Consider the following 57,671-nt stretch of genomic DNA (forward strand, 5'->3'; position numbering starts at 1 on the left):
AATGGTGAACTCGTCCAACCAACACCTATATAATCAGATACTTTAGCATCTATATTTATTAATCCCTCTTCTTCAGCTATACCTGTTATCGCAGTTGTGAGAGTTTTACCTGCGCTTGCCCAATACCAAGGTGATGTATTTGTATGGCCATCAAAATAATGCTCCACAACAATTTTGCCCTCATGTAAAATCATAAAGCTTTTACTATTTTTTTCTTCTAAATAGTCTAATAAAGGTTGAAGTTGACTTTCGTTCCAGTTTAAGTCTGAAATAGATTTGGTTTCCCAAATATCAGAATTTAAAGGAGGAAAGTAAGTTGAATCATTTTCAGGTTCTTGTTCTTCTTGTGCATCATTTTCAGAAGTACAGGATAGAACTGCAAATAACAAAATAAAAATTGAGAGCAGCCTTAAACGTTTCATGGTTAAGTTTTTTATTAAGACTTTCAAATATACAAAAGGTTTAATTGTATCTTTGCAAACTGATTTATAGAACCATGCGCACAAAAACTATTAAAAAAAATAAAATTAATGTTATCACTTTAGGCTGTAGTAAAAATGTTTACGATAGTGAGGTGTTAATGGGACAATTAAAAGCAAGTGGAAAAGATGTTGTACACGAAGAGCAGGGAAACGTTGTTGTTATTAATACTTGTGGTTTCATTAATAATGCTAAGGAAGAAAGTGTAAATACCATCTTAGAATATATGCAAAAGAAGGAAGATGGTGAGGTTGATAAAGTTTTTGTTACAGGTTGTTTAAGTGAACGCTATAAACCAGATTTGCAAAAAGAAATACCTAATGTAGATCAGTATTTCGGAACTACAGAGTTACCTGGTTTATTGAAAGCTTTAGGAGCAGACTATAAACATGAATTAATAGGTGAACGCTTAACGACAACTCCAAAAAACTATGCTTATTTAAAAATAGCTGAAGGTTGTGACAGACCATGCAGTTTCTGTGCAATTCCTTTAATGCGAGGTAAACATAAGAGTACTCCAATAGAAGACATTGTTATAGAAGCTGAAAAACTAGCGGCTAATGGAGTAAAGGAGTTAATTCTTATTGCTCAAGATTTAACCTATTACGGATTAGATTTATACAAAAAACGCAACCTTGCAGAATTACTAGAACATTTAGTAAAAATAGATGGTATAGATTGGATTCGATTACATTATGCTTTCCCAACAGGTTTTCCGATGGATGTGTTGGATGTGATGAAGCGTGAGCCTAAAGTTTGTAATTATTTGGATATTCCTTTACAACATATTTCAGACTCTATTTTAAAGAGTATGCGTCGCGGTACCACTAAAGAGAAGACCACGAAGTTATTGAAAGAATTTAGAGCTAAAGTTCCTGAGATGACTATTAGAACCACATTGATTGTTGGCTATCCAGGTGAGACGCAAGAAGATTTTGAAACTCTAAGAGATTGGGTAAAAGATATGCGTTTTGAGCGTTTAGGGTGCTTTACCTATTCACACGAAGAAAACACACACGCCTACAATTTAGAAGACGATGTACCAGAAGACGTAAAGATGCAGCGTGCTAATGAGATTATGGAAATTCAGTCCCAAATATCTTGGGAACTCAACCAAGCCAAAATAGGGCAGGAGTTTAAAGTGGTAATCGACCGAAAAGAGGGTAATTACTTTGTTGGTCGTACTGAGTTTGATTCACCAGATGTGGATAACGAAGTTCGTATTGATGCTACTAAGATGTATTTAAAAACAGGTGAATTTGCCACTATTAAAGTTATTGAGGCTGAGGACTTTGATTTGTATGGTGAGGTTATAAACTAAATTGTTTAGCAACCATCTCTCGGTCCAAAAGTAAATACGAATTCGAAATCCATTTTTTCACCTTTAGCATTTTCTGCAGGTGTCCATTTTCCTGGTATATTTTTGATAAGATTCATGAAATTTTTATCAATTGAAGGATAACCAGTTGTCATAGCGTCGTGTTTTACGTCTTTTACAGTTCCTTCCTTTGAGACTATAAAAGATAATTTAATAGCGCCAAGTTTATTATCTTTTATAACATACATACCATCTTTACTATTCATTTTAAGGTACTCGATTAATGACTCCTTTCCATCAAGATAAGTTGCTTCTTTCTCTGGAGCTACAGTAATGTGAGGGCCAAAAAACCGCTCTTCTAATTTACCTGTGTCTTTGTTCTTTGATTTAAATTCTGTTCTAACCGTAAAATGACTGAAGTACTCTGTTGCTTTTAAAATATCTTTTTGTGTATTTGTTAGTTGATCTGTTGTACCTGATGCTTCAATCTGTGATAATTGATTATCTTTTATAATAGTTAATTTTACTGAATTAATATTTTCTATTTGTGCTTTTTCTCCTTCATTTAGAAAATCATAAATTGTTGTAGCATTATGTACCTCTGCTTTAGTCACTGCAGCATGTCGCGTATCAATACCATAGTATACATCTGGAATGCCTGTTTTGTTTTTACTTTCAATAGTCTTAGTTTCTAATGCTAGATCTTTAGTTTTGATTTTATGTGTATTTCGATTTGAACAACCAATAATTAATAAACTTAAAAGAATTAATCCGGTACTATAAGATATAAATGACTTTTTCATGTTGTAATTGTTTTGAGATTAATGATGCTCAAATGTAAGGTTGATTGTAATTTATAGCCCTAAATTAAGTGTGAAAAAAGTGTAAAACTTATTTTAAAATAACGAATATGGCTTCAAACACAACGTTTATGGCTTAAAAGCTTTCAAAAAAATATTTCATATCTCTAATCCCACTTTATAAGCGTAAATTCACTTATAATTAAATATGAATGCTATTTTAGTAATCATTACTAAGCCTAAATATTCCTGCATATTTTAAAATAAGTAGATGTTGTAGTGTATTTATAAACTACCAATTGAATACATGAGAAATACTAATTTTCGTTTTATTTTTTTAATCTGTTTTTGGTCTTTAACTCAGATTATGTTATCGCAAAATGTTGTAATAGATAGCCTAAAATCAGTTCTGGCTAATGAAACAATAGACAATAAGGAAGATGTTTCAAGTACTTTGATATCAATAGGCGTAGCATATTTCGAAATAAGTGATTATACTGAAGCGTTAAATTACTATGAAAAAGCTCTACAAATCAATAAAGAAATAGATAATGAACAGGGGATATCTAGATGCCTTATTAACATTGGAAATATATATATCGTAAAAGGTAATTTTCCTCTCGCTATAGAGTATCAACATAAATCATTAAAAATAAATGAAAAAAGGAAAGATACTACGTTGATTTCATTGTCTTTAAATAATTTGGGAGTTATATACAATAATTTAGGAAATCATGAAAAAGCAATACCTTTTGTTCAAAAAGCTTTAGGAATTCAGAAAAAGAGTGGAGATAAAAAGCGCATAGCAGAAACATTGAATAATTTGGGTACATTATATATTAATATCGAGAATTATGACGAAGCCTATAATTATTTAAAAGAAGCATTACAGATATGTCAAGATATTAATAATAAATTCATTGAAGGTTATACTTTAAATAATATTGGATATGTATTTTTAAATAAAAAAATATATAATAATTCATTTGAATATTATGAAAAAGCAAGAATAATTAATCTAAATTTAGGTAATAAGCGAGCTTTATTAACTACATATTATGGTTTAGCTAGAGTTTATGCAAAACTAAAAGAAAATGATAAAGCATTGACCTATGCTCTAAAAAGTAAAAACCTTTCTCAAGATTTTAAATTAGTAGAAATGGAGAGGCATATTCATGAATTACTAGTAACAATTTATAAAAAAAATAAAAATTATAAAAAAGCACTAGAAAATCATGAGTATTATAAAATACTTAGCGATAGTTTATTTAATAAAGCAAATTTAGAAAAGATAGCTAAGTTAGAAGCTGAATATAAGTATAAGCAACAACTAGATTCGTTAAGTATTAATGAGTTAAAGCTTACTAAAACCATAAAATCTACTTCTAAAGATTTAGAGAAATCGCAAAAGAACTATTTGTGGGCTGCTATTGGTGTGTTGTTGCTTTCAATTCTATTAGGTGCTTTCTTTTTTTACCAGAAATTGAAAAATGCAAAATCAAAAACTAAAAATGCCTTGATGGAGCAGAAGTTATTACGCTCTCAAATGACTCCACATTTTATATTCAACTCACTCTCTGTTTTGCAAGGTATGGTATTGAATAAAGAAGAAAAGAAGTCTGTACTTTACTTGTCAAAATTCTCAAAATTATTGCGCCTAACATTAGAAAATTCTAGAGATAAAACCGTTTCTTTATCGCAAGAATTAACTGCAGTTCAAGAGTATTTAACGCTTCAGAATTTAGAAAACGATGCTTATATCTGTACCATTTTGGTTGAAGATTCTATTGATATTCCTGCTTTTAAAATTCCACCAATGCTCATTCAACCCTTTGTAGAAAATGCTATTGAGCATGCGTTTGTAACTAAAATTGAAGATCAAAAAATTGATATTCGTTTGATCTATACTGATAACAAATTGATATGTACCATTGCAGATAATGGTGTTGGTATTAACTTTAAGTCTGAGAGTAAAAACGGAAACAAAAACTCTTTGGCTACGACAATAACTTCAGAGCGTTTAAAAGTATTATCTAAAGATTTTAATATGGAAGGTTCTGTAATAATTGAAGACCGAAAAAAATACAATGAACAAGGAACACTAGTAACATTGGTAATTCCTCATAAAATAAGTGTTACATAATGAAAACCATATTAGTTGAAGACAAAGCATACATTAGAAAAGGCTTATTGAATCTATTGAATTTAATAGACACTGATTTGGAGGTTATTGGAGAATGTGAATCAGTAGAAGAAGCGGTCGTAGTAGCTAATGCCTGTAAACCAGAATTAATTTTTTTAGATATTAATCTTACCGATGGTAATGCCTTTGATTTTTTAGAACAAACAAAAGACTTAAGTTTTAGAGTTGTTTTTATTACGGCTTACGAAGAGTATGCCTTAAAAGCCTTAAAAATGGGAGCTGTAGATTACCTACTTAAGCCTGTAGATATAGAAGAGTTAAAAACGGCATTATTAAAAGTAAAAACGCTGCCTATTTCAATACAGAAAGATCAAATAAGAACTGTAAAGCAGGTTTGGAATCCTGACGACTCTAAACTTATATTATCACTTCATGATAGTTTTCAGGTTATAGATTTAGACGAGCTTATGTTTTGTGAAACGGATAAAGGCTATACCTCGTTTTACATCCGTAATGGTAAAAAATATGTGGTTTCAAAAACACTTAAAACGTTCGAAGAACAATTAGTTACTGCAAATTTCACAAGACCACACCAATCGTTTATGGTGAATTTAAAATTCATTGATAAATACGACAAATCTGGTGTCATTCATTTAAAAAACGGAAAGAAAATTCCGGTTTCTACGCGTAAAAAAGAGCAGTTTGTTGCGTCTTTTTTAAATAGGACTATTGAATAAACACTAAAGTTTCTTTAATCATTTTCTTGTCAGGTTGAGCCCTTCGACTGCGCTCAGGATAAACTAAAGTCGAAACCTTTTTATTACTTAAAGCTATTAGATTTCGCTTTATCACGGATATTCCTTAAAGTATCGCGCTTATTTATTTATGTCTATTAGATACAAGTTCTCTATTTCATAGGTCATTGTTACCATATACATTTATTCTATTAACCAATAGATATTATGAAAACTTTGTCCCCAAAACTAAATAGAATAGGTGTGCTATTTGTATTTATGGTAATCATAAAATTAACCTCTTGCAGTAATTCTACAAGTCATCAACCAGCAACAGGTGAAGGCTTTACAGCTATAGAAAATGAACTAAAAAGCAAATTTGGTGATAATGCTTATTACACAGATTTAAAAGTAGTATACATTAAAGATATTGGTAATACCATTAGTACCACAGTTACCAAAGCACCAGAATCCTTAAATATGGAAGAGTGGAATCTATCTCAAAATACTTGGACTCAACACTCTGAAGTAACCCTTGAAGTTCCTGAAGGTACACAAGCAGCAGACTACATGTTTCAGTTAAGCGATAAAATTAATCTTACCAAATTAGGAGGATTAGTAGAGGAATCTATCACAAAATTAAAATCCGAAAAAAATATAAACAACTTAATATTGAGTATGGCTTTTATAAAGTTTCCAAAAAATGGAGATAGCTCTAAAACAGAATATGCTATAAATCTCGTACCAGAAAGTGATGGGACATCCTTTAGTTTTTACTACACGCTAGATGGTGAGCTTATAAAAATGGATTACTAATATTAAAAACAAATTTACTATAACCTTAATTTAAAAATCAAAATCATGAAAAAACAACTACTTATTTTACTCACTTTATTTATAGCTACAATGGGCTATTCGCAAACGTTTACCGTTCAAGATAGTAATAATAATACACTACGGTTTACCGTAACCTCTTCTACTACAGTTTCTTTGATAACAGGGAGCACTATAATTAATACAAATGTTAATATACCATCATCAGTTTCAAATGGTGGTACAGCATATAATGTTACTGCTATTGGAGTGTTTAGCTTTGATGGTGAGCCTATATCTAGTGTTAGCATTCCAAACACGGTAACTAGCATAGAGCAACAAGCTTTTTCAAACACTAATCTAACATCTGTAGTTTTTCCAAGTAATCTTGAAACTATTGGTGACTATACCTTTCAAGGCAATCAATTATCAGGTCTTACAATTCCTAGTAATCTTACTAGCATTGGTAACGGAGCTTTTAGAGGAAATCCATTGTCAACAATTACCTCATTGGCTACAATACCACCATCAATTACAACTGTTGCAGGGAATAACGATTCATTTGCCCAAGGTGGAGACCGAAGTGGAATAGATTTAATAATTCCTGCTGGTACCACAGGAGCTTATGTTACAGATGCTGGAGCTTTATGGACAGGTTTTAATACTGTTACTGAGAATTTGAATGTAGGTGATACTTATATTGATAATTTTATAACATACGAAGTTACTTCTGCAGCAAGTAGTACTGTAAAAGCAGTAGGATATAATACAGCAGGCGGGACCGTAGTTAATATTCCTGCAACCATACCAAACGGTTTAATAACATATGACGTTACAGAAATTGGAAATAATGCTTTTCAAAGTAAGAACTTAACATCAGTGTCTCTGCCAAACACTTTAGTAACCATTGGTGAAAATGCATTTTTTGTAAATAATATATCTTCAGTTACTATACCAGATAGTGTAGTTACCATTGATGATATTGCATTTGCACAAAATCAAAATATGACAAATCTTGTATTAGGAAATAGTGTAACAAATATTGGTGATGCTGCTTTTCGCTTTACAGGTTTAACTACAATAACTATACCTGAAAGTGTTACTAATATTGGAGTTGTTGCTTTTGGTGGATTAGGAAATATTATCACTGATGTTTATTGTGAGGGCTTAGTTCCCCCTATGATAAGTACGAGTAGTAATCTTAATTCAGATACATTTAATTTATCTCGTAGTAGTATCCATTTACATATACCAGCTGGTACTATGGGAGTTTATGTTACAGATTCGGGTGCTTTGTGGACAGATTTTAACCCTGTCAGTGAAGATGCACTAAGTATTGATGATTTTGAGTTAGCTATGGATATAAAAGTAATTACAACTTCTTATGCGTTGGAAGTGACTTCATCTGATAGTGTTAGATTAGAAAATTATAGCATTTTTAGTCTTTCTGGTGCTAAAATAGCCACAGGGACTGAGAGCGAAATTTCTACGGCTTCCATTTCAAAAGGTATTTATATCTTAAAACTGGATTTTGATAGAGGAATAGTGGTTAAAAAGGTGCTAATAAAATAAATCACTTTAAAAATTAATTTATAAAATAATGATTAAAAAAAGAAATCTTATAATGCCAATTATAGTATTGATTCTGAGTTACTCATGTAGCTCAGAAGACAATACTTCAGATCTACAAACAGATAATTTTTATGCTTTAACCCTGGGGAATTCTTGGAATTATAAATATTATCTTAAGGACATGGATACAAACGTTTTTTTACCAACACCTGTAACTGAAACTGTTGATATTACAGAAACAATTGAAATAGACAATAATACTTATTACAATTTTAAACACATCGTTACAGGTAATGATGGTAACTATGGTATGTTACCTTCTAATGGTGAAAAGAACTTTACATTAAGGGACTCTCTGGGTTATTTAATTGATGAAATAGGTCTTATTAAATATACGCATACCAGTAATGATGAGCATTTTGTTGATTATAATACGGAGTCAGGTGGTTTCGCTTATTATTTAGACCTTTCTGAAGCTTTAGATAATGTAACAACCAATGCAGGAAGTTTTTCTTGCTATGACAATCATTATTATTTTAAGGATTCAAATGGTACTTTATCTAATTCTGTTGATCACATCTATAGAGAAGATGGTATTGGCGAGATTTTAAGTACCATGTCCTATATGTCACAATCTGATCATTTTGCAGAAAAGCGATTAGAGTTTTATTCGTTAGAATAATTGATATATTAAGTTATGTGTTACGGAAAAGTAATTTATAAAAAGAATAAATAGTTAACAGTTCTGAAGACACTAGTAATTATAAAGTTTTTATATGACTAAATTGTTTAAAAAATATAAACTCGAATTATTTTTAGTAGCTCTATATTTGTTGATAGTACTTTTGGTTATAAATTAAGTTTAGTGCTTGATTTATATCATTTACAAAAAAAGCATCACAAGAAAGTTTTCTATCAATCTCATCAATACATTTTATTGTTGAGTTTTATTGTGTCTTTCCGTAAGCTTCTCGCATCCAATCAATTAGTTATCTATCCCATCAATAGAGGTCAGTTGCACTCAATATGTGCACATCATCCCAAAAGGACCAGTATTACCAAGTCGATCTGTCGTTGGTTTATTGAAAAGTTTTAAACCTAAATCTATCCGTGTTTTGTAGCTGTTTTAATTAAAATAAATTGACGTTTCCTAATGATGCGAACACTATTTTTTTGGAGTTATAGTTATATCACTTCCAAAGCCTTTAATAATATATAAGAGCTTTTATAAATTGGGATAAGCTCTCTTTGCCTTTATATTAGTTAGTAACTAAGTCCTTATCAGAATTGTTTTCATTTTTAGATAATGTTACTATGGTATTTGCAAAGCGATGAGTAACACATTGCTCTTTTTTTAAGAAATTGACACCTTCAGAATATTTTACCAAAGCTTTAGTTTTTATGATAGTTTGCCATTCCTCTAAAGATTTACCAGTATTCTCTAGCATATTATTAATTATGGTTTGTAGTGCTTTGTCCAGAATCATCTAGGTGTTAAGTGACTTTTTAGGAGTTTGTGGTGTCTTATAAATATACAATCCATTATTATGAATAACCCAATTAGGCACAACAGACTCCAAATCTTTTTACTTTCTTTTTATACTATAATTAGTGCTGTGATATGGTATTTTGCTTTTTAGAAATAGTAGTACTTAGGCGCCTTACCTCTATTTAAATGGCTTTAAATAATTTGATAATTAAAAGTACTAAATAAGTTAGATGTGTGCTTGATTTTCTGAATATAAAAAAATAGCAGACTTGTGTTTACTCTTTTTTAGTGAAATGAATACTTTGTAAAGTAAGATGAACGCCATAATTTAATTTGTTTTGTGGTATAATTTTAGTTTTCGCAGCGACTTGCAACTGGATGTTGCTAAAGCACCCAGCGCAAGGCACCACAAAACTGGTATGTCATATATTAATGACAAATCAAACTTATGATATCAATCTGTTAATTAAAAAAAAGAGATATAGACAATAGGTGGACACCCCATTTTTTATATCGGACAAATGGTGGACTTCGATTTTTAAACTTTTGATTTACATATCAATAACTAATTCTTGTAGTGATTCTTCAGTACTGAGATTTAGTTTTTTTCTAAGTCTATATCTCGCTTTTTTTACACCCTCTGTAGATATGTTTAAAATATTTGCGATTTCTTTACTAGATAAGTTCATTTTTAAAAGTGACATTAAGCGGAGGTCATTGTTACTAACTTCTGGATAATTGCGCATCACTTTAGAATTAAAATCTTTGTGCACATCTTCAAAGTAGTTTCTAAATTGTTCCCAATTACTATCATTATTAATATCTAGATTTATAGTATTAATGACTTTTTGGTAGCTCCGAGCATTCGGATTACCAGATTTAAGCTCTTTTAATTGTGATTTTAAATCTAATAGAACTTCGTTTTTATGTGCTAAATGTAAAGCGTGGGTTGTCAGTTCTTTTTCTTTAAATTGTAATGAGTTGTCTAGTTTTTCGCGCTCAACTTTGTTGCGTTTCATTTTTTGCTGAAGACCATAAAAAATAGATACACTTAATATTAACAATGAGATTAGACCAATACCCATTAGTAACTGTCTCGATTCTGATACTTTTTCCTTTTGTTGAAATAATTGAATATCCTTTTGTTGAAGGGCAATTTCTTTTTCTTTCTGTTCGGTATCGTGCACTATTCTTAGTTCCTCAATTTTTGAAGCTTTAGTTTTATTAAAAATAGAATCTTTCAACTTTCCATGAGTTTCTAAATCTACAAATGCGTTTTTGTAATTTTTTTGAAGTTTATAAACTTCACTTCGTAATTTATAGACACTAGACATAAAAGCATCTCGTTCCTCTTTATTCTCAGAATGAATTTCATCACTTAATAATTTAAGAGCCGCTTCATAGTTACTTGTTTTTTTATAATATGTAGCTAACCTAAAATTGAAATAATTAATCATATAATTATAATTTATTTCATGAGCTATTTTAAGACCTTCGTCGATGAGAGATTTTGCTTTATCAAAATCTTCATTTTCAAGATAGATGTCTACTAAATGCGAAAAACTTACTAGTATTACAGACTTATATCCTGCTTTTTTAGACAGATTTAAGCTTTTTTCGAAATTTGTTATGGCTAAATCAAAATCCTTTTTAGATTTATGTGACACACCAATTACATTAAGTAATTGTGACTGATAATCGATATCTTCAGTTTCTTCATAAACTTTAAGTGCCTTAGCGCTATACTCTAATGACTTCTTATAGTTTCCTAACCCATTTTCTATAATTGCTAATTTATTCTGGGCATCAGCAATTCTTACAGTATTATTAAGTGATTCAAATTCTTTTAAACTTTTTAAGACTGTTTTTAATGCCATTAGAAGTTGTCCACGTTCAGTGTATATAGAGCTTTCGACATCATAAGACAGTGCTATGCCAAACGTATCCTTACGTTTTATATTTAGTTCTAAATTCTTTTTATTTAGTATTTGAGCTTCATTATAATTTCCTTTAGAAATTTCAAGGATAACTAAGCCATGTGTAGATAGTGATACTTGTTTTAAATCATTATTTAATTTAGCAAGTTTTATAGTATTATTATGATAATATTTTGAAGAATCATATTTATCTATATTACTATAAATAATAGCATAGTGATGCGATGCAAGAGTCTCACCAGGAGTATCACTTATATCTTGGGCAAATTTTAATTGTCTTTTTGCATAGTGTTTGGCTTTATCTATATCTCTATACAGGTAATGTGATGTAATTCTATTTAAAGCTCTTAGCTTAAGGCTATCTGTATTAGAATTTTCAATTATTTGTATAAGACTATCAACTTTTTTACTTTTTTGGGCGTTACTTTTTAATGAGAAAATTGCTGTAAATAATAATGTAAAGACCAATAGGTTGTTAAATTTCCTTTTGGATAATCTAAATTTCAAAATCATTGTTTATTATTTTATAGTTCTATGACCAATTCTTGTAATGACTCCTCGGTACTGAGATTAAGTTTTTTTCTAAGCCTATATCTTGCTTTTTTAACACCCTCTATTGAGATATTGAGAATGTTTGCAATCTCTTTACTAGATAAATTCATTTTTAAAAGTGACATTAAGCGCAAATCATTGTTACTCACTTCGGGATAATTGCGCATTACCTTGGAGTTAAAGTCTTTGTGCACATCTTCGAAGTAGTTTCTAAACTGTTCCCAATTACTATCATTATTAATATCTAGATTTATAGTATTAATGACTTTTTGGTAGCTCCGAGCATTCGGATTACCAGATTTAAGCTCTTTTAATTGTGATTTTAAATCTAATAGAACTTCGTTTTTATGTGCTAAATGTAAAGCGTGGGTTGTCAGTTCTTTTTCTTTAAATTGTAATGAGTTGTCTAGTTTTTCGCGCTCAACTTTGTTGCGTTTCATTTTTTGGCGCAGTGCATAGACTATTGCTGTGGCTAAAGCAATTAAACCAAGTAATGAAATGATTAGAAATACCTTTTGGTTTTCTGCTTTTTGTTTCCGTTCTTCAAGAAGTTTTATTTTATTTTGTTTAATGATAAGCTCTTTTTCTTTCTTCTCAGATTGATACTGAACTTCTAATTCGTTCATTTTTTCAATGTTTTCTTCACCTAATATTTCATCGTGTAGCTCATGATATTCAGTATGATATTCGTATGCTTTTTTAAAACGGCCAAGTCCTGCGTATGCCTTTGAAATTTCTAAAAGATCACCTATTTTCTTTTTTCGTGTTCCTGTTTCATCTGCATTTTCTATAGCGTCCTTCATATAGTTTAATGCCTTTCTGAAATCACCTTTTTTATTGTAGAGTTCACCAAGATGACGAAGGTTTAAGCCAATCAGTGAAGTTTCACCGTATCGTTTACTAATTACTAAAGCTTTGTTATAAAAATCTTCTGCAATGTCTAGACTGTCTTGCTGAGCATATATCCAACCAATATTATCATATGCTCCAGCAAGGTCATTGTTATAGTTTTTCTCTTTATAATAAGGGACGGCTTCAAATAATAAAGATTTGGCCTCTTCATATTCCTTTTGTCCTTTTAGGTTAAGTGCTAAATTGACGTTTATGGTAGCAACATCATCATATAAATTTAACTTTTGATAAATGGTCTTTGCCTTGTTATAATACTCATTCGATATTTCATAATTCTCAATATCTCCATGTATGTTCCCTATATTCCAATAACTTGCTGCAATACTTTCTTCAGTATCTCCAATTTCTTCTTTTAGCTTTAAGCTTTTCATATGGACTTCTAAGCATTCTTTAAAGCGACCTAGGCTTCGTAAAGAATTTGCTTTATTGTTTAGTGCATAAGAGACTTGAGTTGTATCACCTAATTTTGTATACATCTCAATAACCAAATCATAAATCGAATCGGATTTTTCGTACTGCGAAGTCATATTATGATAAACACCTAAATAATTGGTTGTCCTTGCGATAAAATCTTCATTTTTTAGTCGCTTTGCCAAAACTATTGTACTGTCTAAATACGGTTTCGAAGCTAATGGATCTGTATAAAGATACTCTACCCAAATCATTGCATAAGAAATAATCTGTGTAGTGTCCTTTTGTGTTTGTACGACTTTTAATAAACTGTCTACCTTTTTTTTATTTTGACTATGTCCACTATTAGCATACAGCAGAAATATTAAAACGATGAAGTAAATTAAATTGTCCACTTTTAGGTAGACATTTATATTTTTTTTAAAAAAAGGGACATTAAGTGACGCTTTTGAAATACTCATGGTTTAAGGTTGTTAGGTTATCTAAGATAATGTTATTTATTTTTTAATTTTAAAATACTGAAAATCAATTAATTAAATCTGATTAATTTGTGATTGTCTACCTGTTATAAATATCAATAAAATTTAAAAAAGTTACTTTTAAATGCAGTGGACAAAAGGTGGACATCGCTTTTTTTTCTTTTTTTCATCATATTTCGCTCCTAAATTAGCTGTCAATAAAAACTGGTTACATGCTAAAAAAATATACAATAATCACAATTGCTTTGTTGATTAGTGTTTCATCTTATAGTCAGCAACTCTATTTTGAGTTAGGAAATACAATTTCATCATTTGATTATAAGAACACCCAAGGAGAACCACTAGATAATTTACTTTCAAAATCCAAGGCGTATTTTGGTATGGGTTATAGACAGAGTATTAATAGAAATAATACTTTCTTTTTATCACTTGGTGCCACTTACAATAATTATGGTGCTATTGGCAGTGAGAATAGTGTTGACAATTTCTTTGAGTGGGACATAAGTTATTTAGGATTAAAAGTAGGATTAGATATAAAACTTTTTGAACTACAAGATCTATCATTCTTTGCAAAAGCATCTGTAGCCACGGAGTTTTTAATACGTGGCAATCAAACTATAAATAATGATGTTTTTAACCTTGTTGGTGAAGAAGAGTTTAACAACAGTATATTATTTTTTAGAGGCGGACTACAAATGCAATATCCATTGTCTAGAAACACTGCAATTTTCGCCGAATATACTTATGGAAAATCTGTTTTAATTGATAGCCCAGAAGTAGGTGAAACACTAACCTTTAATGCACATCAATTCGGTATTGGTTTTATTGTAAATCTACCAAGATGTAACTGTGACTATTATAGATTTTAATTATAGTGGACAAAAGGTGGACATTAAACAGAAACCTATTATAGACAATATTTTAGTTATAAATTGATCAATATGAATGAATTATACAATATGAATATAGAAGTGAAAATTTTAAAAAGAGTTTTGTGTACATTATTTCTACTAAGTTTTTCAAATGCTTTTTATGCCCAAGAACATTCAGAGTATCGTATAATAAGATCTAATCTCGGAAGTGGTGGATCCTCACAAAATGTTTTAACTACAAATGGAACTTACAAGGTAAGCCAAAGTATTGGACAGTCCAGTGTTATTGGTACGCATAGTAACAATGGCTACTTTCTAAGACAAGGTTATCAGCAACCTACTAGTAAGATTAAAATAACTAAGAATATTGATTATAGTCTTAGTGCTAAAGTTTACCCAAACCCTTTTATTAATGCGGTCACAATTACTTTTAGTGATGTTGTACTCAAAAATATATCTGTTATGATTTTTGACGTGAATAGTAAAATAATACATGATCAAGAGTTTTTGCCCTTACAAGAAGTTGAAATAAATGTACAGAATATTTCGAACGGGATTTACTTTTTAAGAGTGATCTCAGGAAGTAAACAATTTAATACAAAACTGATAAAGATTTAAAAAAACCAAAACAATAAAAACCTCCAATTATGAAAAAAATTCTAACCCTAGCCTTCTTTATTTTTTCACTTACATCAGTTTTTGCCCAGACTGATGGTATAACCTATCAAGCGGTAATTGTTGGTCCAGATAATCTAGAATTACCAGGTGTGGACTCGGAAGGTAATTATCTACCAAATACAACTATTGCTATAAGGTTTACAATCTACGATAGTGGCAACCAATTAGAATTTCAAGAAATACAAGTCACTGAGACAGATGAGTTTGGTCGTATCAATTTACTAATAGGTGATGGTGACCACGATTATTTTAAAGAGATGAACTGGGACGGTACACCTAAAGATTTAAAAGTAGAGATTGATTTTAATGCAGGTAGTGATTTTGAAGAAATGAGTAGGGAACGTCTCACTTTTCTTCCTTATGCATATCATAGAAATATTACAGCAACAGGTACTTTAAGTGTAGATGGAAATACCACATTAAATGGTGAATTATTAGTTGAATTACCCACTAATTTAAATAGTACATTAGATGTAAATAATGGCAATCCTACCAATTTATCTGGAGATCTTACAGTTGGTGGTGAAACGAATTTAAATAGCCCTCTTAATATAAATAATGGAAGTCCAACAAGTCTTTCAGGAGACTTAACTGTAGATGGTAATGCAACTTTAAATGGAAATTTAGATGTGTTAATCGGTCAAACAACATTAAATGATCTAACTGTAAATGGACTTGCAATTTTTGGTGATTTATCCGCTTCTAATCTTACAGTTGCAGAATCAACAATCCTTAATGGTAGAGTAAATATTGCAGCTAATGAACAAGTAGTAATAACATCTACATTAGAGAATCAAAATTTTCAATCAGGAATAACCAATGATAAAAATATTAATTCTTATCCTTTATTAGTTGAAGGGCAAAATCAAGGCATTGCAATAAAAATTGCTGGCACTAATACAACTAATAAAAATAATTTCATTTCATTTTGGGATGAAACAACACCAAGTACAAATTTGAGAGAGCCTGCTTATGACGGCGGGTTTTTATCAGACGGGATTATTGATTTATTAAGTAGTTTTGGTATTCCATTTCTTGATGTCCCAACGACTAGTGATTTTCCAGTAGGAAATACAACCTCTTATGAAACCGTAGCATTTTATCCTGGTGCACCAATGATGTGGGGAAGAATAGAAGGGGAAACCAACGAGGCTGAATTTGTAAACAACGCTGATTATAATATGGATAAGTTGGCTTATACTTATGATACGGTGGATGGTACTTTAGACTTGGTATGGCAATCTATAGATGTTGTTATGGAAGGAATAGCACTTGCAGGATCTTCATCTGATGTTAGACCATGTGTTGGTTTTGGTGCTTGCGTAACTTCACCTGGACCAGCAATGATTTTTGCAAATATTGCAAGTTTAGCATTAGCTGTTATTAAAGAACTGGCTGCAATTTCAAATGAAGCATTTGCATTTAGAAATATTGATGTTTTTGAGTATCATAAAAGAAGATTTAAAGGTGTTTCTTATGCATCAGGTGCTGGTGATTATGCTGAGTATTTGTTAAGATCTGATAAAAACGAAACAATGACTTATGGCGATATTGTAGGTGTTGTTGGAGGTAAAATTTCTAAAAATACAGATGGAGGTCAAAGAAAAATGGTTATCTCTTTTAAACCTGCAGTTTTGGGTGCACTGCCTCAACCGCATTTAGAGAAGTACTATGAGAAAGTAGCATTTATGGGTCAGGTTCCTGTTAAAGTTTATGGAAAAGTCAATATTGGTGATTATATAATTCCAAGTGGTAAAAATGATGGTTTAGGTATTGCAATTTCTCCAAATAAAATTGACGCTAGTACTATTAAAGATATAGTAGGTGTGGCGTGGGAGTCGGTTGAAGCGAGATTTGGTTTCAACTATGTTAACGTTGCCGTTGGACTGAACTCTAATGATACAAGTCATTTTATTGAAAAACTTGAAAATCAAATAACTAATCAACAAGATGAAATAAATCAATTAAAAGAGGTGTTAGAGAAAACCTTAAATAGGATTGTTGCTTTGGAGGAACATACATTAATTTCTAATGGGTTGGATTCGCATTTAGACGAAATAGCTTCAAAAGGTATTTCTGCTGACGGTCGTAATTATTCTATTGAAAATGATATTATTTATTTTGAAATTACTGATGCAGATATAGAGAGTGGTATAGAACTCGCAGAGAAAATGATGCAAGATGAAGGTGTGGATACTTCTAAACATTTGATTTGGAAAAAATTAAAGGCGGATACCGTATTTAAAAAGAAGTTTGTCAATTCAATTAAAAAGAAGTTAGACAAACAAATACACTATCATAAAGAAGTTGTTAAGGCGGCAGGAAATTAATAATTAATAAAAGGTCTAAAACATATTAATTTTATGAAATGTAATTTTCTAATATTAATTTTTGCTATATCCATTCTATCAACCTTAGCTCATGGACAAACTACAGTAGTCCCAGATGATAATTTTGAAGATTATTTAGAAACACATTCAGCAAACGGATCTTTAGTTAACCTCGGAGATCCCAATAGTATGGGTGATGGTATTGCAAATAATAACTTGGTTCTTACAGATAGAGTCAATAGTGTTGCTACTCTAAGTATAATAGATTTAGAGATCGTAAATATTGAAGGTATAGAGGATTTTACAAGTCTAGAAATACTGGTGTGCAATAATAATAGAATTGAGACCGTTGATGTGTCTTTAAATTTTAACTTAGAATTATTAAATGTTTCAAATAACAGAATTACAGGCGAATTAAATGTAATCAATAATGTGAACTTGGAGAGTTTGTTCTGCTCTTCAAACCAAATTACTACATTAAATTTATCAGCAAATACAGTTTTAAAAAACCTTGATGCTTCAAATAATGCCTTGATAAGTTTAGATTTAAGCAGTATTAATTCAGTAGTTTGCCCTAACCCTCAATCTGACCCAGTAACAGTATGTCAAGGTTCGGCAACAGTCAATGTTTCTCGTAATCAATTGAGTTCATTAATTATGGCAAATGGTTACAATGATTTAGTGTTTTTATTTAACGCTTCTGAAAACCCTGATTTATTCTGCATACAAATCGATACTGGTTTTACGCCAACAGGATGGATAAAAGATGATTGGGCTTATTATAGTGATAATACCTGTGTAGATATTTATACCTATGTACCAGATGATAATTTTGAACAAGCTTTAATTGATTTGGGTCATGATGATACATTAGATAATTTGGTGTTAACTGAAAACATAGATACACTTACAGATTTGAATGTATCTAATACATCCATTTCTAATTTAACCGGAATTGAAGATTTTATAGCCTTAGAAACTTTAAACTGTAGCATAAATACTATTGAAAGTTTAGATCTTTCTAATAACACATTGTTGGAGCAATTAGATGTTTCAAATAATAGTTTATCGATTTTAGATTTAGATATTAATACAGCCTTAACAATTTTAAATTGTTCAAATAATTTAATAAATACGATAGATTTAAGTAATAATAATGCTTTAACACTATTAAATAGTTCAAACAATGAATTAACTAATTTGGATATTAGTAATAGTGTTTTATTAAGTGATTTAGACTGCTCATTTAATCAGATAGAAACTTTAAACACAACTTCAAATACAGCATTAGTTAATTTATTATGTAATAATAATAACTTATTCTCACTAAATATCAACAACGGAAGTAATACTTTAATTACCAGTTTTAATGCTACAAACAATATAAATTTATTCTGTATTAAAGTAGATGATATAGTATTTTCAGACGCTGCTGTGGGTTGGCAAAAAGATGCAACAGCATCCTATAATATAGATTGTGGTACATATATACCAGATGATAATTTTGAACAAGCTTTAATAGACCAAGGGATTGATTCGGATAACACACTAAACAACTTTGTAGCAACAGCTGATATTAATACACTAGCAACTCCATTAGATATTTCAGGACTAGCTATAGGTGATTTAACAGGGATTCAAGATTTTTTAGCCTTACAAGATTTAAATTGTTCAAATAACAATTTATCAGCTTTAGATTTAAACGCCAATACAGCACTAGTTAGTTTGGATTGTTCTAGTAATCAAATCGAAAGTCTAGACATGACATTTAATACTGCTTTAGTTACATTATTATGTAATGACAATGCCTTATTAAACCTAAATATTGAAAATGGAAATAATGCTGCATTGATAAATTTTAATGCTGTTAATAACCCAAATTTATTCTGCATTAATATAGATGATGCTACTATTGGAAATATTCCTGGTACATGGCAAAAAGATGATTTGGCAGCTTACAATGGTGATTGTTACAATAATCGTTTTACGGCAATACCCGATGCTTTTTTTGAACAAACACTAATTGATTTAGGATATGACAATGTTATAGATGCTCAGGTACTAACTTCAAATATTGAGCACATCACAGATTTAGATGTCAGTGATAAGAGTATTTCTGACTTAACAGGAATTAGAGATTTTCAATCACTTATGGAATTGAATTGTAGTGGTAATTTTTTGGATGCTTTAGATGTTAGCAATATGATTTATCTAGAGCGTTTAAACTGTAGTTCTAACTATCTTCTTACAAACGATATTAATAATCCCAATGGCTTATTTAATACTGCAGGAACAATAAATTTAAAAGAGTTGTATTGTGCTGGTAATAATTTAAATGATCTAGATACATCTCAAAATACTAATTTAGAACTATTGGATTGTGCCAGTAATAATTTAACTATTCTTAATATAAATAATAACACACTTCTACAAACATTAAATTGTTCCAATAATGACTTGTCAAATTTAGATATAAGTAGTAATACAGTTTTAGAAGATATAAATTGTGATAGTAACGAACTTAACGATTTAACAACAATTGGAGTAAATAACACAACCTTAACAAGTTTAAGTTGCGCAAATAATAATTTATCTAACTTACTAGTTAATAACTATGAAGGATTGGTAACATTAAATTGTGGATCTAATGAGTTAACCCAACTTAATGTAACTAGCAACATAGCCTTAACTTTCCTCTCTATTTCTATTAATCAAATTTCAAATATTAATTTATTAAATAATTTGGATTTAGTAGAGGCCTTAGTATCTCAAAATAGTTTGTCGCAACTAGATGTATCTGCCAACACACTTTTAGAAAACTTAAATTGTGATTTTAATGACATCAATCAATTAGATTTAAATACTAATGCATTACTCAAGTTTTTATCTTGTGGAAGTAATGAATTAACAGAGTTAGATTTAAGTGATAATGTTGATTTAGTTGAAATTAATTGTAATTCAAATGAATTATTAACCTTAACACTGTCAAATAACTTAGAGACTTTAAAAACTTTAAATGTAAGTAACAATCAACTTGTCGGTGATTTAGATTTAAGCACTATGGCTATTGCTTCATGCGAGTTTCAATCTAATCAGACCGAATTCTGTCCAGAATCTATTTCAATAAATATATCGAATAATACATTAAGTTTTGTCAATATTCAAAATGGTATAAATACAGAAATTCTGAATTTCAATTCTACAGGTAACAGTGATTTAAGCTGTATACAAGTTGACGATATAAATAGCATTGGTGTAGGTTGGGTTAAAGACGATACAACAGAGTATAACATAGATTGTAATTTTGGAGAAACCTATGTGCCAGATGATAATTTTGAACAAGCATTAATCGATTTGGGCTACGATTCGCTGCCATTAGATGATTTTGTACCTACTGCAAATATAGATACTGTTTTATTTTTAGATATCAATGGAAATGCGATTGCAGACCTTACCGGAATCGAAGATTTCAATGCATTAGAAGAATTAAATTGTTCTAATAATGTGATCAACGATATTGACTTAAGTGCAAATGTTAATTTATTAAATGTAGATTGTTCTAATAATCTAATTACCATATTGGACGTATCAAATAATTCTTTGATAACAACCCTTAATTGTTCAAATAATGCCATCGCTAGTATTGACTTAGAATCAAATTCAGACTTAACAGAGTTGAATATTTCAAATAATATATTGACAGCTTTTTTTCCTAGTACGATTTTATCCTTACAAGAATTAAATATTGATAACAACACAATCGTAGAGCTCGATTTTCAACAAAATCAATTTCTAACTAATATAAGTTGTGAATCAAATTTATTACAGGTTTTAAATATAAGAAATGGCCAAAACCTAATTTTAGAGAACCTCAATGCTGTTAATAATCCAGATTTAATTTGTATTGAAACTGACGATGGTGCAGTACCTATGGGTGCCATGTGGAGTGTCGATTCAATAGCACAATTTGCTATAAATTGCTTTTTTGGAGAGACCTATGTACCAGATAATAATTTTGAACAAGCTTTAATTGATTTAGGTTATGACGCAGGTCCACTTGATGATTATGTAATAACAGCCAATATTGAAGATGTGAATTTTTTAGATATTTCAAGCTTAGAAATTTCAGACCTAACAGGTTTGGCAGATTTTATAAACTTAACATCATTAAATATTAATGAAAATTCTGTTACTGAAGTTGATTTAAGTAATAATATACTACTAGTAAATTTAAATGCTTCAAATAATTTGCTTACAGAGTTAGATATTTCATTATTACCAAATTTGATGGATTTAAATTTATCTAACAACAGCATAGAACAGTTAAATTTAGATAATAATATTAACATTGTTGACTTAGATGTTTCTGATAATTTACTCAGCCAATTAAGTACTAATGGGCTTGTAAACTTAGAAGATTTAAACTGTGCATTAAATCAAATTTCTAGTTTAGATTTTTCTTTAAACCCCATTTTGGAGGTGTTATTTTGTCAATCTAATAACTTGGTTGGTGATCAGCTTAATTTACAAAATGGTAATAATGCTAATCTGCAGATATTTAATGCGACAGACAATCCTGCATTAGGTTGTATTTTAGTTGATGATCCTGTTATAATAATTGATAATGTTGACGGTACCTTTGATGATTGGATTAAAGACGATTCTGCAACCTACCAAGTTATATGTGAAGATGCAGATAATGATGGTGTGCCAAATGAAGATGATCTTTGCCCAAATACAGAATTTGGAGCTCCAGTTGATTTATTTGGTTGTCCGATTATTGATTTACCAAATAATAACTTCTCCATTTTAATTACAGGTGAGACATGTTTAAACAGCAATAATGGAAAAATTACAATTGAAGCCCTAGAACTTTATAATTATACGGTCACACTAATTGGTACACAAATAATGGAAGGTACAGGAGAAGTGTTTAACCAACAGTACAATTTTACAAATGATATAGATATATTAAATCTGTTAGCAGATACTTATGAAATGTGTATTACTGTTGCAGAATGGCCAAGTTATCAAAGTTGCTACACTATTGTTATAACTCAACCAGAACCACTAGAGGTTTTTGCAAGTAGAACAGCATTTGGAAGTAAGATTGCGTTAGATATGAATGGAAGTTCTAGTTATAAAATTCATTTTAATAGCTCAATTTTTACGACCCACAATTCGTCTATTGTTTTAGACTTACAACCAGGAATAAACAATTTAAAAGTAAGTACAGACTTAGATTGTCAAGGTATTTTTGAAGAAAAAATATTTAGTGGAATTGGATTTCAAGTCTTTCCAAATCCGTTTAATCATCGTATTAATATTTTTGATGGTAAGGAAGGGGGGGTCATTAAGATTCATGTTTATTCATCCGTTGGTCAGTTAGTATTAAGTAACGAAATAGAAAATAGAGGTCGAATTATGACATTGGATACCAGTGAATTATCCTCAGGAATATTTTTTATGACATTAGAGACGTCATTAGAAAAATTGACTTATAAGATATTAAAGAACTAAAATTATGAAAAAGGTAATTAATATATTTTATTTGGTACTACTCCTTCTTGGATGTAAGGATACTACGGATGATGGACCAATTGTAAATCCAAACTTGGATCCTCAGACTCCAGTCTTTTTGGTTTTTCCGTATGAAGATGAGTTATGTAATGAAGGAACAAATCCTACACCAACGGAGAGTACAGTCTTTTTTGAGTGGGAACCTAATAATAATGCGGATAATTATATACTAAGCATTGAAAATTTAGCGTCGGGTGATGTTAATGTCTATGAAACAGAAGATTTTATTTTTCCTGTAACTATAGAGCGTGCGGTTGCTTTTAGATGGTTTGTAGACTATAATATTCAAAATGAAGTAAAAACAAGCGCAGTATGGAATTTTTATAATGCTGGTCCTGGAATACAAACATATCCTCCCTTTCCTGCGAATATAATCGCGCCTAGTATGTCCCAGTCTATTGCTTCAACCAATTCGGTAACATTGCAATGGAGCGGAAGTGATGTTGACAATGATATTGTGGCTTATGATGTGTATTTTGGCACTGCTAATCCACCTATTGTGAATGCTAATAATATTTCTTCAAGTCAATTAAATGTATCTGTAGCACCAGGAAATATTTATTATTGGAACGTAGTTACTAAGGATGCGGAAGGAAACTCTTCCGAATCAGGTGTGCAGCAATTCTATGTATTAGAATAATCTAATAAAAGTTTGCGCTTTACAACTCATACATGCTGATCTACTAAAATAGCGTTACCATCTGGATCTAGAACCACAAAACTTGCTGGTCCAGATTCAGAAGTTTCGTCTATCTCACTGGCAAAAGTGATATCCTTAGATTTTAAATGTTTTTGTATAGCTCTAACATCATCAAAATTTTCAAATGTATTTGCGTCTTGGTCCCAACCAGGATTAAAGGTTAGGATATTGTTTTCAAACATGCCTTGAAATAACCCAACTAAAGAAGACTCATTTTTCATTATGAGATAGTTCTTTTCAAGATCTCCAGCAAAAACTGAAAAACCTAAAGATTCATAGAATACTTTTGACGCCTTAATGTCCTTTACAGCAAGGCTTATTGAGAATGCTCCTAGTTTCATAATGTATTGATTTAGTTAGTAGTTAAATATAGTGAAATCATATTTTGTAATTAATTGCCTCTAAATTCAATACAACGTACACAGCCGTATATATGTCCTAATTACTGTTTTAAATTAGGATCCTTACCATTTATCAAAATAGGCTTTCCAAATCCTAGTCCTTCTAATTTATCTAATTGTGTTTTGGCATCACCAACAACGAGATAAATCATTTGGTCGGGTTTAATAAATTTATTTGCAAGCCCCTTTATATCGCTAACGGTTAAATTTTTAACAATGGTTTCGCGTTGTTTTGCGTAATCATCTGGGAAGCCATAATTGCTGATATTAGAGAGCATATTTAATTTAGCTCCGAGAGTTTCAAAAGCACGTGCACCACTTTTTAAGGTGTAACCTTTTGTGACTTCTAAGTCGTTACTATCATAATTATCACCGTAGTTTTCTAAAATAGATTTAACTAAAGCAGTAGATTCTGAAGTAACATTACTTCTTACACCACTAGAAATGCTAAAACTACCCACTTTATCATTTCCACGAAAGCCTGATCTAATACCATAGGTGTAGCCTTTACCTTCTCTTAGTTGTTGCGTAAGTTGTGACGCAAAACCACCACCACCTAAGCGGTAATTCATAACCGTTGCAGCAAAGTAATCATCATCCGTTACTTTAGGAGCAGGATAACCAAAGCGCAATACGGATTGTTTAGCATCTGGTACATCATAAAAGTAAATTTTTGATGCAGTTGGTGCAGCAACTTCAGGAAGTTCTGGAATAACAACTTCTTTTACTTCCCAATTTTTATTTAATGTTTCTAAAGTAGATAGAGCTTCATCTTGAGAAATATCACCAACAATATGAACTTTAGCTAAAGTAGGAGAAACATAATTGTTGTAATATGTTTTTAAATCGTCTATAGTTATCGCTTCTACAGAAGCTTCAGTGCCACTATTACTATTAGATAGGATATGATTTTCGCCATAAAGTAATTTGTTGAATTCAGTCTGAGCAATAGCATTAGGATTTGCTTCACGACGTTGAATACTACTTTTTGTACTTTGTTTTATAAGCTGAAATTCGTTTTCGTCCCAACGCGGTTCTAATAATATTTCACTGACTAAGGTCATAGTAGCTTCAAAATTCTTTGATAACGTATTACCATTTATATAAATAGCGTCATTTGTTGCATAAGCACCTATGTTAGCACCTAGACTTTCAATTTCATTTTCTAATTGTTCTGGCGTTTTTGTTTTAGTCCCTTTGGTTAATAAATCGGCTAATAGATTAGATACACCGATTTTATCCTTGTTTTCTAGTAACATCCCACCGTCAATTTGAATTTCGAACTGTACCAACGGCACTTCACTATTTTCTATACCTAGAACTTTTATACCAGAATCTAAACTTTGTTTCCAAACTTCAGGAACTTTTACATCTGGACTTTCTCCATAATCTGGTTCTATACTTCTATCGAAACTAGAAGGTGTTTTTTCGTAGGTTGCTGCGATTGACGCATCAAAAGACTCTTCTGCACCATCAATAATTTTTTCTTCTACTACTGCTGCTAGTTGGGAATTTACTAGAGTAAGTTGTTGTTGTCCTTTAGGTACAAAACTTGTCGCTATATAATTCTTATCTTTTATGTAAGTATTATAAACACGCATTACGTCTTCTGGAGTTACAGCTAAAATATTCTCCACATCTTTACTAATAAAACCAGCATCACCTGCGAAAATTTCATATTGTGTTAACTGTGCTCCTTTACCTAAAACACTCGATAACCCGTTGTAGAAATTAGTTTCTTGTCCGGCCTTAATTCTATTTAAGTCTTGTTTAGAAATTCCATTAGCTTCAAAAGAATCAAAACCTTTATTAATGGCTTTTACAACAGTATTTAAGTTAATTTGATCAAAGGCTGTTACACTAAGTTGTATTTGGCCAGAAACTTCAGAATTGTAGCCACCCATGCCAACATAACTTGTAAGTTGTTCATCTTCAACTAAAACTTTATACAAAGGCGCTTTCTTACCTTGTGTTAAATATTGAGATAATACATCTAAAGCATAAGAATCTTCGTGATATTGATGCACACCTGGCCAAACCATTGTGAGACGTGGTGCACGTGCAAAATTATCTTCATAATACAAATGTTTAGAGCTTTCTAAAACCGCAGGTTGCTTTGCCAAAACAGGTATGTCTTTACCTCGTGGGATTTCATTAAAATATTTTTTTACCCAAGTTTTAGTTTGCTCCACATCTAAATCTCCTGCAATAGTAAGTACCACATTATTTGGAACATACCAGCGATTAAAGAAATCTTTGACGTCTTGTAATGTTGCATTTTGTAAATCTTCTAAAGAGCCAATAACTTGCCAACTGTAAGGATGCCCTTTTGGGTAGAGGTTACTATCAACTACATATTGATTATGTCCATAAGGTCTATTATCTACAGACTGACGTTTTTCATTCTTAACCACTTGTTTTTCTTTGGCTAAAACTGGATCAGTTACGGTGTTAATAAAGTAGCCCAGTTTATCTGCTTCTGCCCAAATCATTTTTTCTAAAGCATCTTTTGGAACTGTTTGTAAATAATTGGTTCGATCTCTATTGGTAGAGCCGTTTGCCCCAGAACCGCCAATACGCGCACTCATTTGGTCTAATCCTCCTTTGCCAAGATTTTCTGATTCTAAGAATAAGAGATGTTCAAATAGGTGTGCAAATCCTGTACGCCCTTCAATTTCTCTTGCTGAACCTACATGCGCCGTTAATGATACAGCAACTACTGGATCTGATTTATCAACATGAAGAATAACTTTTAAACCATTATCTAAAGTGAATTTTTCATAATCGACTTTAAACTCTGGTGATGATTCTGTGCTATTGTCTTGTTTGCATGTGTAAAGTGTAGCTAAAACGAAAAGCCCTAGGATTAGTGGTTTGATGTGTTTCATGATTGATATTTATTTTTCGTCTGTCAGGTCGATCGCAGTCGAGGCCTATTTTATTTTTATAATATTTTAAACTCTCGACCGCGCTCGAGGAGACAGAAAATTACAATTCAAAAGCATTATTATTAACAAAGAAAATAGAGTTGACTAAAAATAGTTTTCCGTTTTCCCAAAAGCTTCTAAACATTGGATTGTCTGCCATATAAATAAAGCTTCCACTGCCCATACGTTCTTCACCAAACACTAAGGTTTTATCTAGGTTTTTGAGTGCGTTTTTTCCTGCAAAGCCGGAGTATACTTTAGTGTCTTTTAGGTGTGCCACGTTATAACCGCTTTCTAATAAGTTATAAGCAGAACTTCCTAACTTTAAAGAGAAGTAATCGTTATCATAACCAAAAGCCATAGGATGTGTATGATCTACTTTAGTTTTAAAAATAGCACCTGTGATGAGGTTGTTAGTGTACTCACGTTCTCTATCTGCATATGGCGTTAAATTATTATTTTCGACGTTATTATTAGAAGTATCAGTATCTGATGATTTGTACTTTAAGCTAAATCCTTCCTTACCAGCAAAACTTCTTAAAGCACCATCAATAGCAATAACCTTTCCGCCAGAACGTACCCAGTTTTTAAGTTTCTTCATGTTAGCATCATTTAAAACACTTCCATAATAGCCATTAGGTAGAATTAAAACATTGTATTTACTTAAATTAGTACTGCTAAAATTATCTGTATTTATTGATGTTAATGGGTAATGTAATTGCTGTTCAAAAAAGTGCCAGATAGCACCATAACTTAAAGAAGATGTGCCATCTCCAGAAAGTATGGCTACCTTTTGATTATTTATAAGCTTAATATCTGGTGAACCAATATCTGGGGTGGTTTGAGAAAATCCAGAATTAATCTTAGTTAAAGGTTGAGAATGTTTACTCACTAGGTTATTTAGGTTGCCTAAAAAATCGCTTAGATGAGCATTATCACCTTTTGTAATTATTAAAGAACCGCGTTCAAACTTTTTGCCATTAGAACTAAAAGATCGTTCTGTAAACCGTACTTTAAACTTATTTTTTAATAAGTCTGCTAAAAATTGTGCATCCTTAAGAGAATTCCATTTGCTAACATAGCCATAAGCTTCGTACATTACTTGAAATTCTGAGCGCTCAAATTGTTTGCTACTCGCTACTTTAGAGTTACTAGCAATAGCGTCTAGGCCATAAGCATAAGGTAAAGACCAAGCTGTGATATCATAGGTTAATGAATCAGAAAGTTTGGCATTAGGTTCAAAAAGTACTTTTACCATTTTACCTTTAGGTTGACTAGTATGAACAACTAATGCATTAGGATTTACGGACATACTTCCTTGCTTTCCACTATTGTAATCGTATCCTGAGACTTTACTACTTGTTGGGTTTTCGTAAACTATCTCATGTTTAGTTAATAATTTTTTAAGGCTGTTTAGTTTATCTTCATTGCCTTTAAGAACATAACTCTTATATTTTAAGTCTGAATTATCAAAGAACTTCGCAAATTCAGAATTTAATTTTGTTGCATTTTTCGAAGCCATTTCTATTGTAGATAGGCCGGTAGTTGTATGATGTGTTAAACGTTCTACTAAAGTTAAAACATGTCCTTCATCATTTAAAATTCCTAAACCTGCTCTACCATGTCCACCTTGTTCGTAGGTCATGCCAATAGCACCCATGTAAGTTGGATATGTATCACCATAGCTTGGATAGAATAAATCATAGCGCTCTCTTGTGTAAAATAGCCAGCCTTCAGCATCAAAATATTTTGTGTGATTTTTTCCGATTTCTGTTTGAAAATCGCGCTGCCAATCACTGATGATTTCATGAAAAGGTTCTGCCGCAGGTGCAAAATAATAAGGTTCATTTATACCTTGCTCATGAAAATCTACATGGATATGAGGCATCCATTTATTATAGGCTTTTAGTCTAAGTGTACTTTCTGTTTGTGTGGCCCATAACCAATCTCTATTTAAATCAAATAAATAGTGATTTGGTCTTCCGCCTGGCCAAGGTTCTTTGTGCTCAGAGGCCTGTTGGTCTATATCGTAGGGTTGGCTCGCAGTTTCATTATACCAATTGACATAGCGATCGCGACCATCTGGATTAATGCAAGGATCGATAATTACAATAGTATTTTTTAGTAATTCTTTTCGTTCAGTTAAAAGTTTATACAAAGTTAGCATGGAAGCTTCACTGCTAGAGGCTTCGTTGCCGTGTACATTATAACTTAGCCAAACGATAGCAACTTCTGTTGAAGTTGGTCTGCCCTCAAGCAATCCAGCATTTTTTAAATTATTTTCTCGAATGATTTCGAGATTTTTTAAATTTTCTTCACTAGACACATAAGCTAAGTATAATGACCTGCGCTCATTAGTTTTCCCATAGGTTTCTAGTATTACTTGATTAGGAAGAGTTTCTGAAACAGACTTAAAATAGTCTACTACTTGATGATGACGACTAAATTGAGTACCAATATCATATCCTAAAAACTCACTAGGTGATTTAATATTTTGCGCAAAGGTGAAAGTCAGTGCGAATAAAGTAATGCATAGAAAAGAAAATAAATGACGCATGTTTGTTGGTTTTGTTTCAAAGCTAGTAAATATAAAGAGGGAATTCTAGAATATTAGTATTGGGACTTGAATTAACTAAAAATTAGCAGTTAGATTTTACACTTGCCGTATATTTATACTTTTATAAAATTAGTATATGCCAACCGACTATATTCCATTCAGAGAAACCAACTATTTCTCTGATTTTATCTGTGATTACTTAGATCAAAAACCAGAATTACGTTCACTTTACAATCGGTTTCCGACAATAGAAAACTTTCAAGCTCAGTTTTTAGAGAAGTCAAAAACGTTTAATAATAAAGGACGATCTGTACTCGTAGATGTTCTTAAAAAGCAATACTCAAATTTAGAAATAAGTGAATTGACACATCAGCAGATAGAAAGTTTACAAAATGAAAAAACCTTTACAATCACTACTGGTCATCAATTAAATTTATTTACTGGACCGTTATATTTTCTTTATAAAATCATTTCGACGATTAATTTAACGACGCAATTAAAAGAAACTTATCCTGAATATAATTTTGTCCCTTTCTATTGGATGGCTTCAGAAGACCATGATTTTGAAGAAATTAATTATTTTAATTTTAGAGGTAAAAAAATTCATTGGAACTCTGAGCAAACGGGTGCTGTAGGCCATTTTAATACGGATGGTTTAGAGGCAGTTAAAGAAGTTATTTCAGCAGAATTTGGATTAGGAAAAAATGCAGAACAATTAAAAGAATGGTTTAAAGAAGCTTATTTAAATCACGATAATTTGGCCAGTGCGACGCGTTATTTGGCAAACCAATTATTTGGAAAGTATGGTTTGGTTATTTTAGACTCAGATCATAAAGATTTAAAATCTTTGTTTATACCAAATATGCAGAAGGAACTTATTGAGCAAACTGCTTTTCAGAATGTAAGTGATACTAATGCGATATTAGAAAATTTAGGTTTAAAGGTTCAAGTTAACCCAAGAGAAATAAATCTATTCTACATTAAAGAGGGTCTAAGGGAGCGAATTGTTGAGCTCGATGGAGAGTTTTCTGTTTTAGATTCAGATATACGTTGGACTAAAAGTGAATTATTAAAACATCTCACTGATTATCCAGAGCGATTCTCGCCTAATGTAATAATGCGACCATTATATCAAGAAGTAATTTTACCTAATCTTTGTTATGTAGGAGGTGGAGGTGAAATGATTTATTGGCTTCAGCTTAAATCTAATTTTGAGGATCAAGGCGTTACATTTCCTATGTTACTACTTAGAAATTCTGCACTTATAAAATCTAAGAAACAGGCTAACAAACTTGAAAAATTGGCCATAGCCAATAAAGATTTATTTCTAGATAGAAATACTTTTATAAACAAAAAAGTTAGAAAGATTTCTAACATAGATATTGACTTTTCTGAACAAATAAAAAGTCTTAAACGACAATTTGAAGACTTACATCAACTTGCAGAACAAACTGATAAATCTTTCTTGGGCGCAGTGAAAGCTCAAGAAATAAAGCAAATAAAAGGCTTAAAACATTTAGAGAAACGTTTGCTCAAAGCACAGAAATTAAGGTTAAAAGATCAGATAGAGCGTTGCACGGATTTACAAGAACAGTTATTTCCTGGTAAAAGTTTACAAGAGCGAAATACTAATTTCTCGGAATTATATTTAGAGTATGGAGATAGCCTAATACCAGAATTATTAAAAAATTTATCGCCATTAGCTGGTGAATTTACAATATTAAAATTTTAAGATTAGAGGATTTTATAATTATATAAAATGGTTGAAAAGTTCGTAAAAATGAATAGTAATGAACTCGTGCTTATTGCAGAATGACTAAATAGAATTTGCTATTTAATTTCTTCGACTACCTTACCACAATTTAACATAGTGTCTCCATAATAGGGGTTTTTTATAGTATTTTCTTTACTTAACCATTTGGCACCTTTATTATTATCTGCCATTGGACAATACTGAACAAAAAGCGAATAATCTAAGGGTGCTGAATCAGATAGAGATTTTATAATTATATCAGATAATGGTTTAAGATATTCTCTTTGTTTACTTATGTTTTCTTGGCTTATAATAGATTCTATAAGATTTGAAACTTCAGTAAGACTATTTTTATTCGTTGTATTTTTTAAAGATAATTTTTCAATAGAATTAAGTAATTTCTTAGCACTTATTTTAACCTTTATTGCATCTGAAGAGACAAAAGCGTTCTTCATTTCTAGATAATTTTTAATGAAATCATCAACCTTAGGTTTCTCTGTCTTATCCCAAGCTATTTGAATTGATTTAGATTTAAAATCTTTATTATTTTGGCTCTTAATGTTTTGAGTGTTTTCAGAATTTATAAAGTTCATCATTGATTTTTTGCCTTGTAATTGCGCAGCTGCGTCAATTGTAAAAGCACCATCTGTAACAACAACGTCGCCAAATTCTAAACCGCTTAAAACCTCGTAATTATTGCCGACAGATCGACCAAGTATAATTTCTGTAATTTCAAATAAAAGTTTGTTAGGATGAGGTTTACGATATACAATAGAACGTTTTCCTGTCCAAAGTACAGCAGTTTTTGGAACAGTTAAACCCTTATTGGTAAGTTTAGATTTTACGCTAGCTTCTAATAGCATACCAGGTTTAAGTTTCCCATTTCTATTGTTTAGTACAACTCTTACTGAAGAAGTTCGTTTGTTTTTATCTAAAATAGGTTCTATAAAATCGATTTTACCAGTTATATTTTCTTCTAAAGGTATATTAGTATTTATTTCGACATTCTGTCCAACTTTTAGTAATCCTAATTGACTTTCGTATGCATCGAAGACAGCCCAAACTTTTCTTAAATCAGATATTTTTAATAAGGGATCTCCTTCTTTATAAAAATCACCTTCAGAAGCAATTACTTCAGTTACTGTCCCCGAAACATCAGCATAGATGGGGAAATATTTCATAGGTTTTTGTCCTATAATAATATTTTCGATTTGCTGATCGGTTAATTTCCATAAACCTAAAGAATTTCTAACTTCATCGAATAATTCCCTATGAGTGTTACGATAAGAAACAGAGGTTAATAACTTATTTTGGGCCAAGTATAATTCTGGTGAATATATACGTCCTATTATTTTCCCTTTACTAATTTTTGAACCCACATAATTGGCATAGAATTCTTCAATTCTACCCTCAAATATTGATGTTTGTGTTGCATCTGTTTCTTTGTTCGTTTCTATTATGCCAGAGAGTAATACTGAACTTTCAAAATTATTACTAGGCATAACTTTAGAAGTTTCAATATTTGCTAAAGCTAATGCCTTGGCGGACATTTTAAACTGATTCTGTGTTAATTCCGTTTGTTCTTCATCAGTAATTTTTAAAACCAAATCCATTGCGCATAATGGACATTTTCCACCTTCCTCTTTTTTAACTTGTGGATGCATAGAACACATCCAAATTTCAATTGATGAGTCGTATTCAACGCTTTTATTACCAAAAATTAAATAACTAATTGCAAAACCAAAAACAATTAAACTTATATATATAACAATCTTTTTTTTCATAACTAAACTATTTTAGTTCCTTTGAGTTTTGAGTAGCTGCCTTTCTTTTTGCCAACAGAATAATAAAGGAACAACAAATAAGGTTATTATAGACATTAGCATACCACCTAAAATAGGTATGGCCATAGGAATCATAATATCACTTCCTTTTCCTGATGAAGTTAATATAGGAAATAGCGCTAAAATTGTGGTTGCTGAAGTCATTAGACATGGTGTAATTCTTTTTTTACCAGCTTCTATTACTAACATTCTTATACTATTAATGTTAGCTAACTCTTTATTTTTAAAATTCTGATTAAGATAAGTTCCCATAACGACGCCATCATCTGTTGCTATACCAAAAAGTGCAATAAAACCTACCCAAATAGCCACGCTTAGATTAATTGTTTCCATATTAAATAGATCTCTTAAGTTATTAAATCCTAAATTAATATTAAAGAACCAAGGTTGACTGTAGAGCCACATAAAGATAAATCCACCTGCGAAGGCTACTGCTACACTAGTAAAAATCATTAATGAAAGCGTAACCGATCGGAATTGAAAATATAAGATTAAAAAGATTATAGCTAACACAATTGGTAGTATTAAGCGCAGTGTTTTTTGTGAATGAATAAAGTTTTTATAAGTTCCGCTAAACTCATAGCTTACACCATTAGGAATAATTAAAGAACCTTCTTCAATTTTAGAAATTAATTGGTCTTTAGCTTGGTTAATGGCTTCGATCTCTGATAAACTATCATTTTTATCAAAAATCAAGTAATTAACTAAAAATCCATCTTCACTTTTTATAGTCTGTGGTCCTTTTTTATAGGTTATTGTAACAAATTCATTTAAGGGTAAAGAAGTTCCACTTGGTAATGTAATATAAATAGACTCTAAGTCTTCGGGAGTTTCTCTTAGTTCTTTAGGATATCTAACTCTTATGTCATAACGTTCTCGACCTTCTATTGTTTGTGTTATTAATTTGCCGCCAATACTGGCTTCTAAAGATTCTTGAATAGTTTCAATAGATAGACCATAACGTGCAATTTTTTCTCTATTAATATGAATGAGAATATATGGTTTGCCGACCGATCTATCTGCGAAAACCGATTTTGAATCTATTGAACTAATTGACTTAAGTTCATTTTCGAGCTTTAGACTAAATGCCTCTACATCTTTTAAGTTAGATCCTTTTATTTTAATTCCCATTGGTGCTCGCATACCAGTTTGAAGCATGATTTGTCTCGTTTCTATAGGTTGCAGTTGCGGCGAATTTGTAACTCCAGGTAATTCTGTGACTTTAGTTATTTCTTTCCAAATATCTTCTTCGGATTTAATGTGAGTTCTCCAGTTTCTGTAGTATTCTCCATTGTTGTCTTCAATAAGCTCTTCACTAGAAATACCACTACCGAAATCTATAAATTTACCAGATTTGGTCTCAAAACGTCCTTTGCTATTTGTCTTAAATCTTTTTGGCTTTCCATTAGTACCTAAAATATATTCTGGCTTGTATGCGATAAGATTTTCATACATAGAAATTGGCGCTGGATCTAATGCTGACTCAACTCTACCAGCTTTACCAACAACATATTCAATTTCAGGAAGAGATGCCACAGCAATATCTAACATTTTTAAGATCTTATTATTTTCTTCAATACCTGAGTGTGGCATCGAAGAAGGCATTAATAAAAAGTCACCTTCATTAAGAGATGGCATAAACTCTTCACCAGAGTTAATAAGGGCTAAAACGCCCAGTAAGATTGCTAATAATGGGATTGAGATACTAATCTGTTTATGCTCTAAAACCCAACTAAGAATTTTTTCATAATTCCTTCTAATATAATATATCGGAATAAGAACCAATGCCACTAAGGAAATTACAAATATGAAATTATACGTTAGGTTGTGAGTATATCCTAAAGGTCTCCAATAGATGGCTAATAAGAGTATTATAGCCAATATTATATAAGCAAACCTCAAACGCTTAACTTTATTTTCTTTTAGTTGCTTTGTGCTTTCTAAAATCTCTATAATGCCATAACTAAGGATTAATAAACCTAAATAGTGACCGTAAAAAATTGCTACTAAACCTGAAACTATTATTACAATTGATAAGATAAATTTATTACTCTTATTTTCTTTTAAAAAGTAAACTGAAAGAGATGGTATTATAAAAAGAGCTATTATAATTGCTGCCGATAACACTACAGTTTTTGTAAAAGCTAATGGCCAAAATAATTTGCCTTCAGCTCCCGTGAGCAGAAATATTGGAATAAAACTGACAATAGTCGTTAGTCCTGCTGTTAATATAGCACTCGAAACTTCATTTGTTGCCTTTATGATAACTTTAGTAAGCGGTTCTTTAGAGTTCTTTAAATGTCTTATTATATTTTCTGTAACAATGATACCCATATCTACAATGGTTCCGATCGCAATTGCTATACCCGATAATGCAACAATATTAGCTTCTACATCAAAAATTTTCATGATAATGAAAATTGTAAAAACCGCAAGTGGTAACATTGCAGATATTACTATAGAAACTCTTAAATTCATAAGCATGATTACTATTACCAAAATAGCTATCATTATTTCATAAATTAAAGCATTACTCAATGTGGTTAAAGAAGATTCGATTAACTCTGATCGATCATAAAAGGGTATAATAGTAAGTTGTGATTTTTTACCATCAGACAGTATTTTACTTGGTAAACTCAAGCTAATAGCATCAATTTTTTCTTTTAATGCATCTATTACTTGCATCGGGTTTTCTCCAAAACGAGAAGCAATAACGCCTCCAACAACTTCCGCACCACCTTTATCTAAAATACCTCTTCTTTCATCAGGCCCAATAGTTACATTTGCAATATCCTTAATAAAAACAGGTGTAAAGTCAATAGATTTTATAACTGTATTTTCAATATCTAAATCAGATTTTATATATCCTAAACCGCGCACAAAGTATTCTACTTTGTTTATTTCTAATGTTTGAGCCCCAATATTTCTGTTACTTTTTTCAACAGCTTTAATTACATCAGCTAAAGAAATATTATATTGCTTCATTAGTTCGGGTTTAATATCAATTTGATATTCTTTAACGAAACCACCAATAGATGCAACTTCCGAGACACCTTTTGTTGATGTCAAAGCATTTTTAATATAGAAGTCTTGGATAGAACGTAATTCTTGAAGATTCCATCCGCCAGTGACATTACCATTTTCGTCTCTGCCTTCTAGGGTATACCAAAATACTTGCCCAAGTGCTGTTGCGTCAGGACCAAGCTTTGGTTTAACATTTTGAGGTAATAATGAGTTAGGTAATGAATTGAGCTTTTCTAAAACTCTAGATCGAGACCAATAAAAGTCTATGTCATCCTCAAAAATGATATAGATATTTGAAAACCCAAACATAGAATTGCTGCGTATGGATTTTACACCTGCGATACCTAGTAAATTGGAAGTTAACGGATACGTTATTTGATCTTCAATATCTTCGGGAGATTGACCCTCCCATTTTGTATATACTATTTGTTGGTTTTCACCCATATTAGGCATCGCATCTACTGAAACCGAACGCTTAGGAAGGAAATCTAGGCCAAGATTAAATGGTAGTGTTGTATGCCCAATGGAAATTATTAAAATTACCGCGATAAGTGCAAGAATTTTATTCTTAATTAAAAACTTTACACTTCGTTTTAACATATTCAAAATTAACTAGATATCTGACAAAATTATTAAATTAAAGTATTTTAAAGAGATAAAGGAAAAATAATAATCAATTGATGTTTTCTTTAATGTTATATTTCTAATTGTTAGATGTTTATTAGTAGTCAATTCTATTAGTTTAAAATAGATGTAATCCATGGCAAACATTTCCAGTGTAATATTTTATAAATCAAATAGTTTGTCGAAAAAAAGAGCAGTTTAACTTGCTAATTGTTTTATGTAAACGTTTAGTAGTTTTTTTGTGAATAGATTCATGGATAAAGGGCTGTGAAATCTATATTATTTAAAGAACAAATCTAAAATTCTTATCGAATTTTCCTGCTATTATGAAATTATTCCTACGTACTTGTATTTTAATGCTAATGATCTTCTCTGGTCATTTTAGTTTTTCTCAAACACCACAAACTGACGGACAGTGGGGCAATGTAATACCGTTTGATATTGTACCAGTGGCAATGGCAAATTTACCAGATGGTCGTGTAATTACATGGTCAGCAAAATCTAAATTTAGTTTTGGTGGTGCCGATGGTTTTACATACACCCAAATATTTGATCCCACTATAGGTATAGAAGGAGATGTATTACCAGAAACTCTAACTAATACAAATCATGATATGTTTTGTCCAGGTATAAATAATTTGGCTGACGGACGTATTATGGCAACAGGAGGAAGCTCTAGTGGTAAAGCCACTATTTATGATCCTGTTTTAGGTGCTTGGGAGGCAACTGATAATATGAATCGTGCCAGAGGCTATCAAGGCGCAGTAACACTTTCTGATGGTTCTGTTTTTACAATAGGTGGCTCTTGGAGCGGAGGACGTGGCAATAAAGATGCGGAGATTTGGACGGATGATACGGGTTGGACAGTGCTAACAGGTTTACCAAAAGAAATACTTTGGAATGCAAATGACGCCGTTGGCGAGATTACCGCTGAGGGATCTTATAGATTAGATAACCATGCATGGCTATGGGCAGCACCAAATGGAAAAATTTTTCATGCAGGTCCTGGTGAAACTATGCATTGGATTGACGTTACAGGCAATGGATCTTCCACAGTGGTAGGACAAAGAGGTAGTGATGTATATTCCATGAATGGTACTACAGTAATGTATGATATCGGAAAAATTTTAAAATTTGGAGGAAGTACGTCTTATTCTCAAGGTACACCAAGTAATAAGAATGCTTATATAATAGATATAAATGATGAAAACAATGTTACCGTAACTCTGACTGCAAATACTCCAGAAGAGGGAAGAATATTTCCAACTTCGGTAGTATTACCAAATGGCGAAGTGTTGCTTATTGGTGGGATGGAAACCTCCGTTCCTTTTTCAGATAATGGTGCTCACTTATCATTAGAAATATTTAATCCTGATGATAATTCTATTAGGACTGTAGTTGATATGGATGAAGCTAGAACATATCACAGCGCAGGATTATTATTAAATGATGGACGTGTTTTAATGGGAGGTGGAGGTCTCTGTGGTGGTTGTAATACTAATCACGCTAATGCAGAAATATACAGCCCACCTTATTTGTTTGACATCAATGGTGATTTAGCGGTTCGCCCAACTTTAAGTGCGCCAGACACAGCTTACTATGATGGTGTTTTACCCGTTTTAACATCAACAGATGTTACGGAATTTTCATTTGTAAGATTGTCATCAGCGACTCATAGTGTTAATAATGAGCAACGAAGAGTGCCTGTAACATTTACAGGTAGTAACGGTGATTTTCAACTGAACATGCCCAATGCTAATATAATGCCTCCAGGTTATTACATGTTATTTGCAATGAATGCAGATGGAGTACCGAGTCTATCAAAAACGGTATTAGTTAAAGATGACGATAGTATTATTATGAAAGATAATTTAATTGTTGCTTATGATTTTTTTGAAGGTATTGGATCCCTAATTAACGATTTATCAGGTAATAGTAATAGCGGAACAATTAAACAGCGCGACGATAACGGTAATGAGATTACACTAACTGATAATTTCTGGAATGAAGATGGTTTTCTAGGAACATCTCTAGAGATGGATGGTCTAGACTATTTAAGTAATTCAATTGTAGAAATTCCTACATCGACATCTCTCGAAACTTTGACTAATCAAATTTCTGTCATGGCTTGGGTTAACAGAAATACTGGCAGCGTTATACCTGCCAATGGTAATATTCCTAATGCTACAATATTTGCTCACGAGTTTCCGTCATTATATTTTGGTTATGTACAAGACCAATATCAGTTTAGAATATTAACAGATTCTAATAGCCTTGCTAATTGTGTGGTAGGTGAGTATGTACCAGGTGAATGGGAGCATGTAGCAGGAACTTATGATGGAGTAAATCTAAGACTTTATGTAAATGGTCAAGAAATTTGTAGTACGCCTATAACAGGTAATATGAAGATTAATACGGAGGTTGCTGGCGACGATACTTTTACGTTAAGTGGTTTTTATGATACTCAAACAATAGGTCAGCTACCAGGTTATGCAAATGGAAGTGGTATAACAGATGAATTAGATGGTAGTATGGACAAGTTTAAACTGTACAATATTGCCCTTACGAGCCAAGATATTCAAAATATATATAACGAGGAGGTTGGTGATGTTCAATTAGAATTAGAGAATAATTTAGCGTTAAATCAACCTACATCTCAATCTAGTTTATTTACAAATGGAGAATCGTCCAAAGCTGTAGATGGTAACACTGATGGGAACTTTGGTGCGAATCCTAATTCAGTTACACATACTACATCAGGTGATACTGATGCATGGTGGAGAGTAGATTTGGGTGACGATTATGATTATGATTTAACAGCTATTCGCATATATAATAGAACGGATTGTTGTGTTGAGCGTTTAGAAGATGCTAGCGTTTATATTGGAAATATTGATAGTACGGATCCATCTGACTATACATTAGTTGGCACACTGACACAAAATTCAGTTCAAATTTTAACTCAGAATTTAGATGTTGCTAGGTATGTAATGATCCGTCAAAACGGTATTATTAGCTTGGCTGAAGTACAAGTTTTTGGTGAGCTTACAAATTGTCCTGCAGAAGGGACTTCTTGCGATGATGGAAATCCTAATACAAGTAATGACGTAGAAAGCGGAGAATGCAGTTGCGCAGGTACACCAATAATATGTGAAAATGTAGAAATTATTTCTAATGTTAATGGTGAAACAGATTCTAATGAAACAGAGATTAATGTTTCTGTTGGAGATAATGTTAGTTTGAGTCTTAATTTAGAAGATATAACAAGTTTCATAATTACTGATCCTAATGGTATTGTGCTTGGCAGTAATACAATTAATAATATTGCTTTAAGTCAATCCGGATTATATACAATAACAAGTATTTTAGACCGTGATTCTAATGCACAGCACAGTCCACCATTACCACAGCCAACTGTAATATTTACCAATAGTGAGGAAACGGCAGCTCAGAATAACGTTGCTTCAAATGCTGTAGATGGTAATACAAATACAATTTGGCATACCCAGTATAGTGATATTAATCCTGATACGCCACACCCACATGAAATACAAATTGATTTGGGGATTGAATCAAACATTACTGGCCTAGAATATTTACCAAGGACATCAGGATTAAATGGAACTATTGCAGATTATGAAATATATATTAGTAATTCTACTTCTGTTTGGGGATCAGCAGTTAACTCAGGTACATGGGCTAGTGATAACCAATTAAAAACAGCTAATTTTACAAATGCCATTGGGCGATATGTGCGTTTGGTTGCTTTATCAGAAGTAAATGGAAACGCTTGGGCGTCGGCAGCAGAAATAAGTCTAATTAGAACAGTCCCGACGGCGTGTGTAAAAACCATTCAGATTAGTGTAGATACAGAAACTAATTATACCTTTAATTCTATTGATGGTTGGTTACCTAGTGATCCTAATAATCAATCAAATTTTAATGATGATATTATAATCCAGGATGGAGAAGCTGTGTTTTCTATGAATACAACATGTCGTAATATAACTGTTAATCCTGGAGCCGCTTTAACTATTAATGCAGGTGTTACTTTAACTACTGAAGAGACAACTTTAACTTCGACATCTCAGTTATATTCTAGTTTAATAGCAGATGGAAACATTGAAGGCTCGCTTAAATATCAACGCTACGTAAACGCAAACAATGGTGGTAATGATTTAATTTCACCACCATTACAAGGAGAAACATGGCAGAGTTTTATACAATCTGGCTCTAATGCTTCGGATTTATTGAATGATGGGAATAACAATCCTGTAACTTATTTATTTGGTCCATTTGATAAAGATCAGGACGATTTTATCAATTATACTGATGCTGCAACATCAGTTCTAATAAGTGGAAAAGGTTATAGAGCAGGTACAATAGCTGGTTCAAATTTAACCTTTACAGGTTCGGTACCAAGTGGACAAATTAATGTTAATATTATAGACGCTGGTTCTAATTTTCCGGACTGGAACTTAATCGGTAATCCATACCCATCATATCTAGATATGAATTTATTTTTAAATTATGTTCTTGATTCAAATACAAACCCAGTTACAACTAACATAAGTATATTACAAGATATTTCTGGTATTTATGGCTATGGAGGTAATGGGTCAGCAAATAGATGGAGTATAATTACACTCGCTAATGCTTCACAAAATTTAATGACGCCAGGTCAAGGGTTTTTTGTAGCAGCAAACGATACGTATGTAAATGACTACGATATTGTTTTTGATGATTCTATGAGAGCAATAGGAGCGAATGATGATTTTGTAGAAGGACGTATTGCGCAACAACTCACGTTCTTAAATCTTAATATAAGTAATCATAATGAAGAGTTCACAACGGAATTTTATTTTAATGAAAACGCAAGTTTAGGACTTAACCCTGGATATGATGGTAAATTTTTGGGCAATTACGTTCCGAGTTTTGCAATTTACTCACATCTAGTTGAAGATAACGACGGACTTCCGATTGCCTTACAGGCTTTAAATCCAAATGATTTAGCAGATACAGTAATTCCTTTAGGTGTTAATGCTAATCAAGGTGAAGAAATTGTATTTAGTATTGAAGAAAGCACAATACCATTGAATGTTGAAGTATATTTAGAAGATAACTTTACTAATAGTATTACACTTTTAAATAACACTAACTATAGTTTGGTGCCTTCTACTAATTTAAATGGAACAGGTAGATTTTATCTCCGTTTTGCATCATCAGTATTATCAACTAACGAAAATAGTTTTGATTATTTAGAAATTTATGCAACTTCAGACCCTAAAGTTTTGGTCATAAGTGGCGAATTAAATTCTCAAACTAATTTACACTTGTACGATGTCCAAGGGCGATTAGTACTCACTAGAAAAATTGATCATTTAAAAGTTTTAAATACTATTGATGTTTCAATGTTAGGAAATGGCGTATATATTGCTAAAGTTTTTAATGATAGTCAGAGCAAAACCAAAAAGCTAATCATTAAGTGATAGTAATGAAATTTCATCTCTGGCTTTTGGTTTGACTTTTAACATAATAAATTAGATTTTTTTATAGGAATTGAACACTTTTTTAGTGAGAGTTTTTATAGATTTTTGTGTTAACAATTTTCAAAAAAATTTATTTTCTGGTGGTTTTAGTTTTAGTTGCAATCGTTATTTTTGCACATGCAAAACAATAAAGTCCTTATTTTAGATTTCGGATCGCAATACACGCAATTAATTGCGCGGCGAGTTAGAGAGTTAAACATCTATTGCGAAATACACCCATTCAATAAAATACCTGCAGATTCAGAAAGCTTTAAAGCTGTTATTTTATCTGGTAGCCCAAATTCTGTAAGAGGAGAAGACGTCTTGCATCCAGATCTTTCAGAAATAAGAGGAAAGAAACCTCTGTTGGCCGTTTGTTATGGGGCACAATATTTAGCCCACTTTTCTGGTGGAAAAGTTGCAGAATCGAATACTAGAGAATATGGTCGAGCGCATCTTAGTTTTGTAAAAGACGATGAAGATTTTTTTACTGGTATTTCTAAAGGAAGTCAAGTTTGGATGAGTCATAGTGATACTATAAAAGAATTACCAACTAACGGCTTACTTTTGGCAAGTACTCACGATGTGGAGAATGCAGCGTACAAAATAAAAGGCGAAACTACATATGCTATTCAATTTCATCCAGAAGTTTATCACACTACGGATGGTAGGCAACTACTGGAGAATTTTTTAGTACATATAGCCAGAGTAGAACAAGATTGGACACCAGATTCCTTTGTTGATGAAACCGTTGCAAACCTCAAAGATCAATTAGGAAATGATAAAGTTGTTTTAGGTTTGTCTGGTGGCGTAGATTCTTCTGTTGCAGCCATGTTATTGCATAAAGCAATCGGAAAAAATTTGTATTGTGTATTTGTTAATAACGGTCTTTTGCGTAAAAACGAATTCACAGATGTACTAAAGCAATACGAAGGCATGGGCTTAAACGTAAAGGGTGTTGATGCTTCGGCACGCTTTTTGGATGCTTTAGCAGGGAAGAGCGATCCTGAAGAAAAACGAAAAACTATAGGCCGTGTATTTATTGAGGTTTTTGATGATGAAGCTACAAGAATAAAAGATGTAAAATGGTTGGCGCAAGGCACTATCTATCCTGATGTAATAGAAAGCGTCTCTGCAACAGGCGGACCAAGTGCAACAATAAAAAGTCATCATAATGTTGGTGGATTACCCGATTTTATGAAGCTTAAAGTTGTAGAACCATTAAAGACATTATTTAAAGACGAAGTTAGGCGTGTTGGAGCATCTATGCATATGGATAAAGAACTGTTAGGAAGGCATCCTTTTCCAGGACCAGGATTAGCGATTCGAATTCTAGGAGATCTAACTCGCGAGAAAGTACGTATATTACAAGAGGTTGATGCTGTTTTTATTAATAACTTAAGATCTTGGAACCTATACGATAAAGTGTGGCAAGCAGGTGCAATTTTACTTCCTGTGAATAGCGTAGGAGTTATGGGTGACGAGAGAACTTACGAAAAGTGTGTTGCATTAAGAGCAGTAGAAAGCACTGATGGAATGACGGCAGATTGGGTAAATCTTCCATATGAATTTTTACAAAAAACCTCGAATGAAATAATAAATAAGGTGAAAGGCGTTAATAGAGTAGTATATGACATTAGTTCTAAACCGCCAGCAACTATTGAATGGGAATAAATATGTGACTTTTCACAAGTTTTGTTTTCTAAAGTTAAAGCTTGACAAATATATTTACATGAAGAATTTTGTAACATCGTTATTAATTGTTTTTACACTTAGTCTGAGTGCTCAAAAGTATAAAGAGCATAAGGTGAAAACTGGTGAGACTATTGAAAGTATTGCAAAGCAATATCTGGTAACACCATTTGATATTTTCGCTTTAAATCCTGATGCAAGGACAAAATTTCAGCCTAACACGGTTTTAATAATTCCTAATTCTAAAATCAAAAACGAAGCTATTGAAGAAGAAACACGTGAGCTTATCGGTTATAAAAACCATAAAGTTAAGCGTAAAGAGACACTTTATGGTTTGTCTGAAAAATATAATATCTCTGAAGAAGATATAAAAAAAGCGAACAGATCGCTTTATTCTGAAAATCTAAAAAAAGGGGATCGCATTAGAATTCCTAAATTTAAAACCTTTATTTCAAAGCAGACTTTAAAGAATACAGTCAAAAAATATACGGTTCTTCCTAAGGAAGGTAAATGGCGGATTGCCTATAAATTTGGTATTACAGTTGCAGAATTAGAGGCTTTAAATCCCTTTATGAATGAAGTTATACAGCCAGGTGATAAGCTTAATGTCCCAAATATTAAGGATCAAGAAGAGAAGCAAGTAGAAGCAGCTTATAATTACTATGAGGTTTTACCAAAAGAAGGTTTTTTTAGATTGAAAGTAAAAACAGGTTTAACGCAAGAAGAACTTGAAAACTTAAATCCAGAATTAAAAGAAAGCGGACTTCAGCCAGGTATGGTTTTAAAGATTCCTGTCTCTATAGATGTATCTGGTAACCTTTCTGATGTAGAGACTACAAACTTAAAAAGTAATTTAAAAAATTTTAAGACAAAAAAACTAGCGTTGATGTTGCCTTATCAACTAGATAAAATTGATGTTGATGCTATCGAAGAAACTAAGGACATGATTAAAAATAGAGGTTTATTGTCTTTGGTTTTAGATTTTCATATTGGTGTGACAATGGCTTTAGATTCAGCAAAGCAACTAGGTATCTCTACAGATTTAAAAGTATTAGATACGCAGTATCAACCAGGTGTTACGAGTCAGTTATTAAAAGATAACGATTTTTCTGAGTACGATGCTGTTATTGGGCCAATAAAAGAAGAATCTTTTGATAGAGTTGCAACAGCTTTAAAAAGAGATAGGGTGCCGGTAATTGCTGCGCTAAATAAGCCTAAAGAAGTTTACAGTAATGTTTTTCAGACAATCCCAGAAAATAAGTTACTCCAAAAGGCAATGATTGATTTTGTTAAATCAGACAGTTTAAAAACTAAGGTTGTAGTCATTACTGATCAATCACACCGCACAGAAAGCCAAATTTTAAAGAAAGAATTTCCTTCTGCCAAGTTAATATATTCGCAAAAAGATAAAAAAACTAAGAAGGATAATCATTTTATTTATCCAGTACAGTTAGAAAATGTTTTTCAACCAGGTAAAACCATCGTATTTTTAGAAACAAACAATGATACATTTGTGTCAAGTGTTATTAGTATGCTCAACGGGTTAATGGTAGAGAAGACTGAAATTATTTTAGTAACACTCGATAAGAATAAAGCATTTGACGGTAAGGATATTGATAATAATAGTTTGTCTAACCTAAAGTTTCATTATCCATCAGTTAATAAAGATTTTGACGAAACTAAAACAAATGGTTTCGCAAGAGCTTACAGAAAAGAATACGGTGTTTCGCCTAGTAAATATGCAGCACGTGGTTTCGATATTACTTTAGATGTTTTATTACGTCTGGCATCGGAAGATAATCTATATGAAGCTTCAATGGATGCTATTGAAACTGAGTATGTAGAAAACAAGTTTAGATACAGTAAAACGTTATTTGGCGGCTATGTTAATGAAGCCGTCTATATTGTAAAGTTCGATGATCTAAGAATCGTTGAGGCTAATTAGTCTGCAATAATTCTTAAGTATTTGCGTTTTTTAACAAGAGTATTTCACCAAATTTCTATTATTTATTGCTTAACTATTAATGCAGATTAAATCATTTATTTTTTGTGTTCTGTTATCAGTTCTCGTTTTAAAGTCAAACGAAGAAACAATGACTTGGAGTGAAACCCGTAAATTAACTTGGGCCGATTTTAAAGCAAGTCCTAACAAAAACTCTGATGCTGCTGCATTAACGGCCTCAGGTATAACCTTTGGATATTCTCTTAAAACATCTGGAAAAAGGGTAGTAGATTTTACTACATCTGTAGAGGCGCACTTTTATCCGAATAAATCATGGTACTTTAAGAATAGAAGTGATACTTATATTTTAGCACATGAGCAGTTACATTTTGATATTACTGAATTATATGCTCGTAAATTTAGACAACAACTAGAACGCTTGGTGGTTAATCAAAATGTAAAGGACCAGCTTGGGAGATTACATGCAGCTATCAATGAAGCCGTTGATGAAACTCAGAAACGTTATGATGCGCAAAGTAATCATTCAATTAATGTAGAGATGCAAAAACAATGGAGATCTTTTATTACAGAAGAGCTTAAAAAGTTAGATAATTTTAAGTCGCAATAGATTGGAAGGCAGTAAAGAAGCACTTATTGAACTTTCACATTACAAAATGCCTTTTGGAAAATACAAAGGGGATTATCTTGTCGATATACCAGAATATTATTTCGTATGGTTTAAGCAAAAAGGATTTCCAGAAGGAAAACTTGGTCGTATGATGATACAGATGCACGACATTAAAATTAATGGCTTAGAAGAATTAATTTATACAATTAAGCGAGATTTTAAGAAATGAATACTAAAGTTAGTTACTTAATTTTTTTATGCATTGTTCTCTAAGCTTCCAAATATCTTCAAAACTATATAAAATGTTGTTTTTTTTAATCCAGTCTCTCAAGTAAATTTTATGGAAATGGACCTTAAATTCAGATACTTGCTCCGGTAGAATTTGCCTTTCGAGTAAAATATCTTTTTTTATTCTATTAAAATTTGAAGTAGATGATGTGTAATCAAAACGGTTGTTATTTATTTTCAAATAACAATGCGCTTCAGGGATATATTTGAGGTTGGTAGTTTTTAATGTGTCACCTATTTTTGGCGTATTACTATAATTCATTTTATACATTCCCAGAATTAAATCAACACTTATGTTATTTAAATCTGCAACACGTTTTAAAAAGGCATGCTTAGAACTACAGGTTCCCTTTCGTTCTTTCCAAACTAGGCTTAAATCTAAACGATTAGAATTTCTGCCATACGGTAAATATTTAATAAACAAGCATAAAGCATTTAGGGTTGAAATTCCAATTTCATTTATGGATCTTGTCATGGTATCATCTCCATTTAGTAAAAAATCATTCTTCATGTTTTACTTAATAATTTATAAAATTAAAGGTGTTGTACTAAGTTAGGTATGTTAATCTAGTGCATTTTAATTTTTTTCTTTTGGTTATCTATAAACAAAAATATAAGTGTAAAAAGTGGTAAAGTCCACTTTGATGCGCCGATACAATAATTTAATGACTGAAAAATAACATCAAAATTTAGTCGAGATAAATATGCCGATTTAGAAAGATCATTGTGAAGAGTTAATAATTTATGATCTGAATATAATTCTATAAAAGGTTCAATAATTAAACCTAAAGTAATAATTAATAAAAGCCTTATAAAGTAAAATTGCAGAGATTTTTCTTCCCATCTTTTGAAGATTTTTTTTAAAAATATATAAAGTATGATGCTAAAAACAATTGTTATGATAAAGCAGAAAAAAGGCAGATAATATTTAAAGTGAATTTCTACAAAACCATCAGATAGTCCATAATGTAAGTAAGAATGTAATAAAATTTTTATTAGAAGATTAACTCCGCTTATTAGAGCATAACCAAATAGAATCCATTTTATAGTATTAAAGATTGGCTGATTCTGTTTCATTTCTTTCTTTTTACTTACTGAATTTTCAAGAATTATCTAATGACATTTTAAACGTATCACCTTTATAATTTTTTTGAAAAAGTATTTCCGTAAATTCTTAATTTTTTTCTTCTTTTGTTTCTAAATCAAATTTCTCAATTTTATTCTAGTTCTTATCTAAATAGTCTCAAGTATTTTTTAAAGGTTTAAATAAAACTTCTAGTTTTTCACAAGAACAAAACGTGAAAAATAGGGTTATTAAAATGAAACGGAAATTAGAAGTACAAGTCTTTTGGTAATGTAAGTTCGTCTTTTTTTTCTATTTACCAAAACATATAATATTTGTAATAGATTGATTTATGAAGGAATATTGAAGCATTTTATAACATATAAACAAACCATTAACAATTCTTAAATTACTCGTTTTATTTCGTAAATTTGCCTGCGTTTAACAACGCAACATGACCACAAATCCTAAATATATTTTCGTAACAGGCGGCGTGTCTTCTTCACTGGGAAAAGGCATAATAGCAGCTTCTTTGGCTAAATTACTACAAGCTCAAGGTTACAGAACAACTATTCAAAAACTAGATCCATATATTAATATTGATCCCGGCACCTTAAATCCTTACGAACATGGAGAATGTTATGTAACAGATGATGGTGCAGAAACAGATTTAGATTTGGGGCACTATGAGCGTTTTTTAAATGTGCCTACTTCTCAAGCCAATAATGTAACTACTGGCAGAATTTACCAAAGTGTTATAGATAAAGAGAGACGAGGAGAATTTTTAGGCAAGACTGTACAAGTTATTCCTCATATTACAGATGAAATTAAACATAGAATACAGATTTTAGGTAATTCTGGGGATTATGATATTGTTCTTACAGAAATTGGTGGAACAGTTGGTGATATTGAATCGTTACCATATATAGAGGCAGTACGTCAGTTGCAGTGGGATTTAGGCGATAACAATGCTTTGGTTATTCATCTCACTTTGATCCCTTATTTATCAGCTGCTGGAGAATTGAAAACTAAGCCAACGCAACATAGTATAAAAACGTTGATGGAAAGTGGTGTGCACGCTGATATTTTGGTTTGCAGAACGGAACATGAGCTTAATGAGGGTTTAAAGGCTAAATTAGCGCGTTTTTGTAATGTAAAGCAAGAAGCTGTAATACAATCTATAGATGCGTCTACTATTTATGACGTACCTAACCTTATGCTAGATGAGGGTTTAGATAAAGTCGTGTTAGATATGCTCGATTTAAAAAGTGATGAACCAGATTTAGGACGATGGAATGAATTTTTAAAGCGTCATAAAAATCCAAAAAGTGAAGTGACAATAGGTCTTATTGGTAAGTATGTAGAACTTCAAGATTCTTATAAATCTATTTTAGAAGCCTTTATTCATGCTGGTGCAGAGAATGAAGTAAAAGTGAATATTGAGTCTATACATTCCGAATATTTAAATGAAGATAATGTCGAATTTAAATTAAAACATCTCGATGGTGTGTTGGTAGCTCCAGGATTTGGAGAGCGCGGAGTGGAAGGGAAAATAGAAGCTGTTAGATACGTGAGAGAGCATAATATTCCATTCCTAGGAATTTGTCTAGGTATGCAAATGGCAGTTATAGAATATGCCAGGAATGTACTGAATCTTAAAGATGCGAACTCCATTGAAATGGATGATAAAACAAAAAACCCTGTTATTAATTTAATGGAATCGCAAAAGGATGTCATTAATATGGGTGGGACAATGCGATTGGGTGCTTGGGAATGTTCGATTGGTGAAGAGAGTATAGCTCATAAGGTTTATGGCACTTCTAGTATAAAAGAACGCCATAGACATCGTTTTGAGTTTAATGATTATTATAAAAGTCAGATTGAGGCTGCAGGAATGAAAGCTACAGGATTAAATCCTGAAACTGGGCTTGTAGAAATCATTGAAATACCAAGTCACAATTGGTTTGTTGGTGTGCAATACCACCCAGAGTATAAAAGTACAGTAGCAAATCCTCATCCATTATTTGTTGCATTTGTGGGCGCAGCACTTAAGTATAAAAAGAAAAAATAATATGTCACTTTGGCGTAAAGTGAATTTTGGATAACTTTTTGGGTTATAAAAAGAACTAATCAATGACCACTTTGTGTGGTAAATAAATATGGAAGAAAAGAAATTCGACATTAATTCTATTATAGGATTCATTCTCATTTTTGGGATATTAATTTATATAATGTATCAGAATAGTCCCAGTCCAGAAGAGGTTGAGGCACAACAAAAAGCAAAGCAAGAATTAGTAGAGGCTGAAAAAAAAGAAAGTAAACAGAACGAAGCTTTAGTAACTAAAGGGGAAGATTATACAAATACGTCAGCCTTAGATTCTACGCGGCAAGTAGCACTTCAAAATAAAGTTGGTTCATTTGCTTATGCATTGGGCTTATCTGGTGAAGATCAAACTATTGTTGAGACAGATGTTTTTGAGTTAAAGTTTAATAAGAAGGGTGGTCATTTAGCAGAGGTTAAGCTAAGGAATTTTGTAGATTATGATTCTGTACCTATTTATTTAGTTAAAGACCAAAACAGTGCATTTAATATTACTTTCGGAACTTCTGATAATCGTACACTAAATACACAAGACTTTCCATTTCAACCAAGTGTTTCTAAAAATGGCGAAAATACCATAGTTTCTATGAAACTTAAAGTTTCAGAATCTTCTTTTTTAGAGTATAGATACGAGTTAAAACCAAATGATTATATGATTGATTTTTCAATCAAATCACAAGGTTTAAGTGGTGTATTTAACACTTCACAACCCATATCTTTAGATTGGAAACAAAAAAGTATTAGGCACGCAAAAAGTATAAGTTACGAAAACCGTTACACAAGATTAACTTATCGACATGATGGAGATAAGATTGATAAATTGGCGCAAGCAGGTGATGATGAAGAAACAGTTGATGATGTAGAATGGTTTTCTTACAGACAACATTTCTTTAGTAGTATTTTGGTCCCTAATGATGGTGCACTAAAAAATGTTGCTATATCATCGAAAGATTTAGTTGAAGATGAAGAAATCGATACATCATTTTTAAAACTGTACACAGCAAAGTTACCACTTGCTTATAACGGTGGAGAGGTTAATAAAAACTTTGGTTTGTACTACGGTCCAACAGATGCAAAGACATTAAAAACCTATGAAAAAGGTTTAGAGGAAAGTATACCATTTGGTTGGGGTATTTTTGGTTGGATTAATAAAATGATTTTTATACCACTATTTGGATTTTTAAGTGGATTCTTACCATACGGTTTTGCAATTATTGTAATGACAATTATGGTTAAAATAGTATTGTCTTTTGTACAGTATAAGCAGTTTTTGTCTCAGGCTAAGATGAAAATTCTAAAGCCAGAGTTAGAAGCAATAAAAGCAAAGTACAAGGATAATAAAATGAAGGCACAGCAAGAAACTATGGCCTTGCAAAGTAAAGCTGGTGCGAGCCCTTTAAGTGGGTGCTTGCCAGGTTTAATGCAAATACCTGTGTTTTATGCTTTGTTTATGTTTTTTCCAACAGCATTTGAGTTAAGGCAAAAAAGTTTCCTTTGGGCAGACGATTTAAGTTCATATGATTCTATTTTAGATTTACCATTTCCAATACCACTATATGGAGATCACGTTGCATTATTTCCAATTTTAGCCGCTATTGCAATTTTCTTTTATATGAAAATGACAACAGGTCAACAAATGGCACAGCAACCTACTCAAGAAGGCATGCCAGACATGGGTAAAATGATGAAGTACATGATTTATTTCTCACCACTATTAATGTTAGTGTTCTTTAATAATTATGCATCAGGATTAAGTTTATATTATTTCATTTCTAACTTAATTAGCATTGGTATTATGTTGGTTATTAAAAACTACATTATCGATGAAGATAAAGTATTAGCTAAAATTGAGGTAAGTAAAACAAAACCTAAGAAACAGAACAAGTTTCAAAAGAAGATGGCGGATATGATGGCGCAAGCAGAGCAGCAGAAACAAGCACAACAAAAAAATAAAAAGAAGTAATTAAGTTGTTACTATAATTAAAGCCTTAGTTTATACTAAGGCTTTTTTAATGTCCTTATTTAAAATATTTTAGTATTGAGACTATTTATAGAAAAATACTGTAGCATAAGTATTATAAACATTAAAAAGTTTTATTTAAGAACAGATGCTAAGGTTTTATCAAATAATTAGTTGTGAGTTCTTATTACCCAAGTAAATCTCCCTTAAAATTATTTATAAGCTTTTCATTAGATTATTTTTTTAAAGAGCTTAATTTTACTGGGCTTTACCAAATCATTACTTTAGTGTCAGCGATATTCTATAATTAAGTTGTAAAAAATCATATATAAAGAGAAAGCCCGTTGACTAAACAACGAGCTTTCTACTAACTAAATCAATCAATATAAAAATGAGGTAATCAGCCTCGATCTTTCTCTTATAAAGCAGGTAGTATAACCGTATCTATTACATGAACAACACCATTAATTCCTTGGATGTTTACTAAAGTAGTAACAATATTACTTACTCTGTCATTTGGATCAGTAAGAGTAAAGTTTACATTATCAGCAGTAAGCTCAGCACCTAAAGTCATAACCGGTCCGTTTGGTAAACCAGATGATTGTATGTTGCCACTTACAATATGGCTTAATAAAACTGCATCTGTTGTAGCAGCATTTAACTCGCCTTCTCCTTCACCAAATCCTGACAGTTCTAATTCAGCTAAAACATTAGCGAATGCAGTATTAGTTGGCGCGAAAACAGTGAATGGACCTGCAGATGCGTCAGAAACAGTTGCAATGAAAGGAACTGTTGGGCTTCCTGTATCTGCATAAGCTAGAGCATCTACTAATAAGGATAAAGCTGGATTAGTTGTTGCAAATGTTGCTATAGTAGGCAAATCAATTACCGTATCAACAATGTGTACTACACCATTAGTTGCAAAGTTATCCGCGCTCGTCACAGTAGAAGCACCATTTAATACAACTCCATTTGTAGTATCGAAGTATAAACTTAAATTTTCATTATTAGGACCAGTTGCAGCAGTATTGGTATAACCCGAACCTAAACCAACTAAATCCGTCGCTGTTACACTTGTACCAATAATAACATGGTTTAATAATATATTTCTAACTAAAGCTTCTTCTGACGTAGATAAGTTATCTAAATCTAAACCTGTTGCGGTTAGTAAAGCTGTAAAAGCATCATTACTTGGTGCGAACACTGTAAAAGGTCCATCGCCTTGCAATGTTGATACTAAATCTGTAGCTTCTAATGCCGCAGCTAGAGACGTTAAATTGTTAGCTAAAGCAATATCCACAACAGTAGTTGTTTGCATGTTTGAGCCGTTGTCATCATCGTCACATCCAGTTAATCCTATAACCAATAGAAATACTGTAAGTAATTTGAAAGTTTTTGAAATAATTTTCATTTTTTTGAGTTTTTAAAATTGTTCATCATACAAACACTCTGTTTGTTTAACAAAAATATAAAATGATTAAACAAAAATTAATTTTCACTTTAATTTTTACAATAATTTTAACAACTGTAAGTGCACAAAAATCCGTCAATCAGTTCGATAAAAAGGGTAAACGCCACGGTTTATGGACGAAAAATTACTTTGAGACTAACCAAAAACGTTATGAAGGCCAATTTGATCATGGAAAAGAGGTAGATACCTTTAGCTATTACACATTATCTAAAGGTAAAAGTGTTCTAAGTGCAACAAAAGTCTTTAATAGAAAGGATAGTGTTGCCGAAGTAAAATTCTATACATCTAGAAAGATTGTCATCAGTGAGGGTAATATGAATGGGAAACACTACATAGGTAAATGGGTATATTATCATAAGAATTCCTCAGATAAAATGATTATCGAAAATTATAATCAACAAGGCAATCTAGAAGGGGATCGTACTGTGTTTTATAAAGAAGGGAAAATAGCAGAAAGCGCATTTTATGAAAATGGAAAATTAGAAGGTGAATCTAAATGGTTTTCAGAAACTAGCATCCTCTTAAGACATTCAAAATATAAAAAAGATGAACTCAATGGATTAACTATAAATTATGATTCTAAAGGCAATGTAACCTCTCAAGGTGATTATCTAAACGATAAAAAAGCTGGTACATGGAAATACTACCAAGACGGTAAAATTAAAAAAGAAATCGATCATACAAACAATGTAGTTCTTAAAAAGTATAAATAGTTTTAGCCTATTGTAGAAATAGTTTTTCAGTATGGCAATCTGTTCTAGATTGCCTTTTTTATTTTGTAATTTTGCATCGGTTTACGAACTAAATATTAATAAAATTATTTACAGTGAAACGTGTTATAGTAGGTCTTTCTGGTGGCGTAGATTCTAGTGTGGCAGCCTTTCTTTTAAAAGAACAAGGCTATGAGGTTATTGGCCTATTTATGAAGAACTGGCACGATGATTCCGTTACCATTTCAGACGAATGTCCATGGTTAGAAGATAGTAACGATGCTATGTTAGTAGCTGATAAGTTGGGTATTCCATTTCAGACGGTAGATTTAAGTGTTCAATACAAGGAGCGCATCGTGGACTACATGTTTAATGAGTATGAAAAAGGACGTACACCAAACCCAGATGTTTTGTGTAATCGCGAAATAAAATTCGATGTTTTTATGGATATCGCGATGGAATTAGGGGCAGATTACGTGGCAACTGGTCATTACTGCAGAAAAGCTACTATTGAAAAGGATGGAAAAGAAGTGCATCAACTTTTATCTGGTGTAGATACCAATAAAGATCAGTCTTACTTTTTATGTCAGTTATCTCAAACGCAGTTAGCAAAAGCTTTATTTCCTATTGGTGAGTTAACTAAACCAGAAGTTAGAGAAATTGCAAAGGCACAAGATTTAATTACAGCAGAGAAGAAAGATTCTCAAGGCTTGTGTTTTATAGGTAAGGTTAGACTACCAGAATTTCTTCAACAACAACTAAAACCTAAAGAAGGAGTTATTGTAGAGGTTGCGGATTCTTTTGAGACGTATCATAAAGCAGTTCCAGAATTCAATTCAAAAGAGAAAGAACTTCAATTTTTATCAGAAAAGCCAAAGTACTCAGTCATTGATGGGAATGTAGTTGGAAAACATCAAGGAGCGCATTATTTTACTAAAGGACAGCGAAAAGGTTTAGCTGTTGGAGGTACTGTAGAACCTCTTTTTGTTATAGATACAGATGTAAAAGAAAATGTGATTTATACAGGTCAAGGAAAAAATCACCCAGGTTTATATAGAAATGTATTATTTGTGACTGATGAAGAATTGCATTGGGTTAGAGAAGATTTAGCTTTAAAAGATGGTGAGACTTTATCGGTTATGGCAAGAATTAGATACAGACAAAACTTAGAAAAAGCAATATTACATAAAGTCGATTGTGGCTTGTATGTTGAGTTTAAAAATAAACAATCTGCAATTACCGAAGGTCAATTTGTAGCTTGGTATCTTGAAGATGAATTGATAGGTTCTGGTGTTATTTCTTAATATTCTTGTAAAAAAGGATGTTTTAATGAGGCTAATCCTAGTTAAAAGCTGAATATCGGTAAAGCAAATACATTTAGGATTAATTATGTAGATTGCAAAAAAAAAGTCATGATTAGAAAATTAACCATGCTTTTATTGCTCTTCCTCTCAATAAATAGCTACGCTCAAGAAGATGCTTGGGTCTATTTCATAGATAAACCAAATGTGTCAGCGGCTTTGGCAAATCCCATAACAATTCTTACACAAAAAGCAATTGACAGAAAACAGAATCATAACATTACAATTGATGTGAGAGATGTGCCAGTCAATGAGGTCTATATTGCAGATTTAAAAACGCAATCTGGTATTACAGTAATGGCAAAATCTAAATGGTTTAATGCTGTACATGTTAGAGGTAACGAAATAGATATTAATGCTCTTGACGCACTATCTTTTGTAGATTTTATTGACTTCGCAAATAATAATTTAGATGCAGCGTCAAGAACGGCAGCAATAGAAGATTTTGTTGATGTTGAAGACGAATCAATTGTTTTTGATTATGGAGACACTCAAAACCAAGTAGAAATGGTTAATGTAGACAATCTGCATTTAGATGATTTTACTGGAGAAGGATTAACTATTGCTGTTATGGATTCTGGGTTTCAAAATGTTAATACAATGGGTGCATTTCAGCGCTTAAGAGACAATGGTGATTTGTTAGGTGGTTATGATTTTGTAGATAGAACTGCAGACGTCTATGCAAATACGGATAGTTCTCACGGCACACGAGTATTAAGTACTATGGCAGGATATATGCAAGATGAATTTGTTGGTACTGCGCCAGACGCATCGTATTATTTATTTAGAACAGAACCAGTGGCGACTGAAAACCCAGTTGAAGAAAGTTACTGGGTAGAGGCAGCAGAACGTGCGGATAGTTTAGGTGTAGATTTAATTAATACATCTTTAGCTTATCGCGTTTTCGATAATCCTAATTATGATTATACACCAGCAGAAATGAATGGTCAAATCGCCTACATATCTAAAGGTGCATCTATTGCTAAAGAAAAGGGTATTGTTGTGGTAGTAAGTGCGGGGAATTATGGAAATTCGACATGGGAGACCGTTGGCGCTCCTGCAGATTCACCTGACGTATTATCTGTAGGTGGAGTAGATGCGAATGGAAACTATGTGTCTTTTAGCTCTCGCGGTAGCTCAGCGCAAGTGGGTTATCAAAAGCCAGATGTTGTTGCCAGAGCTGGTAATACTTATGTAGTAGGACAAGATAATAGTATTACTCAAAATGATGGAACGTCATTTAGTGGTCCAATTATATGTGGCAGTATTGCCTCACTTTGGCAAGCTATTCCTGAAGCATCTCCATCAGAAATTATAGATTTTGTAATACAATCTTCGTCTCAGTTCAATGTTCCAGATGATTTTTTAGGTTATGGAATACCAGATTTTGCTCTTGCAAGAAGTTTAGCGTTATCATTAGATGAAAATTTAGAACAAAATTTTAGGTTTTATCCGAGTCCAACAAAGCATACATTAAATATTAAAATGCCACTGACAATAAGTTCTGCGGAGCTTTCAGTTTTCAATCAACTTGGTCAAGAAGTGCTACAACAATCTATTAATGAGGGTATGCAGACTATAAATGTATCGGATTTTGCAGCAGGAATTTATATTATAAAGTTTTCTGCAAAAAATACGTCCGAAACATTTAAATTTATCAAGCAATAAATTAATCACTTCTAATTTTATTCTTTGGAAGAGCTCAGGATGGGTTAAAAAAACTTGTTAATATAAATTGTATGCCAAACAGAATAACAACACTTTTCAATATTAAATATCCAATCATTCAAGCTGGTATGATATGGAATAGTGGTTGGAGATTAGCTTCAGCTGCAAGTAATTCTGGTATTCTAGGTTTAGTTGGTGCAGGATCTATGTATCCAGATGTGTTACGAGAACATATTCAAAAATGTAAAGCTGCGACAGATCGACCTTTTGGTGTAAATGTACCCATGCTATATCCCAACATCCAAGAGATAATGGATATTATAGTTGAA

Annotated in this window: 35 protein-coding genes (2 of these 35 running past the window's edge); 23 read left to right on the top strand and 12 right to left on the bottom strand. The window is 31.8% G+C overall.

The genetic code is table 11. The annotated features are described in order from the left end of the window. On the bottom strand, nt 1–422 hold the 5' portion of the coding sequence (locus tag ACFWU4_RS07170; RefSeq protein ID WP_411126269.1) for a serine hydrolase domain-containing protein. It extends 658 nt beyond the left edge of the window; only the first 422 of its 1,080 coding nucleotides appear in the window; the start codon lies at nt 420–422; its stop codon lies beyond the left edge, outside the window. A 74-nt stretch (nt 423–496) separates the two neighbouring features. Between ACFWU4_RS07170 and rimO the strand changes: the two genes are divergently transcribed. Beyond that, on the top strand, nt 497–1,801 hold the full coding sequence (gene rimO, locus ACFWU4_RS07175) for a 30S ribosomal protein S12 methylthiotransferase RimO (protein ID WP_411126271.1): 1,305 nt from the start codon (nt 497–499) through the stop codon (nt 1,799–1,801). Between the two features lie 5 nt (nt 1,802–1,806). Here the strand turns inward: rimO and ACFWU4_RS07180 are convergent, their stop codons facing one another. Further along, nucleotides 1,807–2,601, bottom strand: coding sequence for a hypothetical protein (locus ACFWU4_RS07180; RefSeq protein ID WP_411126273.1), 795 nt, complete (start codon nt 2,599–2,601; stop codon nt 1,807–1,809). Between the two features lie 364 nt (nt 2,602–2,965). On the opposite strand from ACFWU4_RS07180, the gene ACFWU4_RS07185 reads away from it, so the two are divergent. The 5 genes from ACFWU4_RS07185 to ACFWU4_RS07205 all read left to right on the top strand — a co-directional run bounded on the left by ACFWU4_RS07185 (nt 2,966) and on the right by ACFWU4_RS07205 (nt 8,542). After that, nucleotides 2,966–4,741, top strand: coding sequence for a tetratricopeptide repeat protein (locus ACFWU4_RS07185; RefSeq protein WP_411126275.1), 1,776 nt, complete (start codon nt 2,966–2,968; stop codon nt 4,739–4,741). Beyond that, nucleotides 4,741–5,478 carry a LytR/AlgR family response regulator transcription factor gene (locus ACFWU4_RS07190; RefSeq protein ID WP_411126277.1) on the top strand — a complete coding sequence of 246 codons (738 nt, stop codon included), beginning with the start codon at nt 4,741–4,743 and terminating at the stop codon, nt 5,476–5,478. The genes ACFWU4_RS07185 and ACFWU4_RS07190 overlap by 1 nt, the downstream gene beginning before the upstream one ends. Nucleotides 5,479–5,703: 225 nt before the next feature. Continuing rightward, nucleotides 5,704–6,291 (top strand): hypothetical protein, encoded by a 588-nt coding sequence (locus ACFWU4_RS07195; RefSeq protein WP_411126279.1) that lies wholly within the window; start codon nt 5,704–5,706, stop codon nt 6,289–6,291. Nucleotides 6,292–6,336: 45 nt separating this feature from the next. Then, entirely contained in the window at nt 6,337–7,860 is a 1,524-nt protein-coding gene (locus tag ACFWU4_RS07200) for a leucine-rich repeat domain-containing protein (RefSeq protein ID WP_411126281.1), read from the top strand. Nucleotides 7,861–7,888: 28 nt separating this feature from the next. Continuing rightward, nucleotides 7,889–8,542 carry a hypothetical protein gene (locus tag ACFWU4_RS07205; RefSeq protein WP_411126283.1) on the top strand — a complete coding sequence of 218 codons (654 nt, stop codon included), beginning with the start codon at nt 7,889–7,891 and terminating at the stop codon, nt 8,540–8,542. Nucleotides 8,543–9,119: 577 nt separating this feature from the next. On the opposite strand, the gene ACFWU4_RS07210 is transcribed toward ACFWU4_RS07205, so the two are convergent. The 3 genes from ACFWU4_RS07210 to ACFWU4_RS07220 all read right to left on the bottom strand — a co-directional run bounded on the left by ACFWU4_RS07210 (nt 9,120) and on the right by ACFWU4_RS07220 (nt 13,622). Beyond that, entirely contained in the window at nt 9,120–9,347 is a 228-nt protein-coding gene (locus ACFWU4_RS07210; protein ID WP_411126285.1) for a DUF4287 domain-containing protein, read from the bottom strand. 553 nt (nt 9,348–9,900) lie between these two features. Beyond that, nucleotides 9,901–11,799, bottom strand: a complete 1,899-nt coding sequence (locus ACFWU4_RS07215; protein WP_411126287.1) for a tetratricopeptide repeat protein — start codon at nt 11,797–11,799, stop codon at nt 9,901–9,903. Nucleotides 11,800–11,810: 11 nt separating this feature from the next. After that, nucleotides 11,811–13,622, bottom strand: a complete 1,812-nt coding sequence (locus ACFWU4_RS07220; RefSeq protein ID WP_411126289.1) for a tetratricopeptide repeat protein — start codon at nt 13,620–13,622, stop codon at nt 11,811–11,813. Nucleotides 13,623–13,852: 230 nt separating this feature from the next. Here ACFWU4_RS07220 and ACFWU4_RS07225 point away from each other — a divergent pair, with 230 nt between their 5' ends. The 5 genes from ACFWU4_RS07225 to ACFWU4_RS07245 all read left to right on the top strand — a co-directional run bounded on the left by ACFWU4_RS07225 (nt 13,853) and on the right by ACFWU4_RS07245 (nt 23,740). Then, nucleotides 13,853–14,509: an outer membrane beta-barrel protein gene (locus ACFWU4_RS07225; RefSeq protein WP_411126291.1), complete on the top strand. Its 657-nt coding sequence runs from the start codon at nt 13,853–13,855 to the stop codon at nt 14,507–14,509. A 72-nt stretch (nt 14,510–14,581) separates the two neighbouring features. Then, entirely contained in the window at nt 14,582–15,130 is a 549-nt protein-coding gene (locus tag ACFWU4_RS07230; RefSeq protein WP_411126293.1) for a T9SS type A sorting domain-containing protein, read from the top strand. 29 nt (nt 15,131–15,159) lie between these two features. Beyond that, nucleotides 15,160–17,520, top strand: a complete 2,361-nt coding sequence (locus ACFWU4_RS07235; protein WP_411126295.1) for a hypothetical protein — start codon at nt 15,160–15,162, stop codon at nt 17,518–17,520. 33 nt (nt 17,521–17,553) lie between these two features. After that, nucleotides 17,554–23,040 (top strand): T9SS type A sorting domain-containing protein, encoded by a 5,487-nt coding sequence (locus tag ACFWU4_RS07240; RefSeq protein WP_411126297.1) that lies wholly within the window; start codon nt 17,554–17,556, stop codon nt 23,038–23,040. Nucleotides 23,041–23,044: 4 nt separating this feature from the next. After that, a complete protein-coding gene (locus tag ACFWU4_RS07245; RefSeq protein ID WP_411126299.1) occupies nt 23,045–23,740 on the top strand; it encodes a hypothetical protein in 696 nt (231 codons plus the stop codon). Between the two features lie 26 nt (nt 23,741–23,766). Here ACFWU4_RS07245 and ACFWU4_RS07250 read toward each other — a convergent pair whose 3' ends face one another. From ACFWU4_RS07250 to ACFWU4_RS07260, 3 genes are all read right to left on the bottom strand, one after another. Then, nucleotides 23,767–24,141 (bottom strand): VOC family protein, encoded by a 375-nt coding sequence (locus ACFWU4_RS07250; RefSeq protein ID WP_411126301.1) that lies wholly within the window; start codon nt 24,139–24,141, stop codon nt 23,767–23,769. A gap of 101 nt (nt 24,142–24,242) precedes the next feature. After that, nucleotides 24,243–27,089, bottom strand: coding sequence for a M16 family metallopeptidase (locus ACFWU4_RS07255; protein ID WP_411126303.1), 2,847 nt, complete (start codon nt 27,087–27,089; stop codon nt 24,243–24,245). A 100-nt stretch (nt 27,090–27,189) separates the two neighbouring features. Then, nucleotides 27,190–29,685, bottom strand: a complete 2,496-nt coding sequence (locus ACFWU4_RS07260; RefSeq protein ID WP_411126305.1) for a M14 family metallopeptidase — start codon at nt 29,683–29,685, stop codon at nt 27,190–27,192. Between the two features lie 136 nt (nt 29,686–29,821). Here ACFWU4_RS07260 and bshC point away from each other — a divergent pair, with 136 nt between their 5' ends. Next, complete coding sequence (gene bshC, locus ACFWU4_RS07265; RefSeq protein ID WP_411126307.1) at nt 29,822–31,417, top strand: bacillithiol biosynthesis cysteine-adding enzyme BshC; 1,596 nt, start codon at nt 29,822–29,824, stop codon at nt 31,415–31,417. 98 nt (nt 31,418–31,515) lie between these two features. On the opposite strand, the gene ACFWU4_RS07270 is transcribed toward bshC, so the two are convergent. After that, nucleotides 31,516–33,222, bottom strand: a complete 1,707-nt coding sequence (locus tag ACFWU4_RS07270; RefSeq protein ID WP_411126309.1) for an efflux RND transporter periplasmic adaptor subunit — start codon at nt 33,220–33,222, stop codon at nt 31,516–31,518. 12 nt (nt 33,223–33,234) lie between these two features. Next, nucleotides 33,235–36,906, bottom strand: coding sequence for an efflux RND transporter permease subunit (locus ACFWU4_RS07275; protein WP_411126311.1), 3,672 nt, complete (start codon nt 36,904–36,906; stop codon nt 33,235–33,237). A 350-nt stretch (nt 36,907–37,256) separates the two neighbouring features. Here ACFWU4_RS07275 and ACFWU4_RS07280 point away from each other — a divergent pair, with 350 nt between their 5' ends. The 5 genes from ACFWU4_RS07280 to ACFWU4_RS07300 all read left to right on the top strand — a co-directional run bounded on the left by ACFWU4_RS07280 (nt 37,257) and on the right by ACFWU4_RS07300 (nt 46,949). Next, nucleotides 37,257–42,419 carry a discoidin domain-containing protein gene (locus tag ACFWU4_RS07280; protein ID WP_411126313.1) on the top strand — a complete coding sequence of 1,721 codons (5,163 nt, stop codon included), beginning with the start codon at nt 37,257–37,259 and terminating at the stop codon, nt 42,417–42,419. Between the two features lie 177 nt (nt 42,420–42,596). Then, the gene (guaA, locus tag ACFWU4_RS07285) at nt 42,597–44,132 is read left to right on the top strand and encodes a glutamine-hydrolyzing GMP synthase (protein WP_411126315.1); all 1,536 of its coding nucleotides are present in this window, start codon (nt 42,597–42,599) and stop codon (nt 44,130–44,132) included. Between the two features lie 58 nt (nt 44,133–44,190). After that, nucleotides 44,191–46,095 carry a LysM peptidoglycan-binding domain-containing protein gene (locus ACFWU4_RS07290; protein ID WP_411126317.1) on the top strand — a complete coding sequence of 635 codons (1,905 nt, stop codon included), beginning with the start codon at nt 44,191–44,193 and terminating at the stop codon, nt 46,093–46,095. 148 nt (nt 46,096–46,243) lie between these two features. Beyond that, nucleotides 46,244–46,720 carry a DUF922 domain-containing protein gene (locus ACFWU4_RS07295; RefSeq protein ID WP_411126319.1) on the top strand — a complete coding sequence of 159 codons (477 nt, stop codon included), beginning with the start codon at nt 46,244–46,246 and terminating at the stop codon, nt 46,718–46,720. Nucleotide 46,721: 1 nt separating this feature from the next. Continuing rightward, on the top strand, nt 46,722–46,949 hold the full coding sequence (locus ACFWU4_RS07300) for a DUF3820 family protein (protein ID WP_411126321.1): 228 nt from the start codon (nt 46,722–46,724) through the stop codon (nt 46,947–46,949). Nucleotides 46,950–46,958: 9 nt separating this feature from the next. Here the strand turns inward: ACFWU4_RS07300 and ACFWU4_RS07305 are convergent, their stop codons facing one another. After that, the gene (locus tag ACFWU4_RS07305) at nt 46,959–47,519 is read right to left on the bottom strand and encodes a hypothetical protein (RefSeq protein WP_411126323.1); all 561 of its coding nucleotides are present in this window, start codon (nt 47,517–47,519) and stop codon (nt 46,959–46,961) included. A gap of 1,006 nt (nt 47,520–48,525) precedes the next feature. On the opposite strand from ACFWU4_RS07305, the gene ACFWU4_RS07310 reads away from it, so the two are divergent. Together ACFWU4_RS07310 and yidC are read left to right on the top strand one after the other, a co-directional pair. Continuing rightward, complete coding sequence (locus ACFWU4_RS07310; RefSeq protein WP_411126325.1) at nt 48,526–50,142, top strand: CTP synthase; 1,617 nt, start codon at nt 48,526–48,528, stop codon at nt 50,140–50,142. Between the two features lie 88 nt (nt 50,143–50,230). Beyond that, on the top strand, nt 50,231–52,135 hold the full coding sequence (yidC, locus tag ACFWU4_RS07315; RefSeq protein WP_411126327.1) for a membrane protein insertase YidC: 1,905 nt from the start codon (nt 50,231–50,233) through the stop codon (nt 52,133–52,135). 415 nt (nt 52,136–52,550) lie between these two features. Here the strand turns inward: yidC and ACFWU4_RS07320 are convergent, their stop codons facing one another. Then, a complete protein-coding gene (locus ACFWU4_RS07320; protein WP_411126329.1) occupies nt 52,551–53,543 on the bottom strand; it encodes a fasciclin domain-containing protein in 993 nt (330 codons plus the stop codon). A 62-nt stretch (nt 53,544–53,605) separates the two neighbouring features. Between ACFWU4_RS07320 and ACFWU4_RS07325 the strand changes: the two genes are divergently transcribed. The 4 genes from ACFWU4_RS07325 to ACFWU4_RS07340 form a co-directional block, all read left to right on the top strand. Next, nucleotides 53,606–54,316 (top strand): toxin-antitoxin system YwqK family antitoxin, encoded by a 711-nt coding sequence (locus ACFWU4_RS07325; protein ID WP_411126331.1) that lies wholly within the window; start codon nt 53,606–53,608, stop codon nt 54,314–54,316. A 113-nt stretch (nt 54,317–54,429) separates the two neighbouring features. Beyond that, complete coding sequence (gene mnmA / locus ACFWU4_RS07330) at nt 54,430–55,617, top strand: tRNA 2-thiouridine(34) synthase MnmA (RefSeq protein WP_411126333.1); 1,188 nt, start codon at nt 54,430–54,432, stop codon at nt 55,615–55,617. A 108-nt stretch (nt 55,618–55,725) separates the two neighbouring features. Continuing rightward, nucleotides 55,726–57,342, top strand: a complete 1,617-nt coding sequence (locus tag ACFWU4_RS07335) for a S8 family serine peptidase (protein WP_411126335.1) — start codon at nt 55,726–55,728, stop codon at nt 57,340–57,342. Nucleotides 57,343–57,413: 71 nt separating this feature from the next. Next, a protein-coding gene (locus tag ACFWU4_RS07340) for an NAD(P)H-dependent flavin oxidoreductase (protein WP_411126337.1) crosses the window boundary here: on the top strand, nt 57,414–57,671 show its 5' portion. Its footprint extends 684 nt past the window's final position; 258 of the gene's 942 nt are visible here — the first part of the coding sequence; it begins with the start codon at nt 57,414–57,416; its stop codon lies beyond the right edge, outside the window.

It is taken from the genome of Winogradskyella sp. PE311, from assembly GCF_046545555.1.
Classification (GTDB): Bacteria; Bacteroidota; Bacteroidia; order Flavobacteriales; family Flavobacteriaceae; genus Winogradskyella.

Coding starts and splice junctions, on each gene's coding strand:
- ACFWU4_RS07200 (WP_411126281.1), top strand. CDS start 6,337: ATGAAAAAACAACTACTTATTTTACTCACTTTATTTATAGCTACAATG.
- ACFWU4_RS07210 (WP_411126285.1), bottom strand. CDS start 9,347: ATGATTCTGGACAAAGCACTACAAACCATAATTAATAATATGCTAGAG.
- ACFWU4_RS07225 (WP_411126291.1), top strand. CDS start 13,853: ATGCTAAAAAAATATACAATAATCACAATTGCTTTGTTGATTAGTGTT.
- ACFWU4_RS07195 (WP_411126279.1), top strand. CDS start 5,704: ATGAAAACTTTGTCCCCAAAACTAAATAGAATAGGTGTGCTATTTGTA.
- ACFWU4_RS07250 (WP_411126301.1), bottom strand. CDS start 24,141: ATGAAACTAGGAGCATTCTCAATAAGCCTTGCTGTAAAGGACATTAAG.
- ACFWU4_RS07280 (WP_411126313.1), top strand. CDS start 37,257: ATGAAATTATTCCTACGTACTTGTATTTTAATGCTAATGATCTTCTCT.
- rimO (WP_411126271.1), top strand. CDS start 497: ATGCGCACAAAAACTATTAAAAAAAATAAAATTAATGTTATCACTTTA.
- ACFWU4_RS07255 (WP_411126303.1), bottom strand. CDS start 27,089: ATGAAACACATCAAACCACTAATCCTAGGGCTTTTCGTTTTAGCTACA.
- ACFWU4_RS07260 (WP_411126305.1), bottom strand. CDS start 29,685: ATGCGTCATTTATTTTCTTTTCTATGCATTACTTTATTCGCACTGACT.
- ACFWU4_RS07235 (WP_411126295.1), top strand. CDS start 15,160: ATGAAAAAAATTCTAACCCTAGCCTTCTTTATTTTTTCACTTACATCA.
- ACFWU4_RS07310 (WP_411126325.1), top strand. CDS start 48,526: ATGACCACAAATCCTAAATATATTTTCGTAACAGGCGGCGTGTCTTCT.
- bshC (WP_411126307.1), top strand. CDS start 29,822: ATGCCAACCGACTATATTCCATTCAGAGAAACCAACTATTTCTCTGAT.
- ACFWU4_RS07275 (WP_411126311.1), bottom strand. CDS start 36,906: ATGTTAAAACGAAGTGTAAAGTTTTTAATTAAGAATAAAATTCTTGCA.
- ACFWU4_RS07335 (WP_411126335.1), top strand. CDS start 55,726: ATGATTAGAAAATTAACCATGCTTTTATTGCTCTTCCTCTCAATAAAT.
- ACFWU4_RS07190 (WP_411126277.1), top strand. CDS start 4,741: ATGAAAACCATATTAGTTGAAGACAAAGCATACATTAGAAAAGGCTTA.
- ACFWU4_RS07215 (WP_411126287.1), bottom strand. CDS start 11,799: ATGATTTTGAAATTTAGATTATCCAAAAGGAAATTTAACAACCTATTG.
- ACFWU4_RS07270 (WP_411126309.1), bottom strand. CDS start 33,222: ATGAAAAAAAAGATTGTTATATATATAAGTTTAATTGTTTTTGGTTTT.
- yidC (WP_411126327.1), top strand. CDS start 50,231: ATGGAAGAAAAGAAATTCGACATTAATTCTATTATAGGATTCATTCTC.
- ACFWU4_RS07305 (WP_411126323.1), bottom strand. CDS start 47,519: ATGAAGAATGATTTTTTACTAAATGGAGATGATACCATGACAAGATCC.
- ACFWU4_RS07290 (WP_411126317.1), top strand. CDS start 44,191: ATGAAGAATTTTGTAACATCGTTATTAATTGTTTTTACACTTAGTCTG.
- ACFWU4_RS07295 (WP_411126319.1), top strand. CDS start 46,244: ATGACTTGGAGTGAAACCCGTAAATTAACTTGGGCCGATTTTAAAGCA.
- ACFWU4_RS07230 (WP_411126293.1), top strand. CDS start 14,582: ATGAATGAATTATACAATATGAATATAGAAGTGAAAATTTTAAAAAGA.
- ACFWU4_RS07180 (WP_411126273.1), bottom strand. CDS start 2,601: ATGAAAAAGTCATTTATATCTTATAGTACCGGATTAATTCTTTTAAGT.
- ACFWU4_RS07245 (WP_411126299.1), top strand. CDS start 23,045: ATGAAAAAGGTAATTAATATATTTTATTTGGTACTACTCCTTCTTGGA.
- guaA (WP_411126315.1), top strand. CDS start 42,597: ATGCAAAACAATAAAGTCCTTATTTTAGATTTCGGATCGCAATACACG.
- ACFWU4_RS07320 (WP_411126329.1), bottom strand. CDS start 53,543: ATGAAAATTATTTCAAAAACTTTCAAATTACTTACAGTATTTCTATTG.
- ACFWU4_RS07205 (WP_411126283.1), top strand. CDS start 7,889: ATGATTAAAAAAAGAAATCTTATAATGCCAATTATAGTATTGATTCTG.
- ACFWU4_RS07220 (WP_411126289.1), bottom strand. CDS start 13,622: ATGAGTATTTCAAAAGCGTCACTTAATGTCCCTTTTTTTAAAAAAAAT.
- ACFWU4_RS07185 (WP_411126275.1), top strand. CDS start 2,966: ATGTTATCGCAAAATGTTGTAATAGATAGCCTAAAATCAGTTCTGGCT.
- ACFWU4_RS07240 (WP_411126297.1), top strand. CDS start 17,554: ATGAAATGTAATTTTCTAATATTAATTTTTGCTATATCCATTCTATCA.
- ACFWU4_RS07325 (WP_411126331.1), top strand. CDS start 53,606: ATGATTAAACAAAAATTAATTTTCACTTTAATTTTTACAATAATTTTA.